Source organism: Kordia sp. E, assembly GCF_056033805.1.
Genome location: NZ_JBRASR010000006.1, coordinates 1 through 57,671, shown reverse-complemented (window position 1 = coordinate 57,671; position 57,671 = coordinate 1). Strand labels below are relative to the sequence as shown.

Here is a 57,671-nt window from a genome sequence, read left to right as displayed (position 1 = left end):
AATCATTATTTCTCTATCTTAGGACTGTGTAACAGGTACATACGGTTTAAATTAAACATTCAGTCGGGTGTTGCTATCGTTGCATTTCATTATTGAAACTAGCATCATAAACTGTACATTTAGTTTTTTTCGATACATAAGCCAACGCTCTACCAAAAATGAAAGAAGAGTATATAATAGAAGAGAATATTGATTTCAATCAAATTGAAGTTTTTGTTAATGACTACAAGATTCTTTTAGAAAAAAAAGAAAGTGGATTAGAATACACTTTACAACCAGTTGAGATAATTTTTCAGTCTGATTTGACTATAAATGATGATGATGAATCATTAGAAAACCTTAATGGCTTAATTGACCCGTTATTTCTTTCTTATGTTTCATTATTTTTAAAAGATTTTGTAGATGCAAGTATCACTTTTGTCTTAAACAATAAATTAACCCAGAAAAGGAGTTTCTCACTTTCTACACAGTTAGAACATTTTACAGCAACATTTGGCTTAAAAAATCGCCTTCATATAAAAGGAATTTATACAGTTAAAGACACTACAAAAGAGAAGGAAATAATATTAAGCAGTAAACTTACACACTCACAAAAGTTTATCCCACCAATTTATATTAACAACAATATAATATCAATTGAAAAGTATTTTAGTGTAAAAGAAAAACCTAATAAAGGTGAGTTTTACTATTTGTTAGAAGAATATAAAGCCAAAATAGTTAAATTAGTTAATTATTGGGGGTTTGAAGAAAATGATAGAAACTCTACAAAATCAGACAATCATATTAAAAAATTTAAGTTAAATCAATTGAGTTTTATTGAACTTACATTGTATTTACTTTTAATAAACGAGAAAACATACTTACCTATTGGCGGCAAAGGAATATCTGACAAAATTAGAATAAAAAGAAAAGAAGATAATTTAAAGCGTTTTTCTCATTATATAAGATATGTAAAAGAAATATCCAAAGGATTAAAAGAATTAGCATTAAATATTCAAGAACATTCTGGTAGTAGGGGTATTATTACAGCTCGAATATATAATGATACTAAATTAAAAACTCTAAAAGGAAAAGATAGCCTTGAAAATGAGTTTTTAAATTCAAGTTTTGGTAGTGAATACTTTAGAGATGATAATACTCGATTTTTCCTTGATATTAACGTTATTGATTTTGGCAAAAAAAGTATATCAGAAAAATATATTGACAACCTTACAAAGAATAAAGTTGATAATAAAATTATTGGAATATCAATAGATAAGTTAGACAATGATATAAAAGTAATTAAGGGATTTAATTATGAAGACTTTTTTGTTATTGGAGAAAAATACTTTCAATTAGAGCATCAACAAAACAAATTAATAAGTAGGTACGGTTTACATCATTTTACTCATATTATAAAAAATGAATTAAATGGTTTTATTAAAACATCTACTCAATCAGAAGGAATCGTTATATATAATGGTTCTAATACTGAAAGAACAACTAATATTCCTTTTGCAGAAAGAGGAACAACATATAATTGTATAATTCCATTAAAAATTGATTTTAACGAAGAAAATGGATTATCAAAAAAAGAAAATGAGAAGGCAAAAAGCGCTCTTGAAATTAACACTTTCAAAGATCTAGATAATTATAAAAGAGTTTATATAGATGATTTTAAAAGTGAGGAGCTAAATGGCAGAATTCCTATTTATGAGTTTCCAGGTAAAAATCAATATCCGAAAATTAGAAGACTTAAAAAAGAAATAAAAGAAGCAGATTTAGTTAAAAGAAAATATTTATACAATTTTAAGTTATATGAAATAATTACAGAGACAAATAAACATAAAGAGAATTGTATTTTATTGATAAATGCAAAAAAAATTTCAATCTCCAATGAAAGTAATTGGACAAGACTCTTATCTGCTCTAAATGAAAATTTCAAGGACATTATAGTTTATAATACTGATTATAAAGAAGTTGTCGAAATAAAAAAAATACGAGAAAGATTAGAGAGAAGCATTAGTAAAAACAATCAAATTAGTAATGAGTTTTATAAGCGATATAAATTTTGGCTAGATGATTCTCGTGTATTATTTTATTCTTTTAAGAAGCGTAATGATGATCCTTCTCAGAGGTTTGGAGCAACTCTTTTAACAGGTGACAATACAGAACAATTTGAGTTAATTAATTCTAATATTGGACATCATCATTATAATTTTGATTCAAATGATGGAATGTTATCTAAAGAAATTAATTTAAATATTAAGTTACCCCAAAATATATATAATAACAATTTATTTCATAATGAAAAATTAAAATATTTTGAGCTATTGATTACAAACACTGATAAATATAATAGTAAAATGAGTTTGTTTGAAGAATCAGTTCAATATTCATTAAACACTATCTATAGACCAGAACAAGTAGGATCAAGGAATAAAGGCTACAAAATAGTAGACACTCATTTTAGATTGGGTTCAAAAATTCACATAACCGATTTTTTCTACGGCAAAAGGTTATTCCAGAATAGTTTTTTCACAACGCCATTAGCCTATAAGTTAGCTGAATATATTGTTAAAAATAGCATACTTAAAGCTAATACTAATTATTCAATTATTGGTTATGATAAATATTCAGACTTCTTATCAAGTACAATAAAAAATTTGCTTGAGAAAAGTAAACCAGAAAATGTAAATTTATCTCATTTTACTATTTCAAAAGATGGTGTCTTATCAAGAGACAAATACAATCTTCATTCAAATACTATAATAGTTGTTCCAATTGCATCTACTTTTTCAACATCAATAAAAATAAAAAAAGACATAGATAGAATACTCCAAGGAATTAAGGGTACTAATAAAAAACAAAATGTTGCATCTTATTTAAATATACTGTTGGTTGGAAATAAAGCCTCAATGAAAAGGAGAGGAAACTCATTAAAAATAACCCAAACAACAGATAGAATACTTCATAATTTTAATTGGAAATTAATAAATAAAACAACCAAAATAGTTGAAGTAACCCCCTTTGATAAAAATGAAAAAACAGCACAAAAATATTTTATTCCACTATTGACTGAATGGAATGAGGCTCATAATTGTGATTATTGTTTTAAAACGTCTAAAGAGCGGTGTTTAATTGAAACTAGTTCTGCCTCAGTAACACCACAACTAATTTTTGGATACCCAAAAACTAAAATGGTGAACTTAACTTCGGTAGAGATAATTGATAAAATTAAGGTAGAAAATAAACTTGATTTAAGAGATTCTTTATTATATGGGAATTTAAAAAAGAATCATAATAATTATCTATACTTCACAAAAACAGGAACGATAATTAATAAGCAAACAAAAGATAGAAAAGGTAAATTAATTTATAAAAACCAAAACAATATAATTCGTTGGCTTAAAAAGCTAAAAGAAGATTCATTTAGTGAATTAAAAAATGAAAAAATTGTAATTGTAACACCAATTTCAGGTTCTAAATCAAACTTTCTTGATTTAGTAAATGAACATTTGTTTGAATATACAGCAAATTGCTTATTTATTTCATTAGAAGAGGATTATATAGAAAATGCCGAGTTTTTATATTCAGATGGTTTGCAAAATGCAAGTATTGTAATATTTGTTGATGATGTTTTATCTACTGTTAAGTCCTTTTTTGAAGTAAATGACATTGTTAAATATATTAGGAATAAGCCTACATCGGGAAAAGGTATCGATTTCTGCATTTCATTAATAAATCGAATGTCTTATGATAATGAAAATAATTTAATCTTAAAACTAGTTCCTTTAGATGAAAAATTTGATCTAAAAAACGGAAAAAATAAATTACTGTACTATACAAAAATTAATAATCCTTCTATAGAAGAACCAAATAATGTATTTCCATTAAAGAAAGAAAAAGATAGATACGAACTACTTTCATCAATATCATCTTTAGATTCTATAAGGTCACGATTCAATACTAAAAAAATTGATTTAAAAACAAATGATTTATCAAAAGAGTTAAAAACTAAAATTTTTGACCATAAAAGAATTTGGAAATATAAAAAGTTAAACCAGTTATTAGTTTTAAATGCTATATATACCTTGTTTAATTATGAAAATGAAAAACACCTTCATAAGGAACATTTAATTCAAATATTTAAGGAATTTAAATTTGAAGTGTTAAAAAATAAAATAAAAGATGAGCTAGATAAAGAGTTAGACGAACATAAAAAAAGTGTTATTAATGTTTATGAATATAATAGAAAGTATACCATTTTAAAAATTATATGTAGTACACCTCTAATTTATTATCAAGAGATAAGAAAAGCATCATTTAAATGGATTAATGATGAGTTAAAAGATATTATAAAAGACTTTGAGCCCAGCCAAGATTTTGTGAAGACTTTTTTTGAAAAAGAACCCAGTAAGTATTCTAGCTATCAGGCTTTTAAATTTTTATTAAAGAGATCAGTTGAATTAAAAAGTAACTTAATTATTAGTATTAGTTTTTTTAATGCAATTAAAGGTGTCATAGACTCAATTGGAGGAGAAGTAGATATATTAAATGAATTATGTACTACAAGCTTAAATTCTTTAATAACAACATTTGAAAAGAGTAATGACGTTGGGAAATATGAAATTGCATTGCATATACAGAAGAGTAAGGATTGTTTTCCTGAAAATAAATTTGAAAAGTTTTGGAATTCAATTAATTTAGAAAAGTTAAGAATTAGCAGAGTTGCTTATGAAAACTCAATATTGAGTGGAACAAGAAGTATGGAGGTTTTTGACGACTCTTTTTACGCGACTATTAATCAAACTCTATTATATCATTATACAAATTCAAAAAAAATGATAATTTATTTAGTTTCCTTAATACAAGAACTTGTATTAGAGCATGAAACTAAATCTGCAAAATTGGAAGAAAATTTAGATCGCATTATTATATCAAGAAAATCAAAATTTCGCGATAACACTAAAAACGGTAATTATTTACATTATCTACGTTTGTTAAAACTCGAAAACACAGAAATTGCATTCAAATTCTGGGAGGATTTCAAGAAAGAAAATTCAAAAGGAAAGAAAAGAAAAGAAAAATTACATAATATTGATTTCAAAGATTATAAAGAAAATCCAAAATTTAGATTATTAATTGGGAAAGGAATTAAAGCGAATTTGGTTTCACTAGTTAGCTACAAAGCTTATTGTAATGCTAAAACAAAATTATATAATATTGAAATAAAGAATAAAAATGGTTATGTAGAAAACAAAGATGAAAATATCAGAAACGATATTCAAAAATTACTCAGTGAATGCTGTAATATCATTGGCAAAGTTGAGGAATCTTATCTAACTGTAAATTTCAAAAAAAAGAAACAAAAAGTAAACAAAGATGATTTATATCTATTTAAGAATAAAAAAAATAAAGTTTCACCAAAAAATATTTTAAGCAATATTGAAACCTCTCTAACATTAGAGATATTTAACCTAAATAGGGAAAAAAGTAAATTCTCAAAAATAGAACTATCTAATTTTGAGGTGTATAAAAATAAACCTAATGATATTAAACCAGAATATCGTGATGGCTTTATTGAAACTGATATTCGAAACTTTAATGAATGTTACCAATTAAGAAATGATACGTATTCAATTTTATTTGTCAGAATCTCTGATTTCTACAAAGAATTATCGGATAATGAAGATGACTCTACAGAAAAAGAAAAAAACAAACTTTATACGCAAGCAGTATTAACTTTTTATTTAGAAAAAGGTGAAAGGATTGCCGAAGAAAAATTAAGACTCATTTTGCTTTTAAGAAAGTCATTAAGTAAATTTTTAAAAAATGAAATTTCCGCTAATACTTTTTTAGAATTACTCCAACTAGATAAATTAAAAGATTATCAAAGAAAACTAAAACATGGGGTAGGCGGCTTCCTAGATTCACAGTATGGAATAATAAGTGAGTACGAAGGAATAAGAAAGAAAATAAATGGTAAAGATGATTTTGATGATGTTTTGGATTCTACAGAAGCCGATGATAGATTAGTCCTAAAATATGCAAGTTCTAACTATTTTGAATTTCAGATAATTAATAATTTAATTGGTTCTCAAGTTGGGCTTAACTTAAAATCCATAACACAAAGAAAAGTATTTTTCCCTGAATACTTAGGTAAAATGATTAGTACTATTTTTAAATCAGATAGATTTGGTACATCAAGTAGGTTAGATATTCCATTACTTTCAATAAACTTTATCAAGTTTGAAACTTATTCAATATTAATTGATTCTGTAATCCCTGAATTAATAATTAATCAAAAAAAGTATGGAAAAATTTGTCAAATAGAATGTAATGATACGCCTGCCAACTTGGAAATCATTTTTTCAAACATTATAAATAGTAGAGGTAATAATGATGGCTATGGACAAGATTTATGTGAAGAAATAATAAAAAATTTAACAAATGTGATTGTTAATTTCCCTACTACGATTCCAAAAAATGGACAAAAGTATATCGTAACAGTAAAAATTTTAAAGTAAATGAAAACTATTATTATTATTGAAGATGAACAAAAACCCACTGATTTTATTAAAAAAGGTATTTTAGAATTATTTAGCTCTGATGAAGTAACTATTTTTGAAACAGTTTCTAAAATAAAAGATTTAAGAAATGCTATTGACAATGGAAAAGGAGAAAAATGGATTTCGGATAATCTATCCAAATCTTTTGATTTAATTATTATTGATGTTGCTCTAACAGGAGGATATGATGAAAAAGGTTTGGAACTTTTTCAACAAATAGAAACCAACGATAATTTTATTATATTAAGTAAATATGACCAAAATAACTTTAATATAAAAGTTGACATTGGAAGAAACTTCATTAATAAAAATAAGAATAGAGATTGGAGGTTGATTAGACCAATTAAAAGATTAATTGAACAAAAAATTATGTAGTATGAAAAAAATGAAAAATATATGGTCAGGTATAAATGATTATTTAGGTAATGTATTAGAAGACATTCTTAAAATAGATATATTAAATCATATTATAAAATATACACTAATTCTACTACTATTATTAACAGCAACTTTCTCTGCTTATCACCTTGGCTCAGATTTAATAACTCACTTTAACAAACCTTATGACAAAAATCATTTCCCATTTGTTTTAGAATTTTCAGAAAATTTATTTTTGTATTTTTTACCTATTTTTGTATTATTTGGATTTCTAAAATACTATGAATACGATTTAGAACGATATATAACAAAATCTGGTTCGGATCCAGACAAAAAAGCAGAAGAACAATTGCATTTATCTAAAAAATTATTCTTCTCATCTGTTTTATCATATATTACAATTAAAATAATTGAAAAATTATTTTTTAAGTTTGACGTATTAGTTGATAACGATTATTATTTAGTTCAATTAATATCTATTGGGGTTTTCTATATACTATTAATTACTTTTGTTTTGATAAAAAATTCATCTCATAAAAATGAAGAATAATAACATAGACTTGCAATAAAAAATGAAACAGTTTTTCTAAATACTATGATATCTTTTTAAATTGATAAAATCCTTGTTCTGCTTCGAAAGAAACTTTATAGCTTAAAGAAGAATATAGGACAAATTATTAAAAATAAGTGAATCATAGTTGTGTAAAGCTTACATATTTACTAAGATTAAAAGATTTATAGAATAAAAAAGTATTTTTTAAACAATTTCAAAAAATATTACTCTCTTTGATTTCATTTAAAGAATAAATTGAGATGGGAGTTTTTTCTATATAATTTGCAGGTATTCTATAAGACGAAATTACTAGTGATTTAATTTGATATTCGTTTGATTGAAGTCTAAAAACCTTTTTTATTTGAGATTTATTTCTACTTAACCACTTTTCTCTATTGAGGTGTTTTGGAATATGTTTTTCAATGTATTCTTTTATATTATTTTTAAAATCATAAATGATTTTGACTTGTTTAGTGTTTTTACATTCAATAGAATAAATAGTCTTTGTATTATGATCGAATGCAAGAATGTCTATATCTCCATAGTTTTTATCCGCTATTAAAATATTTCTATCTTGATTTTTATACTTTCTATTTAATATTTTAACCTCATAAGGTATAATTTCAAGGTATGTATTATTATTTAGCCAACTGTAAACTTCTTTTCTAAATTCTTTTCCTTTTATATTATTGCGTTCTGCTAACAGACGATTTATATTTTTATAGACAGGTTCTACTTTCATAATTCCATTATAGAAAATAGCTTGTAAATTTTTTGAAGCTGAATCTAAATGTCTCATACTCCATAAAAAGGTACATGAATTATCTTGATTTTTTATATTTAATATTGGTCTCCTTAGATAAGAAAACTTTCTATTAAATCGCCATGGAAATATTTCATGGAAACTTTTCAAATCTTCAGGCTTATCCATTTTCCCTCTTGTTTTAAGAACAAATTGATCTATAAAGGCTTCTATCTTGTCGTTATTCAATTCTAATTTTTCTTTTAAAATATTTTTGAACTCACCCTCAGAACATTGAATGTAGGACTTTGATTTACTTAAGCAATATTCACAGAGAAAAAACATAATATTATCAATTTCTGATAAACTTATTTTCCAATCTTTTAAGAATTGTTTATCAACATGATCATAGTAAATATTAAACTCTTTTTCTTGTTTAGATGTTGAATCATTTATTTTTTTATTATTTCTAAACTTTTTTCTAAAAGACTCCTTAAAATCAACAATTTCATCATTTGTAGTATCATTTCTATATTTTACTAAAATATTCTTGTGGAAACTATGATCAATTCCAATTCTTCCAGATGGTAGTAAGCCTATATTTGGATTGTCAATTTTGTACTGGATTGAATCTTTAACTGTTCCGTAATTTATTATTTCTATCATTATTGCTAATAGAAAATCAACATCGTCATCGTTTTCTTCTTTATTTCCAAAAAATGGTTCAGCTACTACAAACTCTATCAAGCCGCGAATAGCTATTGAAGTTTTGATTCTTTTAGCTTCATATTCTCGAAATTCTTTAATTACATCATCGTACTTACTAAAACATTTTAATCTAGTAGGTATTTGAACTGACCAATTAGCTCCTTCATGAATTAATGCTTCATGTTTTAACAGTAAAAATTCTAATAATTTCTTTGAATCATATTTTTTTAGTCGATATCGAAGTTGTTTGATTAAAGAATTTATTAAATCTTCACATAATTTTATTTTTTGTTTGGAGTCTGCTATTTTTTTGGGAATAGGCTTATTATATCCTAGCCATTCTATATTTTTTTCCAATACTAAAGCTGTATCAGCTTCCTGAATGAATCTAACTTTAGGAATAAATCTACTTTCAGTTTGGATATTATCTGTGAACATAGTCAAGATCATCTTTGCTTCACTTAAGGGCATACATGAATCTAGAATATTTTGAATTTCACTTTCTGATATTCCTTTAAATTCAGCTATTTCTAATAAATTACTCAGCCCTTTAATAACACAACCCATCAAAACCCTTTCTCCATGATTATCACTTCTGTTTAGTGCATTATAAATTCCGATTGGAATTTTTAAATGAATTCTCCTAGTGTAAGGCTCAATTCTATACTTAATCAATAATTTTGATAAATCATTAGTTTCAACATCGTCTAATAAAATGTTGTTTAGTGATTCATCAAATTCAAGTATTATTTCTACAGGAAGAGATTCCAATTCCTGTATAAGCGGGTTTAGATACTCATAAAATTCATTTAACCAAAAAAGTATTGAATCTATGAAGTTTTTACCATAAGAATCCTTAGGTGCTTTTAAAGAAACCCATATAGGACATATATATTTTTCAATACACACTCGTAAAAAACCGTTAAAAAGTTCCTCAGATGTATATATAGGAGCATGATTTTCGGTCTTAATTACTGGTAAATAGCTTAAAATATTATCACTATTATGATGAAGAATAAAATGCCTGTCATTCTTTTTATTTGCATCAATAATTATTTCTCCTTGTATTGCAAAATCAAAAGAAATAAAACTTGGACACTCTTCATCTGTAGGAAAAAATGATTCAAAATTACGTTTGTACCATTTAAAATAACTCAAAATGGAAAAAGCTGGGTTCATTATCATTTCTTTTTCTTCAGCTCTCTCTCTAGCTCTCAAATACTTCCATAGAGATAATTTATCTAAGTTCCAATATGTTATTAAACACTCAACATTAAAATAACTGGTTGCTAATTGATATTTTGCATTCTTAATTTTCTTGAACATTAATGAGTATAGTTCTGTCGACATCGGAGCAGTAACATGAAATGCTAGAAATTCTATTTGTTCATTCTCAAATTCTGATTTAACCTTTTGTATTGCTTCATCAGCTCTTTTTTCAAAATGTTTTTGGTCTACCGTCAATAAACATACATAAGCAAATTTATTATGATCAAACTGCCATATTGATTCCTCATAAGACAATGGTGTTTTAACATCTATCTGTTCCCATATTGAGCATAAATATTTATGTAAATCATTCAATACTGTTTTAATATACAAAGATGATAATTTATCAATTTCATTAAACTCTTCAACGGTTTTTAAAATAAAATTGTTCAAACACATCATCTGGCAAGAAGGCATTACTAAATAGAAATTCTCTTGAAACTCAATAAAAGGTTTTCGGGTTAGTATATTATTCTCTGATGTAGATTTCTTGATTTCGTCAAAAGAAGACACAAATTCTGTAATAATATCAAATGTAATATTTAAGTCTTTATAGATTTTTTGAATTTTTTCTTTTTTGAATTCAAAATGATTTGAATGCTTTTCTAAGAACTTGGAACTTGGAAAAACTATTTTCCCTTGCCAATCATTATCCTCAAAGATATTTCTTTTGTAGTCTAATTTTTCTGCAATCTCATTAAATAAATATAGAATAAAAAATCCACCATCCTTAATCTTAGCTTTTAAATTTTCTGTTAAATCGTTATCACATAATAAGATAGTGTTTAATAAATTTTGATTTAATACCGTTGAATCATTTGTCATACCAGGAAACACTATATTATTTCCATTAAGGAACATAATATTTTCTGTAAAAGCAGCTTCACAAGGATCTTCTCGATAATTAGATTCATATTCCTTGTGAATCAAGTTCTCTAATTCTTTATAATTTATTGACGAATTAATAGAATTCAAATTGCTACTTATTATCTTTTGTATGTTTTCTAATCTGAATTCTTTAGACTGATTTTTTGGAGTAAGTTGTAATAATGAGAATATTTTAAGTAGTTCAAGACTATTATTTTTAGCAATATATTTTTTAAAAGAACGACTTTCTTTTACTTCTGGAAATGAAAAAGGAAATTGTGTATTAATAATATCTTCAATATTCTTACTAATACAACACTTTTTATATTTTTTTCCACTACCGCACGGGCATGGTTCGTTTCTTCCTATTTTAGACACTTTTAATATTAATGAGTTTAACTTAATAATGTAAGATAAGAAACTAGATTTAAAAAAGTAGTTTATTTACTACTAAGTTATAATGAAGTCATGAAATGTTAAATTAAGTTTTTAAGCATAACTACTAGGTTGAATTGAAACAATTTCAATAACTTTTTCGTTCTTTTTATTAACTATTGCTTTTTTACCATCACTAATTTTATTAGCTTCTTCTTTATCTAAATATTTTATAAAATGTTTAAAGATAGAGAGTTTAGCTTCATGAATCTTTCCAGCTTCTATAGTATAAGAAGAGTAGTATGTGCCTTGTACTTCATGTGAATGATAATTGATGAATCCAGGTATATTTTCACCATTTAAATCATTACTAGTGGCTCTATGAAAAGTTGTATTTATTGATTTTATAAAAATCTCTATTACGTTCTCAAACCTTTCATCACTTTTCTTGGTAATTGTGCTTAACTTTTCTTTCATTAAATCAAATTCAAGGAACTCGAATCTTATAGGTTTAGAAAAATTAGTATATGATTCAAGTTCTAAGAAATTTAGATATTCAGCTAAGGCTTTATCTTCTGTTTTTTCCTTTTTGATTTCTTCATACTTGTTTTGAATAAATTTTCTGTATAATACTTTTGATCCAAATAACTCAATAGTGAAATCTGCGGTTTTCAGCATCTTTTTTGTGCTAAATCCAGTATCAGTTATTTGAGCGCAGAATAAATGAATGTCATTATTGTTTAAATAGTCAATTAATATTGGTGTGACTTTTTCTTTAGGATTAAATTTACGTACGTCATGATAGGCTCCATAAAATGAATAATCATTTACCCCCCATGTTGTATTACTTTTTTCATCTATAAATGATTGGTACTGCTCTAATGAAATATTTTTTAGTTTTTCTTCAGTAGTCCCCCAGTCATCAACGCTGATTCTGATTCTATTCTCACTTAAAAAAGATAAAAATTGTAATTTTTTTGCAGTGTTGTAGTCATTATCTTTTAAATACCTTTCATCTATGAATTTCCATATGTCCTCAGTAATTTCATTTAAATTATTCAACTCTTTGTTTATATTATTACTTCTAGCTATAAAATTCCCTAAAGTATCTAAGACTAAATTAGGAGAAGTTCCATATTCTTCGGCTTTATCAAAAACAAACAATAAACTAAGTGTAACTGAGGTTATTTTATCTAATTCTTCTATATTGTAAAAACTAATTTTATCTAGAATATCTTGAGTTTGCTTATTTCCTAATGCTTCTTTAAGATTTGAAAAATTATTTTCTAAATTAAAAACAGCTTCAAACTCATTATACGTAAGTTCATTATCGACAACTTTTTGTTGTAACAATTTCCTAAGGTTATTCCCAAACTTTATTGAAGTATGCCCTTCTGATTTATTAATTTCTCCAAATAAAGCAATTAATGTTTTGGCAACTAGTAGATTTTGTTCATAGCTTAATTGGTTAACTTTCTCTAGTTCTTCATGTTCAACTAGAGAGGCAGATATATTATACTTTTTATATTCTGGATTAAAAGTATTGACTTTATGAAAACTAAAACTTTTATAGATATCAAAGAAATCTTTTTGACTATCATTATTATCCACCTTCTTTAACTCACAAAGTTTTGTGTCTAGATCATAAGGAATAACAGAAGCCCAATTTTCATTAAGAAACTTTATCATAGAAGGAAACTTCATTTTTAAATAAGTGAAGTTTAGGAAATCATTTGTATTCAGTCTATCTGGTAGTGATTGATAATCGAATACTAGTTGATTTACTAATCTTTTAACGCCTCTATGGTTGGAAATATAATCGTCAAATAAATTATCTTTTCTGTAAATAGCTTTTTTTATTTCTTGAATAAATAATATTTCAGATTGTAAGTCTGATATTTCCAATAAGTCAACAAAATCTTGCTTTAATTGTTTTTTCTCTATTTCAGGCAAATACACTTCTAGCTGAAAAAATTTGTCTACGAAAGTATGGTCTACAATATCATTCTTTTGCATGAGTGTATTCAGAATGTAATCTTTATCTAATGCTATTACGAAAATGAAATTTCTAAAATTTGCAGTATTTCGTACTAATTTTAAAATTTGTAGCACTTCTTTGTTTGAAAGTCTGTCTAGGTCATCAATGAAAACTATAAATTTCTTATTTAATTCTGTTAGTATTGAATTAATAGTATCATAAGTTTCAAGTGAAGAAGAATTTGAGGAAGATGAAGCTTTAGTAAAAAACTCTTTAATATTTTTATTTTCATAAAGCTTTAAAAGCTTGTCAGAATAATTAAGGACATGATTTGATAGTTGTCCACTATGCTTACTTAATTCTCTGCTAAGTTGCTTGAAAAATTCACTAATGATATCATCTTCATTATGATTCAAATAAGGTAAAAACTTGAGTTGAATTGTATCTTTTAAATACTTCTCTTCAATCTTTTTTTCAATTATCCGAATAAGGCTTGATTTACCATTTCCCCAAGGACCGACGATTCCAATAGTAAATGATTTGTTGAAATTTGATCTTTCTAAATAACCGATCAAATCATCTGCTCGTTTCTCATAATTTAGCTTATCGTCCGCAAATGATTCTATTGGATTATCAGCAACAAAAGGATTGTTTGGCAATTTCTGTTCTGCCAAAAAGCACCTTTTTATTAGTTGTATTATTAAAAGAAATGTAGTCAAGAATAATAGAATACCTACAAAATCTAGATAACGAAATGTACTTTTTCCTACTGTAATAAATTCCCATTCATTAGCATAATCTGTAAATCTCAGAATATAAAAAAGTAAAGTAGAAATGAGTATTCCGTGTAATAAATTAGTAGAAGGCTGATAAGCTTTTAAATAGAATTTATAATAGAGAAATAATCCACTAAAGATGGATATTAAGAGAAGTATCCCAATAGAAATCTTCTCAAAAGATTTCTCTTCAATTGTAAAATAATCATAAATCAATTTGTTTATCGTGTTGCTGAAAAAATAAAAAGAAGTTGTTATTAGAATATAAAGGAAAATATAGCGAGTGATTTTAGAGCTAAAAAACGTATCTAAAAGTTTTGTCATGAGTAGTCTGTTAATTTCATACCATTTTAGCGAAGAATTATTTTTTATAAATGTAAGAAAAATAATTCTTCGTACAGAACAAATATTTGTTAGAATTTAATTGTTTTTTTTATGATTTTGAACATAAAACTAACGAATTAAGGGTTTAAATTGCTATTCTTTAACGGATTAAGTGGCGCTTTCACTTTTTTTGATTAACTTATGATTATCGTTTTACGAAAAAACAAGAAAAATATGTTTTTAAATTCTTTTTTTAGCGGTGTAGTTTCCTTCTTTTTTAAAGAGGTATTATCGAAACGTCTAACTATTGGTAAATTATTCCCAAGAGATTATGCTGATAAATTATCAAAAGAGTTGATTAGTAAAAAACGCATCCAAATTTTAGAGTCGGCAGGTAAAGAAGTGCCTACTGGAAAAAACATCGAACACAAATTAATTGCCCTTTCCAAAGAGTATAGAATTAAATTAACCTTTTTTTATCATCCAGTTTATATTTTAAGCGGTATTTACAATGCCATAGATGATGAACCAAGGTTACCTTACAAACAAAAAGTCCTTAATAAACTTCAACGAGAAATCAATAAGTATCTAGGTAACGGACCCGATGATCCAATTAGTTCAATTGAACCTAATGATCCAAACACTCCAAATAGTCCGATCAAATTTAGATTACCAAATCAATTTTCAAAATTATTTGATAATAAGACAAAAGAAGAGAACCTTAGTGATATCGAAAATAGTTTAGTGAGATCTGTATATGTTTCTTTAAGTACTGATGTAAGAAGAAGTACACTTACAGACTATTTTAGGTTATTGAATACAGAAATTAAATTATTAGATATTATACTTGTTGAAGATGAAACAACAATCTTTCCTTCTGTGTTAAAGAAAAAAATAAAAACAAAATATATAATAGAGGCAGAAATAATCGATAGAAGAAAAGAAAAACTATATCAACAATTATTCGCTGAGATCAAAGACCTTAGAAGGTACTTTAGATATCAGTATGCAAACGTTGCTAATGTATCTCAAAAAGAGAATTTAGATAAAAATAATCAAAGAAAGTCTAATGCTATTATAGTATTGGATTGTTGTTATTCTGATTCTATTAAATATTCTTTTGGTTTTATAGATACAGTTGTTAAAAAACAAAAAGTATTTGTTAACGAAAAAAGAACTAGAATATTTACGTCATTATATATTTCAAATGAGAGATACTCACCTATGCTATTCGATAATTCAGACTTAATTGATTCTCAAATAGAAGTCCTTTTTGATACATCTCAAAAAGAAAATTTATTAGGTAAAAGCATTGGGGCATCTGAAATCTATATATCATCATTAGATAACTATAATAAGGAGTGTCTATCAATGTTTAGAGAAAACAGGAACTTAAAAGACTCGCAAATAAATGACTCTTTTAATATTATTGACACCTCAGAAAATGAAAATACTTACAAAGAACTGTCTAGTTATTCAAAAACAACAAATAGTATCTTAGAGGAATGTAAATTTTTTAAGGAATCATTAAGAACTAAATATTATTGTAATACTAATATACTTCAAGATAAAAACTTGAATATTAATGAAGAACTTAAGTTATTTACATCTATAAATGATAGAGCTAAAGAAATGTTTTTGAAAGCTTTTGAAAGTTTAGAAGAGTTTTTCGAAGAACTTTTTCGAAAAAGTAAAATAAATACTAGCAATAATGGAAAATCTAATGTATTTATATTATCTAATACTCGTAAGAAACGATATCGTTCTATATTAAAGGATAGCAATAGATTTATATTTATAGAGGTTTTAAAATTAGTATCAATCTTTACTTGCGCTTATATAATAAGAGAGACTTTAATCAATCTAGACTATATATTCATATCAATTGTAATCTTGAGAGGAATATATCTTTTAAAAGATAGTTATTTTAAGGACTTAAAATTCTTTTATTGGGATAAATATATTTTAAGAAAACAATTTTCTATTGAGAGAAGAATATCAGAGATTAAAGAGAATTTAGATATTAATAAAAGAAAAGAACATTTAACTTTTATTAAACTCTCTACAAAAAGTAAGATATATCATAAAATATTAATTAATAAAGAATCCGATAATCATATTATATTCAAATCATCTAACTCACTTGTGATCTTGATTACATTATTTGTATACCTTGACTTCTTTATGAGGTTAGATAAAGGAAGAGTTTATATATCTAATAGATTTTTAGGTAGATTAATTAAATACTTAAATGAAGATATTACAGTGCATAATAAATAATCTCTATTAATACAAAATAAAGAAGCCTCTCATTGTGAAACATGAGAGGCTTTTTTAACTAAAAATGAAACCATAAAAAAGCATACTTGTAGTAATTGGAAGTGAATATGATCCAGAAGATGAGCTTTACACAAAAGGTTGTTTGTCTGGTTTCACAGAAGAAGAAGATAGCTCATTTTTAGAAGAAAAAGATCCTTTAGCTTATATGTACGATAATGATGAAAATGATAGTGAAGTTTATGTTAATATAGGCTTCATTGATTTTTTACCAATATTGAAAAATCTTGTTGATCTTTATAATTTATTTAAAAAATACGATTTACAGGATAGTTTAATCTTTACAGCTACCTATTATTATCTACGCAGTTCATATGAGTACAAATTGTACTTATTATTAAATGAAGTTTTTCAAGACATTCGATTTGATTTTTTCCATAACAAATCAATTGAAAAACCTTTTATGTATATGCTTTGGAATGTTTAGGAGAAGGTATTAATGTATATATACGATTGACCTTAGTGTAACCCAAAACAATTAGCAACGAAACACAACAACTCTCAACAGAATGCAACAAAAGCTAATTTATTAATTATTAGCGACATACATTTAAAACTCATTTTGCTAAATATCAGACACATGGTGTTTGCAACAACTTGCAACAAAAACGGCAATCATTACAATTGCCGTTTCACATTCAGAATAATTTAGTTTTACGATATTGAGGTATCTAGGGAACTATTCTGTTTATTAATACTATTTAGAATAATAGATTGCAAAAAGTAAAACTAAAATGATAAAACCAATTGCAGTAAAGAAGCCTGCAATAAATCCTTTAAAAAAAACCTATTTTTAAACATTCATTTTAATTTTTACTTTTGTTTAATAGCAAGACGGCGTGTAGTAAGCCTTACGTGTTAGCCGCCTTGCCCTAAACAGCAGGATTTACGTAAATCCTACATCAATAACACATCTTAAATGTAAGCACTCGTGTTAGAGCAAGTGCTTTGAAAAAAGTGAAAAAATGAAACATTTTTGATGTGTTATTCTTTTTATTTCTGTAACTCATTATCTAAATCAAAACGAGTTACATATTTGTAAACTGCTTTACATAACTTTATAAAATAAAACATTCCAACTATAGCAATGATTATTATAACTAATTGAAGTACAAATATTCCCGCTGAAAAGTTTGACACTTCAATAAGTAATTGATTTATTAAATTCATGAATTTTTATTTTTAGTATATTTTAGGTAAATGAATTTTTTGAATTTCCCATGTTACCACTTGGCTCATAATTTCTTTTCTTGGCTTTTTTGTAATTTCAAGAGGATAATATTTATTAAGAAACTCTTTGTAATTCCATACAGGATTGTAGTTAAGTTTTATTTCTTCCGTAACGTATATTTCAAAATCATAAACTGTAAGATGTGAATTCGTTATGTTTTTTCTTTTGACTATTACTTGAAAACACTTAAATCCTTCAATTACTTTAGTAGTATTACGATTTTCTATGATTTCATAGTTATCGGAAAGTATTAATTTCCTAACCTTAAATTTCTGTCCTATTTTATAGCTGTTTTTTTCGATATCTCTTACAACTGAATTACCTTCAAGAGTTTCTCTGTTAATTTGTTGACATCTTTCTATAGTATTTGAATATTTTACATTATCACATTTAGATTTTGACTCATAAAAATTTTCATACAGGTCTAAAGTATACAAACACTTTATATCTCCTCCACTTACTTCTAATACAGTTTTGGGAATAGAATTAATGAATTTATCAGGATTAACAGAATCAATATGCTTTGTTACAAATTTTTTAAATCCTGCTTTTTTCTTTTCTATTATAGAATCCGAAAGTTTTAAATGCTTGTTAGCCATAAAAGTATGTTTCAAATAAACAATACTTCCTAGCTTTTTTTGATCTTGTGCATTGAGATTAAAAATATTAGTGAAAAATAATATTAAAACTATAAATCGTAGCATCATAATAAATCTTTTGGATAGTATTGATTGTCTCTATAGGTACTATCATCTAATCCCATAATTTTAGTAATAGCAGCAGCTTGAAAGCACCAATAACCCACATATACATTATGTGGATTATTATGCTGATTATATAATGGAGTTCCTTTAAAAGATTGATACCATTTTTTTTCTAAAAAATGTTTTAATTTTTCTTCGGCTAATGTTTTATTGGTTTCATTTATGATTTCTTTTAAAACTCCGTACCGTTCATTTATATGAAAAAATTCTGTATAACTCTCTTGTTCAATAGTTTCTCTATTTGATAAAAAATAGTGTATTAGAAACTCAATAAAAAAATCTTTCACACCATCATCATCAATAAACTTAATAAGCTTTAAAACATATTTTTTTGGGATCTTTAATAAAACACCTAATGACAACATCCGTGAAAAATCTAAAAAACCTGAAAAAGTATACTGATTTAATGGTGTTGAATCACTAGCTAGCATGTTCCACACTTTAGGAGACCAAGTTTCTTCCATCAAGTTTACAGCATTGATATAGTCAGAAATAACTTCTTTAGAATTCATGTTATCTCCAAGTGAATAATGAGCTATAATGATATTTTTATAAGTTCCCGACATACCATCTTTAACAATACTTATTCTTTCGGGTTTTATTTGACCTTCTTCAATTTTTTTTACTCTCTTATTAAGTCTACTGTAATCCCTTTGAATTATTTCTTCAAAATAATTTTTGTCCTTTATAATATCTCTAATCATTTTTAACTTTTTAAATTATCACGGAAACCAAATTTCGATAATATTTCCTGCACTATCTAATAATTGATAGTAATTTGATCCATTAGGTGCGATTTTACTAATGATACGTTTGTAACCTTCCTCAATTATTTCATCAGCTAACTCCGTTCCAACTTCAAGAGCCAATCTATTTGTACCTGTATTAGTTCCTAAAATCCAACTATCACTCATCTGTTTACCATCTAAGGTATTCGACAAAGTAGATGTGTTAAATTTACTTTCGACTATTAAGTACTCTCCCGTTTGTGGATTCTTAAATACTCCATCAATTCCATTACCTGAATGGAGATCAATATCTGTAATTCTATTATGTAATGGTTCATACCCTAATGATGTTAAATCCGTATCTGTAACCATTTCACCAAAATTTCCTTTTCTAATAGTATTACCTGTCTCTAGTGGAATGTCTCCTCTCAATACCTTTTTAATGTTTTCCTTTTGTGTTTCATATATTTCATCCATATAACGATATACGGCTTCAACTACTTCAAATACTTCATCTACATGTTTTACTGCTCTAAGTATTTTTATAACTTGACCTACACCAATTATATCTAATATCAGAAAACTGCCTGCAAGTCCCACACTTGATTCTACTCCATAAAAATCTTCCCCTGTTAGTACAATTAATGCATCTTCTATAGGTAAAACATAACGCCCAGCCGCTACTAATGAATTTTCTATTAGTAATTGAAATAAGTAGTCTATACCACAAGAAATACAATCAGCAGTATTCATATTAGGAGGCATACGATAAGTATACCATCTATTTTTCAATCCTTCTTCTTCATCATTTGTTGCGCCTTCAATTTCATTTAGTTGAACGTAATAATAATTTTCTGCTGCATAATCTTGAGAAGCGATTGTATTTCCGTCAGTTGGATTAATTATTCTCCTAGTAGTTGATTCACATAATATATGACCATTTTCTAATAAATACATGGTATATGCACCTCCGCCATTTGATTGATCAAATCCATCGGAAGCCGCTACATATGTCAAAGATTGTTTACCGTTTATTACTCCTGTTCTTGAATAATCCCATTCATTACTTTCAATTGATTCCGCTTGAATAGTTAGTTTTACTTCTTCTTTTGCTTCACTTGACCAATTATTTTCGTCAAGAAACTTTTTTAATTTTTCTTTGATAGTCGGGTTTTCATTCAACCATTCATTCATTTCAAGCGTAATACCATCAATTCCTAACAATGTTTGTATTTTTGGAACAATAGGAATTGTAGATGGGTAATTAAAAGGGGGTGGGGTTGTATTCACTCCACCACCATTAGTTGTATTGTTACTCGGGTCAGTTGTTCCTGTGTACATTCCGCCACCAGTATACACACAACCAATTACTCCCCATGCACCAGTACATTGCCAATAAGCAACATATTCACCATTATGACAAGCTTCTCCTGGGCTATGGTTAGCTCCTTCTCCACAATTTACAGGAATGCATCCGCCATCTTCCCATGCAATTATTTCTTCTGATGTGCTAGGGCATGGTGATTCTGATTCTCCTAATAATAAATTATCATCAACTATATATTGTGCTGTTGCTTGCGTAAATATGTATTCAATTTCACCATTAGTAACAACATAAGGGTACGCTACTAGCATTTGTGTATACCCACCATCATCAAAAACGGTCAATATATAATTTTCTAGTACATTAGGCGTAGCTTCTTCACGCTTGGCAATAAAAGTATAACTATCAAAAGTTTCTCCCGAAATCACTTGAACATTTGACGTATTTATACTGACTCCATAGATTACAGAATTCAAATTATCTTCACGCACATCATCATTCAAAAATGTAGATGATATGTGTCTATCAAGGTCTTTATTCTCTTGAAATAGCTTTTGTCCCGAAACGTTTTTAGCTTCAAAGTCAAGAATAGTTTGTACGGTTTGTTCTTCTTCTAATTGGACAATTTCATCTTTTTCACAATTGGAAAAAGTAAGGAATACCAACACAATAAGTGCTAGTCTAAAAAGGGATAAAAAATGATTTCTCATAAAATTGGTTTTTAAAGATTATTTATTCTTAAAAAGCAATTCAGTTTTAAGGGACAGGGAAATTTCTATACGTTACTCAACCAGTAATAAAATGAAAAAAAGCGAATTATGTAAGGAGAATCTTCCCCGTATTTTAGGGGATTATTCATGTATTTAATATTGATTTTAAAGGTTCATTATTTTAGTTTTTTAGTATCTTGGACTTTTATTAGTTTTTTGTATTTAGAATAGTACTACAGCAGTCATTAATTTTTGAATTTTAATGAAACCTATCATAGTTAAAAAATAACTTTAGTAATACTATTCTGTATAAATACAAATCAAATATATAAATAAAGTTATATTTTAACAACTAAAGTTGTTTATTTTTTTTGATTATGTCTGAAATAGGGAAGCGTTTTAAGGAATTAATTGTTGCAAATAATGACTCTAACAAGTCGTTTGCAACTAAGATTGAGGTAAATCCTAATTATATATCTATGATGATTACTGGACGTAAACCCATTAGCGATTCTATATTATATAGTATTAAAAAAATAATTCCCAAACTTAATGAAGAATGGTTATTACATGGTAAGGGAACTATGTTTCTTGATATTGAACAAGTAATACCAAAAACAGTAGATGATAAGTTTTCTACGATTTCAGATGATGAATTTGCATTGTACTTTACAAAACATAAAGAACGCTTGTTGGAGAATGAGATTATAAAGGTCGTGATTGATAAAGCTGCTTCTGACTTATATATTAGCAAATTGAAAGATGATATTAAAAAGTTAACTGACAATAGCTAAAATGACTTCTTTCTCTTCTAAATTGAGTTGAATGTTATTTAAAATTTTATGTTTGATCGTTTTTAAGATTTCTATTTCTTTCTGATCTTTTACTAACTCAGCTTCATATAGTTCAATTACATTTCTTTTCGTATATGATATTTCATCTGACAATAGTTTTCTAAAATCTTCTTCAGATAAATTCCCTGATTTAAACTTATATAGCTCACGCTTAAAATGTGCAATCCTTGCCAATAATTTCTTGTCTTTTTTCATGATTTATTGTCAAGTTTATGGTTAACAAATTCTAAACCTTCGTTCAACAATAATTCTTTATAATTATGGACTTGTCTTAGGTATTTTAAATAATTACGAATTTTCAACAACATAAGCGTTCCAATTATGATTACTAAAATTGCAAAGAAAATATACGCCAATATATTATAATTGATTTGTGGGATAAACACCCAGCTAACAAAGAATATAGCTGATAAACATGGGGAATATAAACTCAATTTTAAATACTTTAATGTAAGCCCGATATCTTCCTTTTTTAGTAAAATAGATATGATAACAAACATTCCTATTGCCAAGAACAGTAAACTACTATGCGTCCCTACCGAATACAAAAAACGATGCACACTAGTATAGCCAAAAAACTTATCTTCTAAAGGTTTATCGTGTACTATTACATGAACAAAGGGTAATACACCACTTAGAATAATAAGTATATTACCCAAAAGTTCATAAGTGAAAATCTTAGTAGGATTTTTAATTTCCTCTTGTAGTTGGTGTTTCGACTTTGTCTTTATCAATTCCGAAGTGTTCTGTTTCATTTTCTACGCTTGTCGGTGTGCATGCCATCATAGATATGCATGCAAAAATTGCAATTAATTTTCTCATGATTATAGGTTTTCTAATTAAAATTCAATAAGAAAATTACTATAATCTTTTTTTGATTCGCTATTACAAATAGATAATTAGCGGTTAGTTATAAAAATTATATAAAAGCTTAAGGGAAGTATAACAAAAGTAATAAAATGTTTACAATAGTACTATAGTAAAACCATAAAATAAAGATAGTTTGTAGAGAATCTAAAGTTATGCTTAGATATAAAAAAGAAAAGTATATTACGGTTTTCCTTAGAAATCAACGTTAATTAAAAAAACAAAAAGTGAAGCTTTGCAATATACTACAAGGCTTCACTTTTTGTTTTTAGTAAAATTTAATTAGTTTTTACAACCATTCTTATCACAATCAATTTTACTGTTACTACTTACCCAATGATGAGAATGTTCTGTTGTGTCAAAGCCACACCCTGTTGTTCCTCCTTTACTTCCGCTGTGTACTACTCCCGTTGGAGTATGTTTTACTGCCATGATTTTATTTTTTAGTGTTATATTACAAATCTAAATTCATTAGCATTTAAAACCTTGTGGAAATACACAACTGTATATGTTTTGACGTTTTTTAATTTAGTACGAAGTCCTTTATGATCTTATCCATGTTTGAAGGCAATATAGCCGTTTTAACTTCATATTTACTTACTTTCATTTTACGAAACCAATCAGTCCAGTATTTTAAAATAATGTCTTCTTCATATGGATTTTTTTTGTCTGGATTAATTCCTAAAACTAGAATTTCTAGTTTGTCTAAATTTTCGTTAGCAACAATAAATCCATAATCTTTTGAATTCATTTTGTCTTTCCAGTTATTATCATTGAGTTTATTTTTTCTAATTAATTGTGGAGTCAAATATGAAGTTTGATTGTCTTCTTTTAAGATTGTATTTTTATGATATATATAACCATCAGTAAGTATAACCAATATATTTCTATGATCTTCTAAAATGCAAAAATCATCTATTTTATTTTTAAAGAAACGCCATGTATCTGAACCTACATATGTGTTATCTTTAATTGCTGACTCATAAATATTTTGAGGTTTAGTGGCATATGCTTTTTTAATTTCTTCTAGTATTTCTAATGACACATTACTTCTATCTACTTCATATCGTAAAGATTGAGAGAGTTCATTTATATTTTGACTTTTAGGTTCTGGATCAAAGTATAATTGTATTTTATCATTCATACTTCTTACTTTCTTATTTTCAAGATGTGTAATAAAAACATCCGAAACTGACTTAATATAAGCTGCGTCTCTCAAATAAAATTCCATAGAAGCATTCGGATATTTTTTAGGATTTATTCTGTCTGATAAATCTAGTAGAAAGCTAATGTTTAAGTTTTGATTTTTTGTTGATACAGACTTTGCTGTATTAACTTTTAAATCTTCTTTTATAGTTTCCTTTTTCACATCGTTTTCGCATGACACAATAAACAATACTAAAATAGAAACAAGTATTCGTAGTTTTCTTTTCATGACTTAATTTTTAGTAAACACTAACTGTTGATGATTCATAACTTCATTTATTTGTAATTCTTGTAAGTGTATCTTTGAAACTTCTTCACAACGTTCTTTCAATTCATTTTTTTCTTTACCAGGAAGTGCTATTTCTGCATTTATTGCCTGATACCATCCTTCTTTGTACTGATAATGATAATGAAGATACTCTTTGACAGGAAATACAAAACCATCAATTTTTGATTGAAGTTCAGAGATACTACCATTAATTGATGTTATCTCTTGTTTAATAGTGTCCATTTTTAGTGTCAGTTTTTCTATTTTTTCTAACTCGTTTCTAATCTGTTGTTTTTTGTTTCTGATAAAGGATTTTATTTTGTCAACATTTTCATGCTCTTTCATTACAAAATCAAATACTACCCCCCAAATAATATATACTACAAACCCTGCAAATATGATTCCCCAAAAATTCACACTTTTTAAAGCAATAGAAGGGGAAAAACTCTCCCCAAGAACTCTTTCAAAATCGAATATTTTCTTTTCAATTAAATATGCTAGTATGACATCAAACATAAAAGTCAGTATAAATAATGCCGCAAGTTTTACAATCGACATTGCTTTTTTAATTTTTTGAAACATATGAATGAGGTATCCTAAGCCCATAAATACAAAAGGAATTGTTCCAACAAACAACGCTTCAAGCCATCCATCGGAAATTGCTTTCCCTAAAGCATTTCCATCAAATATTGCGGCTGTTAAACTATCACTTTCAAAATTCTTAAAAAATGACGAATAGGAAGCTGATATATAAAATACAAACAGATATATTGTAATTGGGAAGAGTAGCAATAACCCTATATAAAACTGAGCTTGTGGTCTTTTATCAGTGTCAATTCCATACTTATCAGGATGTTGCTTTACATTGATCATATCATGTTTATGCACATCAATATTTTCAATAATTTTTTGCTTTTGTTCTTCGTATATTGAAATAACAGTTTCTCTCTTTTTGAGTTCCGTTTGTTCTTTTTCTTGTTCTTCTACATACGGTTGTTTTAGAATTCTTTGTTCATTCAATTGTTTACGACATAAATTTTCAAAACTATTGTATAAATTCTTTAATCCAACACCAAATGTAATTGCTCCTCCAGAAGCCTTTTTAGCAGCTCCATAACCACTTTGGTAATATGTTATTCGCAGTTGTTCTCTAGCTTCTTCTGTGTTTTCACCTTCCAATGTCGAAGGTGAACTATCTTTTAGTTTAAATAAATTTTTTAGTGACTTCATTACTTAGGAATTAATTGCTTTTATAACTTCTTCTTTTGCCATGTTTTTCTTGGCACAGTCTATTAAATAGTCAACGATATCTATTATATTTTCATCAAGAAATCCAAACTTCTTACAATACTTTTTTAAAGCTATGTATTCATCATCTGTAACTTTCTTATCTGCCCAAACCATGAGTGCCAAATCATATAAATACTCAATTCTCTTTTCCAAAGATTCCGGAATCGAAGAATCATGTGATGGATTCAATAGAATATTGTTTAGTTGTTCTTTAGAAATTCCTCTTTCTTCTGCAAACTTATAGAGCATTTGCAACTCAAGAATATCAAATTCATCATCTGCAAAAGCTATTTGATAGAGTCTTAAAAAATGACTTTTTAATTCGTTTGTTATCATTTGGTATAGTTTTTAGAATTAACAATCACATTCATCTCTATCTACATATGTTTTGTTGCCATTACTATTTATGTAATAACAACCTCCTTCTGGTCCTTTCCAGAGTTGATTTCCATTATGAAACCCACATTTTATATCTACTTCGGTTGTAGTTCCGGTTGTAGCTTGTATTTCAGTTTCTGCTGTGTCATCAGAACTTGTGCAGGCTGATAAGCTTACAAAACCGATTGTAATTAGTATTATGATTAGTTTTTTCATTCGTTAAAATATTTTATTGATTAATTAGTGTTGCCAGCATCTTCCACTAGCATTTTTAGTTTTTCGTTTACATCTTCTTCCCGATTTTGTTCGTCCAGAACATTGAACAAAATAGTTTCTTTTAATTGATATTGAATTTTTACCTTTTGGCTTACTAGAAATTGTTTGAATTATGGAATCATTGACTTTTGTAGTCTTTAATTTGGGCTTGCATACTTTACAAGCCTTGTAACCGAAAGAAAGCGCTTTAGCGAGCTTTATTTCTTTTTTTGAATACTTTAAGTATTTACAATAAGACCTATGATACTTTTTTCCTGTTTTAGTGGTATATACTGTCTGTGATATTGCACTTGAAAACGTTAGAGATAACAGAATAAAAATGATGTAGCGAATTGGTTTCATAACTATTTCGAAATAAAAAACAATATGTAATCAATAATTTATTCTTGTTTCAACAAGATAATTTTTTCTTTACCTAGCTTAAATGCATTCAATAAAGGTTCATAAGTTTTAAAAAATATAGTACCATCATTCCCAGAATCTAATTTCATATACCATACAATTTTATTTTTATTTACATAATAACCTATTTGCAATTCATCATCACTTATAAATTTATTTTCCAAATAATTAGCCTTTGTAGAAATATCCTTAGTAGTTTGTGTTTGCAAAGCAATTAAGGCTTTTTGAATTTCAACAATGTCTTCATATGCAATTGAAGATGTTACTGAACTGTACTTTCCTTTGTTAGAAATTTGAAGAAAGTATTTGATTTCACTTCCTGATATTATTTTTCTGATTTTTGACTCACAAGTATTGTATGTAGTCTTCAAACTTGGTAAGTCAAAATCTTCAAACTTGATAATAACACCTTTTTTAGAAACAAAATCTAGCATTTTAGATTCCCTAGATTCTTGTGTCTGAGCTAGTGTGAAATTGCTATTCAATACGGCAATTAGTATAATCAATATTATTCTTAGGTCTTTCATTTTTATATTTTTTGTGAGTATATATTAATTATTCATTTCATTGCATGGGAAATCATACTTGCACAATATGTCTTTCTCTATTTTTTCTCTTTCTTTTTCAGAAGAGCATAGATAAATTGAAATACAGTTTACTTCATGTTCTTCAAAGCATTCCTGCTTATGGTGATCATTAAATCGTGTAGATAAATCCCCTGTAATTCCTAAGTAGATTGGTGTATGACTATTATCAATTACTCTACTAATAAAATATATAGCTCCAAGAGCCTTAAAACTTGTTCCCCAAGGATAAACATCAAATTGGTATTTTTCCCCTGAACACCCTTCTAAATTGATTGTGCCTAATTTTGCCATTTTATAATCTTTTTAAGTTTTATAGTCCAAACTTAATCTGATTATGAATCAATCACTTGTGGAAATCCACGGTCGTAAAAAATAAAGGGAAAAGAAATTAGATAAGATCTAAGCTTTGAGCAAGGTAAATAAGCTGCGAAGTGGTAGTTGCATTAAAATTATCGCGAAGTCTACTCAGACGATCTTCTATAGAACGTCTACTATTAGGTGATATATTTCTGGATTTAAAATATTCTGAAATATCATCCTGTTTATATCCATTAGCAACTAATTGAAGTAATTGTTTTTCAAAATCATCTAGTTGAAAAACATTTTTTTGTTCTAGAGTAGCCTTTGCTACTGGACATATATATTGTTGTCCTTCACTAATAGCTAATATCGCGCTATGAAGTTCTTTTAAACCGTGAAGACCTTTACATACGTATCCTTCAATATTGACTTCATTTAAAAGGTCTTTAATAACACTTTGTTGGTTATTAACAGAGAAGGCAATAATTTTTATACTGGGTTGTATTTCTTTTATCGATGCTATAAGTTCTTCTCCTGAATTAATTTTAGGGTTTGGAGTTGAAGCTACAAAGGACAAATCACTAATGAGTAGATCAAAAGGTTTCTTTTCATGCAACCCTTTTTTAATTTTTAATAATGCTCCATCACAAGATTGTGAAGATTCTACTATTTCAATCTCTAAATCATTCAATTTAGCAACTAAGCCAACATTATTACTATCTGTATCTTCTGCTACTAAGATCTTTTTAAATACCATATTATAAATTTTACGCGATAAATCGTATTTCTGCTTTAAATCCCTCATTAGGATTGGTGTCAAATGTAATAGTTCCCTTTATTTCGTCCATGCGGTTTTCCACATTATGCAAACCATTCTTAGAAAGAAGAGTTGCTTCTGCTCCTTTACCATTATCTACATATTTTATAACGATATAGCGCTTATACTTAGTAAATGTAACTGCCACTAAAGAAGCTTCGCTATGCTTTTTCATATTGGTTAGTAGTTCTTGAAGTACTCTGTATAATTGTTCTTTTTTTAATGGAGCAACAGTTTCCCAAAAATCAGGCGTAATTTCATTCGTAACAATTTTGATAGTATCATTTCCAAAGGAATTCAATAAAGCAAGTAATTCATCATGATATGCGGTTCCTGTATCAATATTGGTATACTTTTTTGAAATGTCTCTAGCTTTTACATATATATCACTCAATCCATTTAAAACTTTCAATCCTTCTTTTTCAAACAAAGAAGCAGGATTTGATTGTATTTGATTCATTAAATAAAAGATGTCATTACCAAGTTCGTCATGTACCTTTTTAGAAAAATCACGTTCAGTTTTATGAACCAGTTCTATAGTATGTCGTTTATTGCGGTTGCGTTGAAGTATGATAAGGAAAATGGATACTACAAATATCAAACCTCCTAAAAAGGCAAACAATAAAGCTTTTCTTTCTTGTTTCTTTTTCTCTAGTTTTTCTTTCAATATTGCACTTTCAAACTTTTTAGAACTATCATATTGTAACATTGCATATTTATTATTCTCTGATGATTTTATTCTATAGAGACTGTCACTTAACTTTTTATACTCTCTAACTTTTGGATCTATGTTAAATTCTATTAACATGCCTAGTGCTTTCTCTCTAAAATCAGGTGTTTTTATTTTTAGACTGAGTTGGTAAGCTTTATTTGCATACAATTTTGAGAGCGAATCATTTTTTTGATTCTTATAGTATTTCATCAGCTTTTGATAACTCGCAAAAATTTCAGTATTAGTTCCCACTTCCTGACGAAGTTTTAATCCTTTTTTTATAAACTCTAAACCTAAAGAACTGCTATCTAATCTAGTATATACATATCCTATATTATCAAGTATTCTAGCCTGTTCAAGTGTATCTTTAAATTTAGGAAAAAGATGATATGCGTTTAATAATTCTTTTTTAGCTTTGATATATTCTTCAAAGTCTTTATAAATATTAGATTTATTATTAAAAATTATTGCACTGTCTAAAGGAGAACTAGCTTTTTGCAATGCCCTATCGTATAATTCAATTGCTTTCACTTTATTTCTTTGTGCTCTGTAAATATTTCCTAACAAGTTTAGAACTGATCGTTGATATTGTGTTTTATAATTTGAATTGGGAAGTAAATCAATTTCTTTTAGAATAGATACTAGAAGATTTTCTGCTTCTATGGAGTTTCCCATATTTTTCTCAATACTTGCAAGGTTGTACTTAAAATAAAGTACATAGGGATCATCTTCTTTTGTAGTTTTAAGTTTTGCTTCAAAAAAGGCTTTTGCTTTTTTTAACTCATCAACAGTTTTAAAATTTTGAACTTTATCAACATAATATGGAATACTATCATTAATGTTTTGCCCAAATATCTTTCCGTTAGTTAGAAATAAAAAGCTAACTATTACAACAAAAAAGAGGAATGAATTTGTATTATTTTTCATTCCTCTAAAATACTAATTTATGATCTAATACTATCCTCCAATTCCATCTCCTGGCGGTGGCGGTGGCGGAGGTGGTGGTATTTCACCTTCATCTCCACAACATGCTTGAATTACAGTTGTTTCATTTAATGCTTCTGGAGTACATGATTGAAATCCTATAATGTGGAAAACCACGAGTATAATAAAATATATTTTCTTCATTTTGTTTTGTTTAAAAATTTGACATTAGTGTGGCTGTCCGAAGTTGTTGTTCAGATACTTATTGCAGACTAGCCGCACGCTAAAAATGTGGAGACGTCTCTCCGATTTTGGGAAGTGGAAGCTTAAAAGCAAAAGAGGTAATATCACTTCCCACGTGTAATACAACTTTAGCTTATAGCTTCATTAAGATTTAATGTCGCAAACCTTATTGCGAGTAAGGCATCATTAAATTCTGAAGCAAATGAACAAACAAAATGAAAGAAAACTGTCAACACAAAATGCTCAATATGTAATCAATTATGTATAAACATTGATGAGCATATTATGTGTAATTCATGTTGAACTTATGATAAACACTAACATCAACTTTTATGAGAGAAAAACTATTCTTAGAAGCATTTAAAAAAGCTGAACAACAAAGTGGAAAGACTACAAAAAATGGGATTGCTTCGCATTTAGAGAAAGCATTTGATGAGAAACTTAAATTTCCTACAAGTAAGATTACGTTTTCTCGTTACTATGAGCAATTTGTTGAAAAAAGTACTGAGCGTGACAAGAACCCTAGTACTGAATTATTAAGCGCAGTAGCAAAATATTTAGAATACAATACTTATGAAGATTTTGTGAAAAAGAATGAAATACAACAACCTCCTACTATTAGCACAAATGATGATTCAACAACTATTAGTATTCTAAAAAAATATAAAGACTATGCTATTGTTGTGTTTATCCTAATTGTAACCTATTCCATTTTTGAACTTACTGAACAACGTTGGATGATTTGGAATGAAACTGAATTTATAGAAGTAAATTTTGATTTAAACAAATATGATTTCAATCAATTAAAAATTTATGATGCATATAAAATCGAGCATTTCAAAAGAATAAATGCAAACTGTGATTCGACAAAATTCTTCAAACCAGATGGAACTGCAAATATTTGGTATCAAAAGAATAAAAAAAGAGAACTCGAATATTTTACTGAACTAGACTATCACCCAGAAACAGGCAAAGCTCTAAAACCAATTAGCGATCATATTATAGATAAATATATCTGTAATAAAGATTCGTTAAACCTCCTTGATAAATAATTATAAAACACATACAATGAAAAAAAAGAAAAACGGTAAAGGTTGTTTAATTGCAATTGGAGTTATTATTCTAATAATGATTATTGGAAATCTTTTGCCAGAAACAAAAGAAGATAATGACTTAGAAACTAAAAAAGACTTCTATTCAAAAGCCAAATTTGAATATAGATATAAAGATTATTCAAAAGCCTTAACATTCATTAATGAAGCCATACATGAAGATAGTACCAATTCGGAATACTATGAGTTTAGAGGGAAAATTTTGTATGAATTACAAGATACTTTACACAGTAAAGAAGATTTCAAACGTACTCTAACATTTGCTAAGACCGATTCTTTAAAAAACGTTCGAATACAGGAATTAATCAATTGGGATTTACAACATGGAGAAAAAGAAAAAGCAAAGGAATTACTCAGAGAAGAAATAAAACTTTATAAAAATGATTCCTTAAAACATATAGAAATCATGGAATATGCTGCTGAGAAGTATTTAACCATTGGTGATACGCTTGAAACTATCAATCTCTATTTACAACTCAGCAAAGAGTATAAACACACAGGCACGTTTTATAATAAGGTTGGAGTTTTATATTCTCGAATGCATAAAAATAAAAGTGCATTGTCTCAGTTTAAAAAAGCCGTTAAAGCAGAACCCAATAATGATATGTTTTTATACAACTTAGGTATTGGTTATTTGAATAGAGGAAGCAAAAGAAGTGCAAAATCACATCTTAAAAAAGCTGCAGAATTAGGTCATAAAGACGCTTGTCATGAATATAGAGAACTCAGTGCTAAAACACGTTATTATCAGCAATCAAAGTGTTGCGATGGTACTACAAGTTCTGCTACTGGTAGAGGTGCATGTTCTCATCATGGTGGTGTGTGTAGAATTCTTAATATTCCATACAAAGTTTATACAGTTGAATGCAATTAAAAATTTAGAATTATTGACCCTAAAAAAATAGAACATGAAAAAAATAATTGGAATTATCTTAATAATCGTAAGCTTTTTAATGAATTCTTATGGAGTACTAGTATTAGCTGCATCTGAATTTGACAAGATGAAGTATTTTCAGAGGAATGAGTTAAAGTCAACAGGTTTCATAGTATTATTCATAAGCATAATCCTTTTTATCATAGGATTATTTCTTATTTATCTAAATCAAGAAAGTATAGGAAAATGGAAATGGAGCTTTCTAATTTGAAGTATGCTCAAGAAAAAGGAATGTAATTAAATACCTTTTTCATAAAGATTTAATTGAGTTTTTTATAAATAATCATTGGAGTTTCATCAAAGTTTTGGCAAATATTTCATGAAATTTTAATTAGTTTTTCATGAAATTTCTGCATTTTTTGGTCAAAGTTATTTGTGACTTCATGTAGATGTTCATCGAAGTTTCGTCAAACTTCTATTCAACATTTGATAAAAGTTTAATTGTTTTTTCTGAAGTTTTACTTGAATATTTGTCAAACTTTCAACTAATATTTAAAGTAGCTTGAAATAGTATTTTTTTTAAATTCATGATACAGATTTAAGTAGATTTAAGAATATCTTCATTCTTACCATTCAAAATTACTTTATAGAATTGATTAAACAATTTTGATTTTCCTAGTTTTCGTATTCTTTTTTCAGAATACAAGCATTCTGTAAACTGCATATTGACAGTAAGTACTGTAAAAGAGGAAGTTTGCTACTACCTCTTTAAGAACAAGTTTAAAAAACGGCTGTATTATTACTACTTCCTTAAGAGGGAGTTTTTAATATGAGTGAATTTGTTACTACTCCTTAAGCAAGGAGTTTCATGGAATGAATGAGTTTGTTGCTCGTCCTTTAGGGAGTAGTTCCTGCTTCCTAAAGAACAAGTTTTATATTCTAGCTACTTCCTTAACCAGGAGTTTTAATACGAGTGAATTTGTTACTACTTCTTAAGAGAGGAGTTTTTAAGCATTTGAAGAAAAACGACATCATAAATCATTCAATGCAAAAACGTAAAATTGTTCTGATTCCAATCTTGATTTTTTATACCATTTTATTTATTTACGATAAACACATAAACACATAAACACATAAACACATAAACACATAAACACATAAACTCGGCATGAATGTTTGATGAATAATGTGTGAACTTTTTATGAAATTTCTATGAAAAATAATCCAACACTACTGAAAATTTCTTAGAAGTTTCATGAAAATTTTCATTCTTTTTATATGAATATTTCTCGAAATTTTGAGAATAATTCGTTTAGTTTTTTTACATAATTAATTATAACTCACTGAATGTTAATCGATTGATATTTTTTTTAAAAATAAAAATTTTATTTCTTGTGTAGAAAAGCATTTTTCAATCAATTTTAAAAGATTCTGAAATTATTCATTATTTAGATAAGCCATTTAGCCAAGCATGTGTATAGATGATGACTTCTCTAAAATAAAATTCATATAAAGAAAACATAAATGTTTGATAAATAAAACGTCAACCTTTTATAAAAGAAATATATAAGTAGCAATGCTAAAGCCATAAATAAATATCAATGGCTTTTTCTTTTTTTGAATATTCCAAATCTTTTTACGTCGCGAGTGACAAAAGTGTACAAATGATATTCAAGCAATTCATTTCATATTTGTATTGAAAGTAGGTTTAGAGACCTTATGCGCTTTCAAATTGACGATCAAAGTTTAGAGAGTTTGTGTCACGTTAAATTAATTATAAGCCAAACTAGAATAGGGTATTCCAATTAGTAAACTAAATTATGTATGCAAAAGAATAGAACAAGAAAAAGACGACGATCTATAACAGATCAATTAGATATTAAATCAATACCAAAAATAGCAAAACCAATTATAAAGATAAAAGAAGTTTTAAAGCATCCTATTACAAAAGTTGTAATTATTGGAGCTTCAATTTATGGATTCCTTTATATCTCTAAGCATTTTATAAATGGATACGCTGAACTTGTAAAAGCAACTCGCAACTTAAAAAATGCTCGTAGAAATTAACTAGCCATCCTTATCCGTTTATAAACACGCATATACATAATTCATTACTTTTTTTCAACTAAACTTTGTGATTGTTTAAACGTATTGAAAATTAAAATAGCTAAAAAGTTGAACAAAACTCGACCATAACCTACCGAATACTACCAGTACTATTTTTTTCTTTAGAACCTTTACATGAGTATAGGTATAAGTTTAAAAATAATGATATAGAAATTAATAATTCCCTTAAAATTAAAATTGTAAGATTTTAACTATTAATTAATAGCGATGCAGTTGCCAAGTCTTTTATTTTTTTGTACTATAGAAGATATGATTTTTAGAAATTTTACAAGAATTAAAATGGGAATTACAAATTGTTGCTCTTTACTAGCAACAATGTATGATAAGATAGTTCCTTTATATGAAGATTTCAAAAGACATAAAAACATTAAAAGTTATCACTATCGAAGAGTTAAAAGCTTTCGATGGTTTTGCTGATGTGTCTAATGAAGAAGCAAGTCATATTATTAATACTTTAAAAGAATTATCACTATTAACGCATAACATCGTTACAAACTATGAGCAATCTGAATCAGTTTCAAAGTTTCGCAAAGCAGAATAAGCAAAAAATTATTCGTAATAATAATGCGGTGATCTACACAAGAGTTTCAGGATCGAAGCAAGAAGACAATACCAGTTTAGAAAGTCAAAATATACAATGTACTTCATACGCATCACGTTTGAAACTAAATATCTCATCTTATTTTGGAGGCACGTATGAAAGTGCTAAAACTGATGATCGTAAAGAATTTTCTAAAATGATAACCTATGTCAAGCGAAATAAAATATCGTTTATCATCGTGTATAGTATAGATCGTTTTTCAAGAGCAGGTGCGAGTGCTATTGCTACTGTAGAGGAATTAAAGAAAATAGGAATTCATGTATTATCTGTAACACAACCTGTAGATGTAGAAACATCCACAGGAACATTCTTTCAAAATTTAAATCTATTATTTAGTAAGTATGATAATGACCAAAGAAGAGATAAGACAGTTATGGGAATGCGTCAACGTCTATTAAATGGTTATTGGATGGGAAAAGCTCCTTTGGGATATGTAAACGCTAGAGATAAAAATAATACACCTATTATTGTCCAAGATAAAAACGCCTTAACAATAAAGAATATATTTCTTTGGAAAGTAAATGAAGGACTCACAAATACACAAATTATTGAACGTCTTAAAAAACATGGTATAAAAATGTTTCGACAACATATTACTAAAATTTTCAAGAATCCTGTGTATTGCGGATTGATTGCACATAACTTATTAGACGGAGAAATAATAGAAGGGAAACATCCTGCAATTGTATCTAAAGAAATGTTTTTAAGGGCTAGTGGTTTACAATTAAACAATCCACATAATTACAAACAACATAAAGCAAATACTAACTTACCTCTAAAAGGTGGGTTTGTGAAGTGTGATAAATGTAATAGAGCACTAACAGGTTACGTGGTTAAGAAAAAGAACATACATTATTATAAATGTGGAACAAAAGGATGTTGTACTAATAAAAGTGCTAAAGGCTTGAACAATCAATTCGCAGATATTTTAAATACATACAGAATAGAAAAAAAAATGATTGCTCCTTTAAAAAAACAATTGAAGAATACATTTGAATACTTCACGAGTTCAAATAAAGATAATACAGCAAGCTTAAAATACAATTTAAAAGCAACGAATGAGAAATTAGAAAAAATAGAGGAGCGTTACGCTATTGGAGAAATTGATGGTAGACTCTATGAAAAGTTTTCAAGTAAATACAAAGAAGAAATAAAAGAGATCGAGCAAGAAATCAAAAAAACGAGTTTAGAAAAGTCGAACCTAGATAATTACATTGAAAAATCGTTGCAGTTATCGTGTAACTTGCATAATATCTGGAATTTAGGAAGTTACACGGAAAAACAGAAGTTACAAAACTTGTTATTCCCTCATGGAATCTTATATAATAAGGAAAATGATAGTTGTCGAACCACAAAACCAAATAGCGTATTGAAACTAATAAGCTCACTATCAATTGTTTTTGATAAAAATAAAAAAGGACAAAAAAACAAAAATGTTAGTTTGTCCCATTCAGTACCGAAGATGGGAGTCGAACCCACACGCTCTAATGAACACATGGCCCTCAACCATGCCTGTCTACCAGTTCCAGCACTTCGGTGTGTACTTTATAAGTTTATAGTAAATATAAAACAAAAAAGTTAAGCGATTGCTTAACTTTTGTGACCTGGCTGGGGCTCGAACCCAGGACCCTCTCCTTAAAAGGGAGATGCTCTACCAACTGAGCTACCAGGTCTAAGACCTTCGTTATTTTATATTTTGTGACCTGGCTGGGGCTCGAACCCAGGACCCTCTCCTTAAAAGGGAGATGCTCTACCAACTGAGCTACCAGGTCATTCATAAATTAACTGTAATTAATTCCTTGAATGCGGGTGCAAATATAACATCATAATTTTATTTTTCAAGCGTTTTTTAATATATTTTTATCTTTTTTTTTCTGATTTTTGTAAGCGCTTAAAAATAAATATATTATAATACTGAAATGATGATTATACTTTTAGGATATATGGCAAGTGGAAAGAGTTCTGTTTCTAAATTATTAGGAAAAGAATTAAAACTTCCTGTGATTGATTTAGACACGTATATAGAGGAAAAAGAAGAAACTTCTGTTCGTGAAATTTTTGAATCGAAAGGAGAAATCTATTTTCGATTGAAAGAACATCAACATTTAAAAGAGATTTTAAATAGAAAAGAAGATGTTATCATCTCTTTAGGTGGAGGAACACCTTGTTATGCGAATAATATGAATTTAATTCATGAATACACACAACATACGTTCTATCTGCAGACATCTATTCCTGAAATTATCAATAGAGTAAAGGATGAAAAAGCAACACGCCCATTGATTAGTGCTATTGCAGATGAAGATTTACCAGAATTTATTGGAAAACATCTATTTGAACGTAATATATTCTATCAACAAGCAACACATTCTATTTTTACTGATAAGAAGACGATTGCTATGTTAGTGGATGAAATAAAAGATACTTTAAATTAAAAAAGCTTTGCTCTGATCTTCTTCAAAAACAACATCAATATGCTCTTGAATAGATGTAGATAATGAAATTCCTTTAAAATCAGCTTTTATAGGATACTTTTTGTGATTTCTATTGACAAGTACCGCAGTTTTAAAATTCTTCAAAGGAACGTCTAAAAAGTGCTTTACACCGTAAATTAATGTGGTTCCTGAATTCAATACATCGTCAATCAATACCAAAGGCTTATTAATGTATTGTTCTTTGGTTAATGAAGTTGTTACGGTTTGCAAAGGTTCTTGCTTGTTAATCATTACTTCACAAAGTGTAATTGTTGCCGAAGTGATTTTCTCTAATTCAGTTTTAATCTTTTTTGCAAAGACAAATCCATTTTTGGCAATTCCGGCTACAATGATTTCTTCCTCATTGACATTAGATTCTAGGATTTGATATGCAATTCGACGTGTTTTGTGTTGAATTTGTTGATGATTCAATATAATATTTCCCGTAACAGTCATGACTTCAAAAATTTAAGGCTAAAATTAAGAATTACTTTGGTCTTCATCAAGATTATCCTCTAGATAATCATCAATTTCTCTACGATCTTTTTTGGTAGGTCGCCCAGTTCCTTGTTTACGATAATGATCTTTTGCATGTTTCAATAACTCTAAATGTTCAAAATTTTCTTTCGGAGTTGTATTCACTCTATAAATATCAACCAATTTAGCGCCTACACGATTTGGAGGAATGTCCAATACGGTTAAATGATAATGGACTTGGTTTTTTCGTACAATAATTTTATCCGTAGGATATACATCTCTCGATGGTTTTACAACGGCATCATTAATTCGCACATGACCTTTCTTACAGGCTGTTGTGGCTATGTTTCGTGTCTTAAAATAACGTACACACCAAAGGTATTTATCTATCCTCATATAAAAACTCTAAAAACTACGTTAAAGAAGATACAAAAGTAGGATAAAATTGTATCTTGCAAGCCAAAATTTAAAAAACAATGATGAAGTTTATAAAATTTACATCCCTAATGATAATCGTAAGTACGGTTATATTTTCGTGTAAAAATGATGATGATGATGGAGCTACTATTCAGTTAAGAGATAGAGGCGAGCAACAAGTTGAAGATGCTGCAGATTTGACAGAATTCTTAAACACACATTTTTATAATTATGATGAATTCGATTTTACGAATCCTGATAGTGCTGTAAATGATACATTTCAGATGACTTTTGGTAAAATTGAAGGAGCAAATGCTGGCAAAACACCATTAAGTAGTCAAATAGAAACAAGAACAATCACGTATTTTGATGTAGAATACACATATTATGTATTAAAATTGCGTCAAGGTGGTGGAAAATCATATTCAAATTCAGATGCTGTAAGTTTAACATATAGAGGTCAAATATTAGATTTGTCAACGTTTGATTATAGAATAACACAACAAGCTCTTGGATTAGTAGGTACTGTAAAAGGATTTCAAGTTGGTATCGCTGAATTTAGTGCAGCAGAAGATATTGTAGAAGGTACAGGAGGATTTTTAAATGCTAGAAATGGTGGAATAGGAGCTATATTCTTTCCTTCTGGATTAGGATATTTTGGAACATTTCAAACAGGAATTCCAACATATTCTCAATTAATTTTCTCTTTCAATATATTTGATGTGCAATTTCAAGATGATGATAATGATGGATTGATATCTTCAATGGAAGATATAGATGGTGATGATGATGTAACGAATGATGATTCAGATGGAGATGGAACTCCTAATTTCATAGACCCTGATGATGATGGAGATGGAACATTTACTGTAAATGAAATAGGTCAAAATACTTATACAGTAAACCTAGGAGATATGGAACCTGTATTAGCAGCGAACGAAGTTGAAAAAACAAGAGATACAGATGATAGTGGTGTTATAACTATTACAACAGTAGTATTTACAGATACTGACGGAGATGGAATTCCAGATTATTTAGATGTAAACTAACACACTATAAAACTTAATAAAAACAAAAAGCACTTCTATATAGAAGTGCTTTTTTTATGGTATAATATTTTTTAAATTCTTATAACTTCAAAGAAAGACTAAAAATAATTTGACTTGGTCTTGAATCTAATGTCCCTATTTGAACATTATTACTATCCAAAATACTAGCCTCATTCTGTGTAAAACCTCTTTCGTAACGAACGTCCAATCCGATATTTCCAAATTTAACCATTGCACCAAAGTTGAATCCAACAGTAATATCATTTTTAACATCAGAAACTGTAGCGTTTTCAAAATCATTGTCTAATGTATATTGAAAAGCTGGTCCAGCAAAAACACTCAAAGGACCAATTACATCTAATCCTAATAAAACTGGAACATCAATTTTAGACATATCATATGCGTTTGATTGGTATTCACTTTTTGTTTTTGTGTATACAACTTCTGGACGAAGGTATAATTTACCCAAATCAATATTATAGTATGCTCCAACGTGATAGCCAATTTTTGCTTCACCGCTATCTTCTAAAATATTTTCTCCAGCAGTTACTACTTCTCTTAATTCTCCATTAGAGTTGAAGTTTAATCCTGCTTTTACACCAAATTGCGCAAAGCAACTTGCTGAAACAAACAGAAATACTAAACATAATAGGTTGTTTTTCATGATTTTAATATTTAATGTTACAGTACTAGAAACGGTTTTTTTCAGTATCTAGTACTTTAAAGAAAATCAATTTTGAGAAACCTATACGAAGAACTCAAAATTATATATTGAACTAATCCCGCATAAAAAGCGGGATCTAAGTTCTATTCTTTTTATTTTCTTTTAATTACTTTTTGTGTCGCTTTTACAATTGAGGCAGCATTTAAACCATACTTTTCCATTAATTGTGCTGGTGTTCCAGATTCTCCAAACGTATCTTGTGTTGCAACAAACTCTTGCGGTGTTGGCGTATTCAATGCTAATGTACGAGCAACGCTTTCTCCTAATCCACCTAAAAAGTTATGTTCTTCTGCAGTAACCACACAACCAGTTTTAGCAACAGACGCTAAAATAGCTTCTTCGTCTAATGGTTTAATAGTGTGAATATTGATTACTTCTGCAGAAATTCCTGCTTCCTCTAAGGTTTCAGCAGCTTGTAATGCTTCCCATACTAAATGTCCAGTTGCTACAATAGTTACGTCAGTTCCTTCTGTTAATTGAACTGCTTTTCCAATTTCAAATTTTTGATCAGCAGGCGTGAAGTTTGCTACTTTTGGGCGTCCAAAACGTAAGTAAACTGGACCATGATGCTCAGCTATTGCTAAAGTTGCTGCTTTAGTTTGATTGTAATCACACGTATTAATTACAGTCATTCCGGGTAACATTTTCATCAAACCAATATCTTCTAAAATTTGGTGTGTTGCTCCATCTTCTCCTAACGTAATTCCAGCATGTGAAGCACAGATTTTTACATTCTTATCAGAATAGGCAATCGATTGACGAATTTGATCATAAACTCTTCCTGTAGAAAAGTTCGCAAACGTTCCTGTAAATGGAATCTTTCCACCAATAGTCATTCCTGCAGCAATACACATCATGTTAGCTTCTGCAATTCCGATCTGGAAAAAACGTTCTGGATGATTATTTTTAAAATCGCCCATCTTTAACGAACCTGTTAAATCTGCACACATGGCAACTACATTTTCGTTTGTTTTTCCAAGTTCAGTAAGTCCATCTCCAAACCCTGAACGTGTATCTTTATTTCCTGTATTTGTATATTTTTTCATATTTCATTATCCACGAAAGTGAATACCTCTTTTTGATTAAACTTAATTTTTAGAAACTCTAGGATTTAATAATCACCTAACGTTTCAGGGTTTTGCGCTAATGCACTTTCTAACTGCTCATCACTTGGAGCTTTTCCGTGCCAAGCATGTGTGTTCATCATAAAATCAACACCATTCCCCATTTCAGTATGTAGTAATACACAAACAGGTTTTCCTTTTCCAGTTTTAGCTTTAGCTTCTGCCAAACCATCTTTAATTGCTTGGATGTTATTTCCGTCTTTAATATCTAAAACGTCCCAACCAAATGCTTCAAACTTTGCTCTAAGTGAACCTAAAGGCAATACATCGTCCGTAGCACCATCAATTTGTTTTTTGTTATAATCAATTGTTGCGATATAATTATCAACATTGTTTCCAGCGGCATACATTGCAGCTTCCCAAATTTGTCCTTCTTGCAATTCTCCATCACCATGTAAAGAGTATACCAAGTGATCATCACCGTTTAACTTCTTCGTTAACGCAGCTCCAATTGCAACTGACATTCCTTGTCCTAGCGAACCAGAAGCAATACGAATTCCAGGCAAACCTTCATGTGTTGTTGGATGACCTTGTAAGCGAGAATTTAACAAACGAAACGTGTTTAACTCTTCCACAGGGAAATAACCACGATGCGCTAATACGCTATAAATTACAGGTGAAATATGGCCATTAGACAAAAAGAAAACATCTTCTTCTTTTCCGTCCATATCGAAACCTTCTTTCAGTTTCATGGTATCATTATATAAAGTTGCTAAAAATTCAGCACATCCTAAAGAACCTCCTGGATGTCCAGAATTTACCTTATGTACCATTCTCAAGATATCTCTACGTACTTGAGTGACTAAATTTTCTAATGATTTGTTATCAGACATTGTGTATTTGTTAGTAGTTTTTTACAGCTTCAAAAGTAAGTTATAAAATACCGATCACAAAGGAAGTTTGCAGGCTTTTATTAACGAAACTATGTGAATAAGGTAAAAAGTAAAAAAATGATTGTAAATAATTGAGAATGAAGTAGGAAAGTGGGTTGTTTTAATTTTTGAAGTCGTATCGTTTTTGTTTTGATTGGTGTTTTGGATTCTTGGAAGTATTCTTATTTTGTAGGTTATATCTTTTTACTCTAGTTAGAATTCTTTAGGTTTGTGGATACATATTTTTTAAAAAATGAAAATAAAGAAACACTTACTTATAGTCATTTGTGCAATCTTTTCACAAATAATCTTTTCACAAACTCAGTCAGATAAAACAGAAAAAGCTAAAAATGATATCGTTAAATTTACAAGCGGTACTGTTAAAGAAGGAAAAGTCATACTCAGAGGGATTCATAACTTTAGGGAAAACGCTAAAATAAAACTTTGTGACAACAATTATAAAAATTGCACAAAATATAAGCTTAAGGATATTTCTGAAATAATAATCAATTCAAGTCCTGATGATAACACAAACCTTGGTGAGTTATTTGCTGAGGTTAAAAGAGGAGATACAATTGATCTAGCAAATAAACATGCGGAGTTTAAAATATTGTATAACCCAAAAAGAAGACCAGAGACGCCATTAGCAAGTAAATTAGTTTTTGAAGGGAAGAACCACAATTTTTATTCATATAGTATAATGATGGATAGAGGTCATTCGAGTAGTATATATATAACAGACAAAGAAAGTAATTTGATTAAGTTTAAGTTTAGTAATATAAATAATAAAAAAACTGTAAAAGAATTAAATAATCTTTTTAGTAATTGTAGCGGTATAGCAGCGGAATCAAAAAAAAAGAGAAAGGAACTTAAAAAGAAACCACTTTTATACTTTCTAAAAATGGTTGATAAATGTCTCTAAGTTATTAATGATGACTGTTGCGGGCTTCTAGCTTTACTGAAAACAACCAACTCTAACACATTGTTAGATTTTTTCGCACATTACAATTCACAAAGCTTGAAAAACTCAATTAAAAATTAAAATCATAAGTTGATTCTTAAATTTTAATTTTTTATTAGTAAAATGATCACGCAATCTTACTTATATTTGCCAACTGATCATACTATGTTGTGTTGTGAAAAGTAATTTCTGGCTGTAGCCGAAAAAATCATATACAACTCAAATGACAGCATAGAAAGAGAATAGCATATACATGAAATTTGAATTAAAAGCAAAAGATCCACAAAGCAAGGCGAGAGCAGGAGTGATGACAACAGATCACGGAACGATTGAAACGCCTATTTTTATGCCTGTGGGAACGATTGGAACCGTAAAAGGAGTACACCAACGTGAATTGAAAGAAGATATAAATCCAGATATTATTCTATCAAATACATATCACTTATATCTAAGACCACACACAGAAATTCTTGAAAAAGCAGGAGGATTGCACAAATTCATGAATTGGGATAGAAATATTCTGACTGATTCTGGTGGATATCAAGTCTATTCACTTTCGGCAAACCGAAAAATAAAAGAAGAAGGCGTAAAGTTCAAATCACATATTGATGGTTCATACCATTTCTTTACACCTGAAAATGTAATGGAAATTCAGCGTACCATCGGAGCTGATATTATCATGGCTTTTGACGAATGCACACCATATCCATGTGATTACAGATATGCAAAACGCTCTATGCACATGACGCATCGTTGGTTGGATAGATGTATTAGTCACTTAGAAAAAGTACCATTCAAATACGATTACAGTCAAGCATTTTTTCCAATCGTTCAAGGAAGTACATACAAAGACTTACGAAAGCAATCTGCTGAATTTATCGCTTCGCGTGAAGCAGTAGGAAATGCTATTGGCGGATTATCCGTTGGAGAACCTGCTGAGGAAATGTATGCAATGACAGATGTTGTGTGTGAAATTCTTCCAGAAGACAAACCACGTTATTTAATGGGCGTTGGAACACCAATTAATATTCTTGAAAACATTGCATTAGGTGTTGATATGTTCGATTGTGTAATGCCAACACGTAATGCGCGTAATGGAATGTTATTTACAGCACACGGAAGCATCAATATCAAAAATAAAAAGTGGGAAGATGATTTTTCTCCTATTGATGAAATGGGTATTACATATGTGGATACAGAATATTCAAAAGCATATTTACGCCACTTATTCTCTGTGAATGAATTGCTTGGGAAGCAAATTGCAACCATTCACAACTTAGGATTCTATCTTTGGTTGACTAGAGAAGCAAGAAAACATATCTTAGCAGGAGATTTTAGAACTTGGAAGGATATGATGGTTAAACAAATGGATAAACGTCTATAATAACAGATGAAAATATTAGATTGGTATATCATTAAAAAATATCTGGCAACATTCTCTGTAATGTTGTTGCTTTTTGTTCCTATTGGAATAATGGTAGATATTTCTGAAAACATTGACAAAATGCTTGCGTCAGAAGCTCCAGCTGGAGCTATTGTATTGTATTATGTAAACTTTGTCATCTACTTTGCCAATTTACTATTTCCAATATTTTTATTCCTTTCGGTAATTTGGTTTACATCAAAACTAGCGAATGATACTGAAATTATTGCTATTCTGAGTTCAGGAGTTTCATATCTACGTTTCTTACGACCATTTTTAGTAGCGGCTTCCATTGTAGCGGTAGCAGCTTTTATAATGGGAATGTTTATTGTTCCGAATGCGAGTAGAGGATTTAATGAATTTCGATTTGAATACATAAAAAAGAATCGTAAAAAGGTAAGAGATAATACAGAAATCTACAAGCAAGTCTCTAACAATGATTTTGTATACCTAAAAGGATTCAATTTTGAGCAAAAGCGTGGAGATGACTTTACGTTAGAGCATTTTGAAGACAATGTATTGAAATATAAAATACAAGCACGTTCTATCAGGTATAATGAAGATGATAGTACATATACGTTACGAGGTGTAAAAAAACGTATGATAGGAGTGATGAATGATAGTATACACAGTCAGCGAAAACTTGATACTATTTTTCCTTTTGAAGTAGAAGACTTAACGCCTGTAACCTATATGGCGGAAACATTAAATTATAAAGAACTTGATAAGTTTATTGAAAAAGAACGCTTGGCTGGTTCGCCAAATGTAAGCAAGCATTTACTAGTAAAATACAAACGTTGGAGTTTGCCAATCACAGCTTTCATCCTTACCATTATAGCGGTAGCAGTATCTTCTATGAAACGTAGAGGAGGAATGGGTGTGAATTTAGCCTTTGGTATTTCAATAGCGTTTATATACATATTCTTTGATAAGATTTTTGGAACTATGGCAGAGAAATCTGGTTTCTCACCAATGTTAGCTGTTTGGGTTCCTAATTTAGTTTTTGGAGTATTGGCCATATATTTATTGTACAATGCTAGGCGATAAACTCAAAAACTATTTACACTTACACTTACTGGTATTTATTGCTGGATTTACAGCAGTACTAGGCAAGTTAATTACAATTAAGGCGATTCCATTAGTATGGTATCGGATGTTAATTGCAGGTGTAATCATGTTTGGTTTCATCAAAATTTCAAAAATACATCTCAAAATTACGCTAAAAACATTTTCGAAATTTGCGATAGCAGGAATTGTGGTAGCATTGCATTGGATCACGTTTTTTGGTGCAATTGATGTTTCAAACGTATCTATAACCTTAGTAATGTTTTCTACAGGAGCATTTTTTGCATCCTTTATAGAACCTATCATTTACAAGCGTAAAATAATTTGGTATGAAATCATCTTTGGAATTATTGTAATTATTGGAGTTTCTATCATTATGAATAGTGAATTTAAATACATCAACGGAATCATTCTAGGAGTTATTTCTGCATTTTTGTCGTCACTATTTGCGGTATTAAACGGTAAATTTGTAGAAAAGCATGACGCTTCAACCATATCTTTTTATGAATTTATCTGTGGTGTTGTATTTATATCAAGCTATCTTATATTTGCAGCAGACGGTTTTAGAAAAGAAGATTTCTTCTTTCTAAGTACAAACGATTGGATTTATATATTCATTCTAGCTTCTGTATGTACGGCATATGCATTTATTGCATCAACACATATAATGCGTTATATTAGCCCATATACAGTAGTGTTAACCTATAATTTAGAAATTGTATATGGAATTATATTAGCATTGCTATTATTTCCGTTAGAAGAAAAAATGACGCCAGGATTTTACTATGGAAGTCTACTTGTTGTAGCAACTGTACTAGCAAATGGAATCATAAAAAATAAAAGGAAAAGAAAATCCGATGTCGGCATTGATGTTTCCTAAATTAAAGTTTTATATTTGTAAATTGAAACAACTAAACATACCCTCAAAAGCATGGAATATTTAGATTTTGAGCTACCTATAAAAGAATTAGAAGAGCAGCTGTCAAAATGTGTCGCTATTGGACATGAAAGTGATATTGATGTTACTGAAACTTGTCAGCAAATCGAAACAAAGTTAGCAAAGACTAAAAAAGAATTATACGAGAACTTGACACCTTGGCAACGTGTTCAAATGTCAAGACATCCATCTCGTCCATATACATTAGACTATATCAACGCGCTAAGTGGAGATACATTCTTAGAATTGCATGGAGATCGTAATGTAAAAGATGACAAAGCTATGATTGGCGGTTTGGGAAAAATCGGAGATCAAAGTTTTATGTTCATCGGACAACAAAAAGGATACAACACTAAAACACGTCAATATCGTAACTTCGGTATGGCAAATCCTGAAGGATATCGTAAAGCATTGCGCTTAATGAAATCAGCTGAAAAGTTTGGAATTCCTGTAATATCATTAATTGATACACCAGGTGCATATCCAGGATTTGAAGCAGAAGAAAGAGGACAAGGAGAAGCAATTGCTCGTAATATTCTTGAAATGACACGCCTAAAAGTGCCAATCATTGTAGTGATTATTGGTGAAGGAGCTTCTGGTGGAGCTTTAGGAATAGGAGTTGGTGACAAAGTATTAATGTTAGAAAATACATGGTACTCTGTAATATCACCAGAATCGTGTTCGTCAATCTTATGGCGTAGTTGGGAATACAAAGAACAAGCTGCAGAAGCTTTAAAACTTACAGCTAAGGACATGAAAAAGATGAAATTAGTTGATGAAATCGTGAAAGAACCACTTGGTGGCGCGCACAATGACAGAAAATTAACTTTTGAAATTGTTCGCACATCAATTATGAATGCTTATGATGATTTAAAAAACTTATCACAAGTAGATTTGATCGATTCCCGCATGGACAAGTATTCTAAAATGGGAGAATTCAAAGGATAAACCTATACTATATAAGGAAGTATAAAAATCCGAAGTTAACACTTCGGATTTTTTTTCTGCTTATCAACAAAAAATCGTAACTTATTAACAATCGTACGTTAACGTTTCAAACGTTAATTTAACTCGCATACGTAAAAGTAATACCTACTTTCGCAGTCATGGAAAATACAAACCCTAAGCAAACATATAAAACCGATAAAAGTAATATCATAAGCCTTGAGAAAGGGAAATTGCCTCCACAAGCCATCGATTTAGAAGAAGTTGTACTTGGTGCAATGATGATTGATAAGAAAGGTGTAGATGAGGTAATTGATATTCTAAGCCCGGAAGCATTTTATAAGGAAGCAAATAAATTTGTTTTTGAAGCAATCTTTCAATTATTCGAAAATTCAGAACCAATAGATTTATTAACGGTATCATCTCAATTACGAAAAAACACAAAATTAAACTTAGTTGGCGGTGATTTCTATTTAATATCGCTTACGCAAAAAGTATCATCTTCAGCACATATTGAATTCCATGCACGTATCATCCTTCAAAAGTTCATTCAACGTAGTTTGATAAAAATTTCAAACGAAATTATTGAAGATGCCTATGATGAAACTACGGATGTATTTAGTTTATTAGACAAAGCAGAATCTCGTTTGTATGAAGTGACACAGGGAAACATTAAAAAATCTTCAGAAACTGCACAGAGTTTAGTAATTCAGGCAAAGAAAAAAATTGAAGAAATTTCCAATAAAGAAGGTTTAAGTGGTGTTCCAACTGGATTTACGCAGTTAGATAAATTAACTTCTGGTTGGCAACCGAGTGATTTAATTATTATTGCTGCACGTCCTGGTATGGGAAAAACGGCATTAACCTTGTCGATGGCACGAAATATTGCCGTAGATCAAAATATTCCTGTTGCTTTCTTCTCATTAGAGATGGCTTCTGTACAGTTAATTACGCGTTTAATTTCTTCGGAAACAGGTTTGTCTTCGGAAAAACTACGTACTGGAAAACTAGCAAAACATGAATGGGAACAATTAAATGTAAAAGTAAAAGGACTTGAAAAAGCACCTTTATTTATTGATGATACACCTTCACTTTCCATCTTTGACTTACGTGCAAAAGCAAGACGTTTAGCATCGCAACACGGAATCAAAATGATTATGATTGATTACTTGCAGTTAATGACTGCTGGAGGAAGTCAAAAAGGAGGAGGAAATCGTGAACAAGAAATATCTACAATTTCTCGTAACCTAAAAGCGTTAGCAAAAGAATTAAATGTACCAGTAATTGCTTTATCACAGTTATCGCGTGCAGTGGAAACACGTGGAGGAACAAAACGTCCTTTATTATCAGATTTACGTGAATCTGGAGCGATTGAGCAAGATGCCGATATTGTATCATTTATTTATCGTCCAGAATATTATAAAATTGAAGAATGGGATGATGATGAACGTTCACCAACTGAAGGGCAAGGAGAATTTATTGTGGCAAAACACAGAAATGGTGGTTTGGAAAATATTCGATTGAAATTTATTGGACATTTAGGTAAGTTTGATAACTTAGAAACCTTTGATTCACCATTTGAATTTCATTCAAAAATGAACGACGCTGCTAATGATGATACATTCAAAACAAGCAATTTACCTAGTGCAGATGAAGCATTCGGAAGTTCAATGAATGATGATTTTACTCCAGATGACAACGAAGTGCCGTTTTAAACACAAGTTAATCTAAGTATACATACAAGAACTATTTTATAGTGAAATAGGAATCGTAAAAAAACAAACAGTGTCTCCGATGAAATGGCGATACACAGCAATCTATGCGTTGAATTCTATCAGTTTTTTATCCAAAAAAAGACACTAAAACTCACTTTTACAACATTTTGAAGCTTGGGTGATCAAAACAAAAAACTACTTTTGATAAAAACGTGGGAACTTTGATGAATTTTCGATTATCTCAGAAACATGGCACAACATTTATATCTGTGTTGCCAACTAAGCGAAATCGAAGCAATTAATTTGAGTATTATTTTACGCTATACATTTAATTCTCTTAATTTGCTATGTGTTAGAAATTGATTAGATGTAATTATGAATATATTTTCTAAACTATTTGGCGGTAGTAACAAATCCAAAAAGCAAGTACATATACATTATGTGCTTTACGATTCCAAAAATGTTTATTATTTAAAAAAGATGCAGAAAACTATTGTATTTTTTCCAGATCGGATCAATACAAATGCATTATCTGAAGCTCAAACAAAACATATCTTTACTAAAAAATTTCGCTCACTATTCGAATTTTGGAACTACATTACTAAATCTAAAAAATGGTATTTGGAATATCAGGCAAATTCTATTGAAGGTATAGGAGATTATATAGAGATTTTGGCACCACTTATAGTAAATTCAACAAATGAATTGAGGCGAAAAATGGAATTTTTAGATAAAGATATCTACATTATTGCAGCATGGGATGATTTACTTTTTCGATATAAGGAGAAAAGTGAATTAGTTTTCAAAGAAAGTCAAAAACTAAAAACTTTTTGTGCTAATTGCGGGAAAGAACGAATAGGGTTTAGTCAACGGTATCCAAAATCAATTTGCCATGATTGTTCCCTTAAAGTCACAGACAATAATGGTAGAAGCGTAGAATTTTTTAATTCCCATATTGAAGGTTATGGCTGTCAAGGTTATTACTTAGGAACGAATCAACAAGAAAAATACGAATCTGATATATGTTTTATTCAAGAAAAAGAATTTATTGCAGAAGAAGCCAGATTTGGAGGTATTGTAATAAATCTTAAAGAATGATAAGCTAATAATGAAACCATAAACTATTAAGTGTAACTATACTTCTGTTATAGAAACTATAAATTCTTCATGAAACGTATAATTTTTACGTATCTTTCCGTTGTATAAAATACAATGCAATTGAAAGTTAAAAATGTTATCACATTAGTCGTAGTCTTACTATTTTCGATAAGTAGCTATGCTTCCTATATTCTGATTCCAATGGATGTAGATTCTCAAAAAGATCATCTAAAAGCATACGGAATTACCTATTGGTCATTGGAAAAAAAGATCAAAGTAAAATGGTTGCTTAACTATAGAGGTGGATCATTTTTATTACCTGCAATTGATGCAGTTGAAAAAGAATGTAAAATCAGAGGTGTTTCATACGAAATACTTTCAGATTCCAAAACAGCTGCGATGTTAGCAGAAATTGCGAGTCCAAGTAAAAATCAGGAAGCAGTTATTTTAGAAAAGGCGCCAAAAGTCGCTGTATATTCTCCAAAGGGAAATGTTCCTTGGGATGATGCGGTTACAATGGTATTGACATATGCCGAAATACCATATGAAGTTGTCTATGACGAGGAAGTATTAGCTGATGGATTGGTTCAATATGATTGGTTGCACTTACATCATGAAGACTTTACAGGTCAATATGGTAAGTTTTATGGAATTTACAGATCAGCTCCTTGGTATATTCGTGAAAAGAAAGCAGCTGAAGAGCGTGCAAAAAAACTTGGATACGATAAAGTTTCAGAAGAAAAACGTGATGTTGCCTTAAAAATTCGTGATTATGTAATTGGTGGCGGATTTATGTTTGCCATGTGTAGTGCAACAGATAGTTTTGATATTGCGCTTGCTGCAGAAGGCGTAGACATTTGTGAGCCAATGTTTGATGGTGATGTTTCCGATAGAAATTATCAAAACAAAATAGATTTCAATAAAACATTTGCTTTTACAAACTTCGAATTAGAACGTAGTTCCACAAAATATGAGTTTTCGTCTATTGATATGACCGCTAAAAGGCGAATAGTTAAAGATGCAGATTACTTTACACTAATGGATTTTTCAGCAAAATGGGATCCAATTCCAACGATGTTATGTCAAAATCATACAGCATTGGTAAAAGGTTTCATGGGACAAACGACAAGTTTTGATCGTTCACAAATAAAACCATCGGTATTAATCTTAGGAGAAAACAGAACAAATGGAGAAGGTCGCTACATACACGGAATCAAAGGAAAAGGGTTTTTCACCTTTTATGGCGGACACGACCCAGAAGATTATCAGCATAGAGTAGGAGATCCAAAAACGGAATTGGAACTACATCCAAATTCTCCAGGATATCGATTAATCTTAAACAACATTCTATTTCCAGCAGCTAAAAAGAAGAAGCAGAAAACGTGATTCTTTTATTATAACATGAAGTAAATTTCTTCCTCAATTCTCATGTAGATCTATTATTATTCATATAATTTACAACGTTTAGAATAAGTTTTTGTTAGCATAAATTGCCTAATTTACGGTAGTTTGAGTTTTCAGTTCTGTAATTTATAGGTAGCTTTAGCTTATTATTAATTTAAAAAATGACAATTATGTTAGAAAAACTTGAACAATTTAGAATTGAAAAACCACATACTATTCATGGAGGTTACACAGCAACGGATGACTTGTTTAAATGGAGAAAAACAAATCCTTAGTATATAAACAGGTTTCGACTTTATTTTAATAGTACACTTTTTTTTGTCATACAGTTAGTATCAAACCAGCTTCTTATTTCTAAAAGAGTGTAACACTTTTTCTTTTATCGGGGTATACTCAATGGAAGTCTTAGTGAATCTATATTATTCTATTAACTCGTATCATTATTAATTTTTAAAACCAATACAATTATGTTAGAAAAACTTGAACAGTTTAGTATTGAAAAGCCAAATGCCATTCATGGAGGTTACACAGCTACTGATGATTTATGGAAGTGGCGATAGTAGTTACTTCTATTAGTAGTGTAGTATTTATAGGCTAAAGCGAACTTCGGTTCGTTTTTTTATTCAATAAATTCACTAGCATAAATCGGTCAATTTAGGGTAGTTTCTGTTTTAAACCTCATAATTTATAGGTTGCTTTGTTTCATTATTAATTAAAATCAAACATTATGAAAAAAAGCAATTTAAAACATTTGCTGTTAAACAAAAAGGTCATATCCAAGCTAGATCTTTTAAACATGAAAGGAGGTGCTATTGACAATTCTTTCAATGAATGTATTCGTACATTAGATTTGAATGGAGTCAATATTTGCTTTAAAACAAATCAGAAAGCGTGTGAAGTAAGTGTAATAATAACATGTATAACACAAACTGAACTTCCTACGTGTAGAGATTGTGTGTAGAATTCAATTCTTTAGGAATTAACAAAAATAAAAATCCTGACTTATTTTTGTTGTATTGCCTAACTTGTGTTGAATAAATTTAAAAAAGATATTGATTGATGTATAAAAAAAACCGACTCAAAACGAGTCGGTTTTTTGTTTGTAAACCTAGGATAAACTGATATGCTAGTAAGAAAGTACTTGCTGGTTTGCCGCAGATGGGAAAACATTGATACCTTGTGTGGTGTATACTAATGTTGACCAAGAGTTAGCACCTCCAGGTAAATTTAAATTTACAGAGTTTCCATTAATTGTTACTGTGATTTTGTCACCTGCTTGAAAAGTATGCCCAGTTGATTGATCTCCTTCTGTAGGAACTTCAATTTTGTCTCCATTAACTTTTGTTGTTAACGGTCCACCTGAAATATTTACTATGTTAAAAAAATTGTTTGATGCCATGATATTTAATATTTAAAAAATAATGCCTACTCTGTTTTTTAGGATTTTCGGTTTGCTCCTTTTGTAATCTGAAAAACATTGTACACTATTTTCTTTTTGATTACATAGCAAAGATCAACAGAAATCTATAGGAGTATTAGCGTGAAATTACATGAATTCTAAAAACAAGTAAAATTATATCTTCAATGCGTATATCCACGTGGTTAAATTTTGAGCATAAAAAAACCGACTCGTGAGAGTCGGTTTTTATAAGCGAAATATATATTATTATTTGACGATTTACTTTACTTTATCAACAATTGCTTTGAAAGCTTCTGGATGATTCATAGCTAAATCAGCTAAAACCTTACGGTTCAATTCGATTTCATTAGCTTTAACTTTCCCCATAAACTTAGAATAAGACATTCCATTTAGTCTAGCTCCCGCATTAATACGAGTAATCCATAATGCACGAAATGTTCTTTTCTTGTTTCTACGGTCTCTATAGGCATAACCCATAGCTTTGTCAACCGCGTTCTTTGCAACTGTCCAAACGTTTTTACGTCTTCCAAAGTAACCTTTGGCTTGTTTTAATACCTTTTTTCTTCGGGCTCTACGAGCAACCGCGTTTACTGATCTTGGCATACTTTTAAATGTGTTTTTGTAGTAGGCGATTCAAAATTGAATTCTTTTATTGAGCCTAACTCCAGGGTTTATAAATTGTTTTTAACCGAAAGAACGGATTACTTTAAACGTAATTGTTCTTTAATACTGTTAACATCATGATCATGCACTAATGCACTATGAGTTAACGCAAGCTTACGCTTCTTAGACTTCTTTGTTAAGATGTGGCTTTTGAAAGCGTGCTTTCTTTTAATTTTACCAGAACCTGTAAGCTTAAAACGCTTTTTAGCACTGGATTTTGTTTTCATTTTAGGCATAATTCCTAAGTTGTTTTAAATACTTCGCTTATTATTTTTATTTCTTTTTAGGTGCGATGAACATAATCATTCGCTTTCCTTCTAATTTTGGCATTTGCTCCACTTTCCCTAGTTCTTCTAGTTCTTGTGCTAGTCTTAATAACAAGATTTGACCTTGATCTTTATAGATTATAGAACGTCCTTTAAAGAAAACATATGCTTTCAATTTAGCGCCTTCACGAAGGAACTTTTCGGCATGCTTCTTTTTGAACTCATAATCGTGATCATCAGTTTGAGGACCGAAACGAATTTCTTTAACAGTAACCTTCGTTGCCTTTGCTTTTAATGATTTTTCACGTTTTTTCTGTTCGTAAAGGAATTTCTTATAATCCATTATTTTACAAACAGGTGGATTAGCTTTAGGTGAAATTTCAACTAAATCTAACTCTTGTTCTTCTGCTATGGCAAGCGCTTTTCTTGTTGGATAAACACCAACTTCAACATTGTCTCCAACAAGGCGAACCTCAGGAGCGTTGATTTTTCTGTTAATTCTGTGTGGATCTTCCTTGATTTCTCTTCGAGGAGCTCTACTTCTTTTTCTTCGTATTGCTATGGTTCTATAATTTTAGGTTAAACATTAAATGGCTTCAAGCTATTATTTATTTCTTTTTTTACCATTTCAGCAAATGCTTCCATGGTTAATGTTCCGATATCTCCGACTCCATGTCTACGTACAGAAACTGTGCCATCTTTCTCTTCCTGTTCTCCGATGATCAGCATAAATGGTACTTTGCTCATTTCTGCTTCTCGAATTTTCTTTCCTACAGTTTCGTTTCTGTTATCTATTTGGGCGCGAATTTCGTGATTTTCTAACAAATTTAAAACTTTTTTCCCGTAATTCTCATATTTTTCACTGACAGGTAAAAGATTTACTTGTTCAGTCATCAACCATAATGGGAAATTTCCGCCTGTATGTTCTAGTAAAATTGCAATAAATCGTTCCATACTTCCAAACGGTGCACGGTGAATCATTACAGGTCTATGTAGCTCGTTATCACTGCCTTTATATGTCAAATCGAAACGTTCTGGTAAATTGTAATCAACCTGAATTGTTCCTAATTGCCAGCTTCTTCCAAGTGCATCTTTTACCATAAAGTCTAACTTCGGCCCATAAAATGCGGCTTCTCCATATTCAACAACATAATTCAGCTCTTTCTCTTTTGCTGCATTAATAATTGCAGTTTCAGCTTTTTCCCAATTTTCATCAGAACCAATATACTTTTCTGGCTTCTCCGGATCGCGTAATGAAACTTGTGCTGTAAAGTTATCAAACCCTAATGAACCAAAAACATACATTACTAAATCAATTACGTTTTTAAACTCTTGATCTAGTTGGTCTGGTGTACAGAAAATATGTGCATCATCTTGCGTAAAACCTCTAACACGAGTTAATCCATGTAATTCTCCACTCTGTTCATAACGATATACAGTCCCAAATTCTGCAAAACGTTTCGGTAAATCTTTATAACTAAAAGGTTTTGCGTTATAAATTTCACAGTGATGTGGACAGTTCATCGGTTTCAATAAAAACTCTTCACCTTCTTTAGGTGTATTAATAGCCTGGAAACTATCTTCTCCATACTTAGCGTAATGACCAGAAGTTACATATAACTCTTTCTGTCCAATATGTGGAGAAATTACCATTTCGTAACCGGCTTTCTGTTGTGCTTTCTTTAGGAAACTTTCTAATTGTCCACGTAAAGCAGCTCCTTTTGGTAACCATAATGGTAAACCTTGTCCAACTTTTTGCGAAAAAGTAAACAATTCAAGTTCCTTTCCTAATTTTCTATGATCACGTTTCTTAGCTTCTTCTAGTAATACTAAGTATTCTTTCAGCTCTTTTTGCTTAGGAAAAGAAGTTCCGTAAATACGTGTCAACTGTTTATTCGTTTCATCACCTTTATAATAGGCTCCAGCAACGCTCATAATCTTTACGGCTTTCACAATTCCTGTGTTTGGAATATGTCCACCACGACATAAATCTGTAAACGTATCATGATCACAAAAAGTAATAGTTCCGTCTTCTAATCCTTCAACGAGTTCTACTTTATAATCGTTTCTACCTTTATAATAGGTTAATGCTTCTTCTTTAGTAGCGGAACGCATTTTAAAATCGTGCTTTCCTCTAGCAATTTCAAGCATCTTATCTTCAATAGTCTTAAAATCTTTATCGGTAATGGTGCCTTCGCCCATATCTACATCATAATAGAAGCCATTATCAACAGCAGGACCTACCCATAACTTAGCGTTTGGATACAAATCCAGAATAGCTTGTGCTAAAATATGTGCAGAAGAATGCCAAAAAGCTTTCTTTCCTTCGTCGTCTTTCCAGGTATACAATACAAGGTCTCCATCTTCTGTAAGTGGAGTAGTGGTTTCTACAATAACATTATTAAACTTTGCTGAAATAACATTTCGAGCAAAACCTTCACTAATATTCTTGGCAACATCCATTGGAGTGGCGCCCGAATCAAATTCTCTAACTGAGCCGTCTGGCAATGTAATTTTTATCATACAAAAATAAATATTAAGCCAACAAAGATAATACGAACCAAAAACCTGTACAATATATATAGGTATAATATCTAAAAAATATAACACATGTTAAAAGTGCTTACTGAGTATAGTCTAATTTATGGGGTTTCCATTTTTCTTTTACTATTAGAGTAAACGAAAACTGGTCACGCTGTCACGAGTCGCTCTCACTATATATATGTTTGTTTTACCAAGTGTATTAAAAGTATAGTCTTAGCGTAGTTGAAGTAATGATAGGTAAAGGTGAGGAGCTCCAACAAAAGCTCCATCGTTAACCCGATTAGGTTACTTATGGTTACCTATGTAAAAGGAAGGAAGCATTTGTGAATTAAATACAAAAGGATTTTTTAACCAAACACCAAACACCAAACACCAAACACCAAACACCAAAGGTTAATTAATTGAAATAAATTTAGAAAATAATTTTGTGATGTAAAATCCTTGTAAATAGGTTGTTGTGTTTGGGTTTAAAATAAAAGGTAAAAAAAGGTAATAAAAAGGTTGTGAGTTTGTAAAAGGTATTTATATTTGCAGCCGCTAAAGAGGAAACGAATTAGCTAAAAAAGTTCTGATAGTTATTGATTTTTTGGAGGAAAAAAGTTTTTTAAAAAATAAGTTTAAAAAGTTTTGGGATAATAAA

48 protein-coding genes, 3 tRNA genes and 1 pseudogene are annotated in these 57,671 nt (G+C 29.3%); 22 read left to right on the top strand and 30 right to left on the bottom strand.

All coding sequences use genetic code 11. The features are described 5' to 3' along the window. The first annotated feature begins 158 nt into the window (after window positions 1-158). From ACUUYC_RS22215 to ACUUYC_RS22205, 3 genes are read left to right on the top strand one after another with little or no spacing between them, the layout of a single operon-like run. Entirely contained in the window at window positions 159-6,509 is a 6,351-nt protein-coding gene (locus tag ACUUYC_RS22215; RefSeq protein WP_474269507.1) for a hypothetical protein, read from the top strand. Next, a complete protein-coding gene (locus ACUUYC_RS22210) occupies window positions 6,510-6,926 on the top strand; it encodes a response regulator (RefSeq protein WP_474269505.1) in 417 nt (138 codons plus the stop codon). 1 nt (window position 6,927) lies between these two features. After that, entirely contained in the window at window positions 6,928-7,479 is a 552-nt protein-coding gene (locus ACUUYC_RS22205; protein ID WP_474269503.1) for a hypothetical protein, read from the top strand. A 217-nt stretch (window positions 7,480-7,696) separates the two neighbouring features. Here ACUUYC_RS22205 and ACUUYC_RS22200 read toward each other — a convergent pair whose 3' ends face one another. Next, window positions 7,697-11,446: an SEC-C metal-binding domain-containing protein gene (locus ACUUYC_RS22200; protein ID WP_474269502.1), complete on the bottom strand. Its 3,750-nt coding sequence runs from the start codon at window positions 11,444-11,446 to the stop codon at window positions 7,697-7,699. Window positions 11,447-11,557: 111 nt separating this feature from the next. After that, complete coding sequence (locus tag ACUUYC_RS22195; protein WP_474269500.1) at window positions 11,558-14,521, bottom strand: KAP family P-loop NTPase fold protein; 2,964 nt, start codon at window positions 14,519-14,521, stop codon at window positions 11,558-11,560. Between the two features lie 201 nt (window positions 14,522-14,722). Here ACUUYC_RS22195 and ACUUYC_RS22190 point away from each other — a divergent pair, with 201 nt between their 5' ends. Then, window positions 14,723-16,801, top strand: a complete 2,079-nt coding sequence (locus tag ACUUYC_RS22190; protein WP_474269498.1) for a hypothetical protein — start codon at window positions 14,723-14,725, stop codon at window positions 16,799-16,801. A gap of 142 nt (window positions 16,802-16,943) precedes the next feature. After that, entirely contained in the window at window positions 16,944-17,285 is a 342-nt protein-coding gene (locus ACUUYC_RS22185; RefSeq protein ID WP_474269496.1) for a hypothetical protein, read from the top strand. A gap of 755 nt (window positions 17,286-18,040) precedes the next feature. Here ACUUYC_RS22185 and ACUUYC_RS22180 read toward each other — a convergent pair. The 3 genes from ACUUYC_RS22180 to ACUUYC_RS22170 are packed head-to-tail and all read right to left on the bottom strand — an operon-like array spanning window position 18,041 to window position 21,615. Further along, a complete protein-coding gene (locus ACUUYC_RS22180; protein WP_474269495.1) occupies window positions 18,041-18,796 on the bottom strand; it encodes a hypothetical protein in 756 nt (251 codons plus the stop codon). Beyond that, on the bottom strand, window positions 18,793-19,557 hold the full coding sequence (locus tag ACUUYC_RS22175) for a PoNe immunity protein domain-containing protein (RefSeq protein WP_474269493.1): 765 nt from the start codon (window positions 19,555-19,557) through the stop codon (window positions 18,793-18,795). Before ACUUYC_RS22175 ends, ACUUYC_RS22180 begins: the two co-directional genes overlap by 4 nt. A gap of 18 nt (window positions 19,558-19,575) precedes the next feature. After that, window positions 19,576-21,615, bottom strand: coding sequence for a hypothetical protein (locus ACUUYC_RS22170; protein WP_474269491.1), 2,040 nt, complete (start codon window positions 21,613-21,615; stop codon window positions 19,576-19,578). Between the two features lie 377 nt (window positions 21,616-21,992). On the opposite strand from ACUUYC_RS22170, the gene ACUUYC_RS22165 reads away from it, so the two are divergent. Continuing rightward, entirely contained in the window at window positions 21,993-22,409 is a 417-nt protein-coding gene (locus ACUUYC_RS22165; RefSeq protein WP_474269490.1) for a hypothetical protein, read from the top strand. Here ACUUYC_RS22165 and ACUUYC_RS22160 read toward each other — a convergent pair. The 12 genes from ACUUYC_RS22160 to ACUUYC_RS22105 form a co-directional block, all read right to left on the bottom strand. Then, window positions 22,392-22,664: a hypothetical protein gene (locus ACUUYC_RS22160; RefSeq protein WP_474269488.1), complete on the bottom strand. Its 273-nt coding sequence runs from the start codon at window positions 22,662-22,664 to the stop codon at window positions 22,392-22,394. The genes ACUUYC_RS22165 and ACUUYC_RS22160 overlap by 18 nt on opposite strands. 495 nt (window positions 22,665-23,159) lie before the next feature. Then, window positions 23,160-23,291 carry a hypothetical protein gene (locus ACUUYC_RS22155; RefSeq protein WP_474269486.1) on the bottom strand — a complete coding sequence of 44 codons (132 nt, stop codon included), beginning with the start codon at window positions 23,289-23,291 and terminating at the stop codon, window positions 23,160-23,162. A gap of 327 nt (window positions 23,292-23,618) precedes the next feature. After that, on the bottom strand, window positions 23,619-23,768 hold the full coding sequence (locus ACUUYC_RS22150) for a hypothetical protein (protein ID WP_474269484.1): 150 nt from the start codon (window positions 23,766-23,768) through the stop codon (window positions 23,619-23,621). A 91-nt stretch (window positions 23,769-23,859) separates the two neighbouring features. Then, a complete protein-coding gene (locus ACUUYC_RS22145; protein ID WP_474269482.1) occupies window positions 23,860-24,771 on the bottom strand; it encodes a hypothetical protein in 912 nt (303 codons plus the stop codon). Between the two features lie 3 nt (window positions 24,772-24,774). Further along, window positions 24,775-26,040 (bottom strand): ABC transporter permease, encoded by a 1,266-nt coding sequence (locus tag ACUUYC_RS22140; protein WP_474269480.1) that lies wholly within the window; start codon window positions 26,038-26,040, stop codon window positions 24,775-24,777. A 3-nt stretch (window positions 26,041-26,043) separates the two neighbouring features. After that, entirely contained in the window at window positions 26,044-26,436 is a 393-nt protein-coding gene (locus tag ACUUYC_RS22135; protein ID WP_474269478.1) for a hypothetical protein, read from the bottom strand. An 18-nt stretch (window positions 26,437-26,454) separates the two neighbouring features. Then, entirely contained in the window at window positions 26,455-26,694 is a 240-nt protein-coding gene (locus ACUUYC_RS22130; protein ID WP_474269476.1) for a hypothetical protein, read from the bottom strand. Window positions 26,695-27,134: 440 nt separating this feature from the next. Then, the gene (locus ACUUYC_RS22125) at window positions 27,135-27,683 is read right to left on the bottom strand and encodes a hypothetical protein (RefSeq protein WP_474269474.1); all 549 of its coding nucleotides are present in this window, start codon (window positions 27,681-27,683) and stop codon (window positions 27,135-27,137) included. Between the two features lie 24 nt (window positions 27,684-27,707). Then, on the bottom strand, window positions 27,708-28,034 hold the full coding sequence (locus ACUUYC_RS22120; protein WP_474269472.1) for a GIY-YIG nuclease family protein: 327 nt from the start codon (window positions 28,032-28,034) through the stop codon (window positions 27,708-27,710). A 97-nt stretch (window positions 28,035-28,131) separates the two neighbouring features. Next, on the bottom strand, window positions 28,132-28,848 hold the full coding sequence (locus ACUUYC_RS22115) for a DNA-binding response regulator (RefSeq protein ID WP_474269470.1): 717 nt from the start codon (window positions 28,846-28,848) through the stop codon (window positions 28,132-28,134). After that, window positions 28,811-30,499, bottom strand: coding sequence for a tetratricopeptide repeat-containing sensor histidine kinase (locus tag ACUUYC_RS22110; RefSeq protein ID WP_474269468.1), 1,689 nt, complete (start codon window positions 30,497-30,499; stop codon window positions 28,811-28,813). Before ACUUYC_RS22110 ends, ACUUYC_RS22115 begins: the two co-directional genes overlap by 38 nt. Before the next feature lie 30 nt (window positions 30,500-30,529). Next, window positions 30,530-30,700, bottom strand: coding sequence for a hypothetical protein (locus tag ACUUYC_RS22105; protein WP_474269467.1), 171 nt, complete (start codon window positions 30,698-30,700; stop codon window positions 30,530-30,532). A gap of 371 nt (window positions 30,701-31,071) precedes the next feature. Here ACUUYC_RS22105 and ACUUYC_RS22100 point away from each other — a divergent pair, with 371 nt between their 5' ends. The 5 genes and pseudogenes from ACUUYC_RS22100 to ACUUYC_RS22080 form a co-directional block, all read left to right on the top strand. Then, window positions 31,072-31,791: a hypothetical protein gene (locus ACUUYC_RS22100; protein WP_474269465.1), complete on the top strand. Its 720-nt coding sequence runs from the start codon at window positions 31,072-31,074 to the stop codon at window positions 31,789-31,791. Between the two features lie 16 nt (window positions 31,792-31,807). Next, window positions 31,808-32,725, top strand: coding sequence for a tetratricopeptide repeat protein (locus ACUUYC_RS22095; protein ID WP_474269463.1), 918 nt, complete (start codon window positions 31,808-31,810; stop codon window positions 32,723-32,725). 1,824 nt (window positions 32,726-34,549) lie between these two features. Further along, window positions 34,550-34,792, top strand: a complete 243-nt coding sequence (locus tag ACUUYC_RS22090; RefSeq protein ID WP_474269462.1) for a hypothetical protein — start codon at window positions 34,550-34,552, stop codon at window positions 34,790-34,792. Between the two features lie 400 nt (window positions 34,793-35,192). After that, window positions 35,193-35,393: a hypothetical protein gene (locus ACUUYC_RS22085; RefSeq protein WP_474269460.1), complete on the top strand. Its 201-nt coding sequence runs from the start codon at window positions 35,193-35,195 to the stop codon at window positions 35,391-35,393. Beyond that, window positions 35,350-36,156: pseudogene (locus ACUUYC_RS22080) on the top strand (recombinase family protein); the annotation flags it as partial. The gene ACUUYC_RS22085 and the pseudogene ACUUYC_RS22080, both read left to right, overlap by 44 nt. A gap of 751 nt (window positions 36,157-36,907) precedes the next feature. On the opposite strand, the gene ACUUYC_RS22075 reads toward ACUUYC_RS22080, so the two are convergent. The 3 genes from ACUUYC_RS22075 to ACUUYC_RS22065 all read right to left on the bottom strand — a co-directional run bounded on the left by ACUUYC_RS22075 (window position 36,908) and on the right by ACUUYC_RS22065 (window position 37,225). Further along, window positions 36,908-36,991, bottom strand: a tRNA-Leu gene (locus tag ACUUYC_RS22075). A 62-nt stretch (window positions 36,992-37,053) separates the two neighbouring features. Next, window positions 37,054-37,126, bottom strand: a tRNA-Lys gene (locus ACUUYC_RS22070). Window positions 37,127-37,152: 26 nt separating this feature from the next. Continuing rightward, window positions 37,153-37,225: transfer RNA gene (locus ACUUYC_RS22065), tRNA-Lys, on the bottom strand. A gap of 147 nt (window positions 37,226-37,372) precedes the next feature. On the opposite strand from ACUUYC_RS22065, the gene ACUUYC_RS22060 reads away from it, so the two are divergent. After that, the gene (locus ACUUYC_RS22060) at window positions 37,373-37,888 is read left to right on the top strand and encodes a shikimate kinase (RefSeq protein ID WP_474269458.1); all 516 of its coding nucleotides are present in this window, start codon (window positions 37,373-37,375) and stop codon (window positions 37,886-37,888) included. On the opposite strand, the gene ACUUYC_RS22055 is transcribed toward ACUUYC_RS22060, so the two are convergent. Then, window positions 37,880-38,383: a phosphoribosyltransferase family protein gene (locus ACUUYC_RS22055; RefSeq protein ID WP_474269457.1), complete on the bottom strand. Its 504-nt coding sequence runs from the start codon at window positions 38,381-38,383 to the stop codon at window positions 37,880-37,882. The two genes, ACUUYC_RS22060 and ACUUYC_RS22055, sit on opposite strands and share 9 nt — an antisense overlap. Window positions 38,384-38,407: 24 nt before the next feature. Next, on the bottom strand, window positions 38,408-38,800 hold the full coding sequence (locus tag ACUUYC_RS22050) for an RNA-binding S4 domain-containing protein (RefSeq protein ID WP_474269456.1): 393 nt from the start codon (window positions 38,798-38,800) through the stop codon (window positions 38,408-38,410). Window positions 38,801-38,880: 80 nt separating this feature from the next. Between ACUUYC_RS22050 and ACUUYC_RS22045 the strand changes: the two genes are divergently transcribed. Further along, window positions 38,881-39,870, top strand: a complete 990-nt coding sequence (locus tag ACUUYC_RS22045; protein ID WP_474269454.1) for an FKBP-type peptidyl-prolyl cis-trans isomerase — start codon at window positions 38,881-38,883, stop codon at window positions 39,868-39,870. Window positions 39,871-39,949: 79 nt separating this feature from the next. Here the strand turns inward: ACUUYC_RS22045 and ACUUYC_RS22040 are convergent, their stop codons facing one another. From ACUUYC_RS22040 to ACUUYC_RS22030, 3 genes are all read right to left on the bottom strand, one after another. Beyond that, window positions 39,950-40,534: an outer membrane beta-barrel protein gene (locus tag ACUUYC_RS22040; protein ID WP_474269452.1), complete on the bottom strand. Its 585-nt coding sequence runs from the start codon at window positions 40,532-40,534 to the stop codon at window positions 39,950-39,952. A gap of 152 nt (window positions 40,535-40,686) precedes the next feature. Further along, window positions 40,687-41,640 carry a transketolase family protein gene (locus ACUUYC_RS22035; RefSeq protein ID WP_474269450.1) on the bottom strand — a complete coding sequence of 318 codons (954 nt, stop codon included), beginning with the start codon at window positions 41,638-41,640 and terminating at the stop codon, window positions 40,687-40,689. A gap of 65 nt (window positions 41,641-41,705) precedes the next feature. Beyond that, window positions 41,706-42,551: a transketolase gene (locus ACUUYC_RS22030; protein ID WP_474269449.1), complete on the bottom strand. Its 846-nt coding sequence runs from the start codon at window positions 42,549-42,551 to the stop codon at window positions 41,706-41,708. Window positions 42,552-42,843: 292 nt separating this feature from the next. On the opposite strand from ACUUYC_RS22030, the gene ACUUYC_RS22025 reads away from it, so the two are divergent. From ACUUYC_RS22025 to ACUUYC_RS21985, 9 genes are all read left to right on the top strand, one after another. Then, a complete protein-coding gene (locus tag ACUUYC_RS22025; RefSeq protein ID WP_474269448.1) occupies window positions 42,844-43,512 on the top strand; it encodes a hypothetical protein in 669 nt (222 codons plus the stop codon). Window positions 43,513-43,804: 292 nt separating this feature from the next. Further along, window positions 43,805-44,935 (top strand): tRNA guanosine(34) transglycosylase Tgt, encoded by a 1,131-nt coding sequence (gene tgt, locus ACUUYC_RS22020; RefSeq protein ID WP_474269446.1) that lies wholly within the window; start codon window positions 43,805-43,807, stop codon window positions 44,933-44,935. A 6-nt stretch (window positions 44,936-44,941) separates the two neighbouring features. Beyond that, window positions 44,942-46,021 (top strand): LptF/LptG family permease, encoded by a 1,080-nt coding sequence (locus ACUUYC_RS22015; protein WP_474269444.1) that lies wholly within the window; start codon window positions 44,942-44,944, stop codon window positions 46,019-46,021. After that, window positions 46,008-46,919, top strand: coding sequence for a DMT family transporter (locus ACUUYC_RS22010; RefSeq protein WP_474269442.1), 912 nt, complete (start codon window positions 46,008-46,010; stop codon window positions 46,917-46,919). Before ACUUYC_RS22015 ends, ACUUYC_RS22010 begins: the two co-directional genes overlap by 14 nt. Window positions 46,920-46,970: 51 nt before the next feature. Then, window positions 46,971-47,924, top strand: coding sequence for an acetyl-CoA carboxylase carboxyltransferase subunit alpha (locus ACUUYC_RS22005; RefSeq protein WP_474269440.1), 954 nt, complete (start codon window positions 46,971-46,973; stop codon window positions 47,922-47,924). 158 nt (window positions 47,925-48,082) lie between these two features. Next, on the top strand, window positions 48,083-49,636 hold the full coding sequence (gene dnaB, locus ACUUYC_RS22000) for a replicative DNA helicase (RefSeq protein WP_474269439.1): 1,554 nt from the start codon (window positions 48,083-48,085) through the stop codon (window positions 49,634-49,636). A gap of 480 nt (window positions 49,637-50,116) precedes the next feature. Beyond that, the gene (locus ACUUYC_RS21995; RefSeq protein WP_474269438.1) at window positions 50,117-50,734 is read left to right on the top strand and encodes a hypothetical protein; all 618 of its coding nucleotides are present in this window, start codon (window positions 50,117-50,119) and stop codon (window positions 50,732-50,734) included. 114 nt (window positions 50,735-50,848) lie between these two features. After that, entirely contained in the window at window positions 50,849-52,120 is a 1,272-nt protein-coding gene (locus ACUUYC_RS21990; protein ID WP_474269436.1) for an asparagine synthetase B, read from the top strand. 745 nt (window positions 52,121-52,865) lie between these two features. Next, a complete protein-coding gene (locus ACUUYC_RS21985) occupies window positions 52,866-53,099 on the top strand; it encodes a hypothetical protein (protein WP_474269434.1) in 234 nt (77 codons plus the stop codon). Between the two features lie 165 nt (window positions 53,100-53,264). Here ACUUYC_RS21985 and ACUUYC_RS21980 read toward each other — a convergent pair whose 3' ends face one another. The 5 genes from ACUUYC_RS21980 to thrS all read right to left on the bottom strand — a co-directional run bounded on the left by ACUUYC_RS21980 (window position 53,265) and on the right by thrS (window position 57,010). Then, complete coding sequence (locus tag ACUUYC_RS21980; protein ID WP_474269433.1) at window positions 53,265-53,537, bottom strand: hypothetical protein; 273 nt, start codon at window positions 53,535-53,537, stop codon at window positions 53,265-53,267. Window positions 53,538-53,816: 279 nt separating this feature from the next. Then, window positions 53,817-54,161, bottom strand: coding sequence for a 50S ribosomal protein L20 (gene rplT / locus ACUUYC_RS21975; protein WP_474269431.1), 345 nt, complete (start codon window positions 54,159-54,161; stop codon window positions 53,817-53,819). Window positions 54,162-54,259: 98 nt separating this feature from the next. After that, a complete protein-coding gene (gene rpmI, locus ACUUYC_RS21970; protein WP_474269429.1) occupies window positions 54,260-54,457 on the bottom strand; it encodes a 50S ribosomal protein L35 in 198 nt (65 codons plus the stop codon). Between the two features lie 37 nt (window positions 54,458-54,494). Next, window positions 54,495-55,007 carry a translation initiation factor IF-3 gene (gene infC, locus ACUUYC_RS21965; RefSeq protein WP_474270559.1) on the bottom strand — a complete coding sequence of 171 codons (513 nt, stop codon included), beginning with the start codon at window positions 55,005-55,007 and terminating at the stop codon, window positions 54,495-54,497. Between the two features lie 59 nt (window positions 55,008-55,066). Further along, window positions 55,067-57,010 (bottom strand): threonine--tRNA ligase, encoded by a 1,944-nt coding sequence (gene thrS / locus ACUUYC_RS21960; protein ID WP_474269428.1) that lies wholly within the window; start codon window positions 57,008-57,010, stop codon window positions 55,067-55,069. Between the last annotated feature and the right edge of the window lie 661 nt (window positions 57,011-57,671).

Bases quoted from the DNA above. Each gene is read 5' to 3' on its own strand.
- ACUUYC_RS22040 (WP_474269452.1), bottom strand. From the start codon at position 40,534: ATGAAAAACAACCTATTATGTTTAGTATTTCTGTTTGTTTCAGCAAGT.
- ACUUYC_RS22025 (WP_474269448.1), top strand. From the start codon at position 42,844: ATGAAAATAAAGAAACACTTACTTATAGTCATTTGTGCAATCTTTTCA.
- ACUUYC_RS22005 (WP_474269440.1), top strand. From the start codon at position 46,971: ATGGAATATTTAGATTTTGAGCTACCTATAAAAGAATTAGAAGAGCAG.
- ACUUYC_RS22210 (WP_474269505.1), top strand. From the start codon at position 6,510: ATGAAAACTATTATTATTATTGAAGATGAACAAAAACCCACTGATTTT.
- ACUUYC_RS21985 (WP_474269434.1), top strand. From the start codon at position 52,866: ATGAAAAAAAGCAATTTAAAACATTTGCTGTTAAACAAAAAGGTCATA.
- ACUUYC_RS22090 (WP_474269462.1), top strand. From the start codon at position 34,550: ATGCAAAAGAATAGAACAAGAAAAAGACGACGATCTATAACAGATCAA.
- ACUUYC_RS22035 (WP_474269450.1), bottom strand. From the start codon at position 41,640: ATGAAAAAATATACAAATACAGGAAATAAAGATACACGTTCAGGGTTT.
- ACUUYC_RS22015 (WP_474269444.1), top strand. From the start codon at position 44,942: ATGAAAATATTAGATTGGTATATCATTAAAAAATATCTGGCAACATTC.
- ACUUYC_RS22085 (WP_474269460.1), top strand. From the start codon at position 35,193: ATGAAGATTTCAAAAGACATAAAAACATTAAAAGTTATCACTATCGAA.
- ACUUYC_RS22120 (WP_474269472.1), bottom strand. From the start codon at position 28,034: ATGGCAAAATTAGGCACAATCAATTTAGAAGGGTGTTCAGGGGAAAAA.
- ACUUYC_RS21990 (WP_474269436.1), top strand. From the start codon at position 50,849: ATGCAATTGAAAGTTAAAAATGTTATCACATTAGTCGTAGTCTTACTA.
- rpmI (WP_474269429.1), bottom strand. From the start codon at position 54,457: ATGCCTAAAATGAAAACAAAATCCAGTGCTAAAAAGCGTTTTAAGCTT.
- ACUUYC_RS22010 (WP_474269442.1), top strand. From the start codon at position 46,008: ATGCTAGGCGATAAACTCAAAAACTATTTACACTTACACTTACTGGTA.
- ACUUYC_RS22055 (WP_474269457.1), bottom strand. From the start codon at position 38,383: ATGACTGTTACGGGAAATATTATATTGAATCATCAACAAATTCAACAC.
- dnaB (WP_474269439.1), top strand. From the start codon at position 48,083: ATGGAAAATACAAACCCTAAGCAAACATATAAAACCGATAAAAGTAAT.
- ACUUYC_RS22030 (WP_474269449.1), bottom strand. From the start codon at position 42,551: ATGTCTGATAACAAATCATTAGAAAATTTAGTCACTCAAGTACGTAGA.
- ACUUYC_RS22150 (WP_474269484.1), bottom strand. From the start codon at position 23,768: ATGGCAGTAAAACATACTCCAACGGGAGTAGTACACAGCGGAAGTAAA.
- ACUUYC_RS21980 (WP_474269433.1), bottom strand. From the start codon at position 53,537: ATGGCATCAAACAATTTTTTTAACATAGTAAATATTTCAGGTGGACCG.
- ACUUYC_RS22165 (WP_474269490.1), top strand. From the start codon at position 21,993: ATGTCTGAAATAGGGAAGCGTTTTAAGGAATTAATTGTTGCAAATAAT.
- ACUUYC_RS22125 (WP_474269474.1), bottom strand. From the start codon at position 27,683: ATGAAAGACCTAAGAATAATATTGATTATACTAATTGCCGTATTGAAT.
- ACUUYC_RS22145 (WP_474269482.1), bottom strand. From the start codon at position 24,771: ATGAAAAGAAAACTACGAATACTTGTTTCTATTTTAGTATTGTTTATT.
- ACUUYC_RS22050 (WP_474269456.1), bottom strand. From the start codon at position 38,800: ATGAGGATAGATAAATACCTTTGGTGTGTACGTTATTTTAAGACACGA.
- ACUUYC_RS22175 (WP_474269493.1), bottom strand. From the start codon at position 19,557: ATGATTAGAGATATTATAAAGGACAAAAATTATTTTGAAGAAATAATT.
- ACUUYC_RS22160 (WP_474269488.1), bottom strand. From the start codon at position 22,664: ATGAAAAAAGACAAGAAATTATTGGCAAGGATTGCACATTTTAAGCGT.
- ACUUYC_RS22130 (WP_474269476.1), bottom strand. From the start codon at position 26,694: ATGAAAAAACTAATCATAATACTAATTACAATCGGTTTTGTAAGCTTA.
- ACUUYC_RS22110 (WP_474269468.1), bottom strand. From the start codon at position 30,499: ATGAAAAATAATACAAATTCATTCCTCTTTTTTGTTGTAATAGTTAGC.
- ACUUYC_RS21995 (WP_474269438.1), top strand. From the start codon at position 50,117: ATGCAGAAAACTATTGTATTTTTTCCAGATCGGATCAATACAAATGCA.
- ACUUYC_RS22135 (WP_474269478.1), bottom strand. From the start codon at position 26,436: ATGATAACAAACGAATTAAAAAGTCATTTTTTAAGACTCTATCAAATA.
- ACUUYC_RS22205 (WP_474269503.1), top strand. From the start codon at position 6,928: ATGAAAAAAATGAAAAATATATGGTCAGGTATAAATGATTATTTAGGT.
- ACUUYC_RS22215 (WP_474269507.1), top strand. From the start codon at position 159: ATGAAAGAAGAGTATATAATAGAAGAGAATATTGATTTCAATCAAATT.
- thrS (WP_474269428.1), bottom strand. From the start codon at position 57,010: ATGATAAAAATTACATTGCCAGACGGCTCAGTTAGAGAATTTGATTCG.
- ACUUYC_RS22105 (WP_474269467.1), bottom strand. From the start codon at position 30,700: ATGAAGAAAATATATTTTATTATACTCGTGGTTTTCCACATTATAGGA.
- ACUUYC_RS22195 (WP_474269500.1), bottom strand. From the start codon at position 14,521: ATGACAAAACTTTTAGATACGTTTTTTAGCTCTAAAATCACTCGCTAT.
- rplT (WP_474269431.1), bottom strand. From the start codon at position 54,161: ATGCCAAGATCAGTAAACGCGGTTGCTCGTAGAGCCCGAAGAAAAAAG.
- ACUUYC_RS22180 (WP_474269495.1), bottom strand. From the start codon at position 18,796: ATGATGCTACGATTTATAGTTTTAATATTATTTTTCACTAATATTTTT.
- ACUUYC_RS22190 (WP_474269498.1), top strand. From the start codon at position 14,723: ATGATTATCGTTTTACGAAAAAACAAGAAAAATATGTTTTTAAATTCT.
- ACUUYC_RS22155 (WP_474269486.1), bottom strand. From the start codon at position 23,291: ATGAGAAAATTAATTGCAATTTTTGCATGCATATCTATGATGGCATGC.
- ACUUYC_RS22060 (WP_474269458.1), top strand. From the start codon at position 37,373: ATGATGATTATACTTTTAGGATATATGGCAAGTGGAAAGAGTTCTGTT.
- ACUUYC_RS22140 (WP_474269480.1), bottom strand. From the start codon at position 26,040: ATGAAGTCACTAAAAAATTTATTTAAACTAAAAGATAGTTCACCTTCG.
- ACUUYC_RS22170 (WP_474269491.1), bottom strand. From the start codon at position 21,615: ATGAGAAATCATTTTTTATCCCTTTTTAGACTAGCACTTATTGTGTTG.
- ACUUYC_RS22115 (WP_474269470.1), bottom strand. From the start codon at position 28,848: ATGAGGGATTTAAAGCAGAAATACGATTTATCGCGTAAAATTTATAAT.
- tgt (WP_474269446.1), top strand. From the start codon at position 43,805: ATGAAATTTGAATTAAAAGCAAAAGATCCACAAAGCAAGGCGAGAGCA.
- ACUUYC_RS22095 (WP_474269463.1), top strand. From the start codon at position 31,808: ATGAAAAAAAAGAAAAACGGTAAAGGTTGTTTAATTGCAATTGGAGTT.
- ACUUYC_RS22045 (WP_474269454.1), top strand. From the start codon at position 38,881: ATGATGAAGTTTATAAAATTTACATCCCTAATGATAATCGTAAGTACG.
- ACUUYC_RS22100 (WP_474269465.1), top strand. From the start codon at position 31,072: ATGAGAGAAAAACTATTCTTAGAAGCATTTAAAAAAGCTGAACAACAA.